Origin of the sequence: Streptomyces sp. JJ66 (assembly GCF_019303495.1) — a bacterium.
GTDB lineage: Bacteria > Actinomycetota > Actinomycetes > Streptomycetales > Streptomycetaceae > Streptomyces.
On the sequence record NZ_JAEVFI010000015.1, the window covers coordinates 139330 to 180421 of the forward strand.

The window sequence follows — 41092 nt, forward strand, 5'->3', positions numbered from 1 at the left end:
CCGCGCTTCGTCCTGCTCACCGCGCGCGGCACCTCCGACAACGCGGCGCTGTACGCCAAGTACCTGATCGAGGTGCTGCTGGGCAAGCCGTGTGGCCTGACGTCGATGTCCACGACGACGGCCTACCACGCGCGGCAGGACCTGACCGACTGCCTGGTCATCACCGTCAGCCAGTCCGGCGGCTCCCCGGACCTGGTCGCCTCCACCCAGGCGGCGCGCGAGGCCGGTGCCCTCACCCTCGCCGTCACCAACAACGCCGACTCGCCGCTCGCGGAGGTCAGCGAATACCACATCGACGTGCTGGCCGGGCCGGAGAAGGCGCTGCCCGCGACGAAGACCTACACCGCGGAGCTGCTCGCGCTGTACCTGTTCGTCGACGGACTGCGCGGCGGCAACGGCGCCGACGAGGCGAAGGCGCTGCCGGAGCTGGCCGAGCAGATCCTCGCCCGGTCCGGTGAGGTGCGCGCGCTGGCGGGCCGCTACCGGTTCGCCGAGCGCATGGTGCTGACCTCGCGCGGCTACGGCTATCCGACGGCCAAGGAAGCCGCGCTCAAGCTCATGGAGACGAGTTACATTCCAGCGCTGTCCTACTCGGGCGCGGACCTGCTGCACGGGCCGCTGGCCATGGTGGACAACGTCTCGCCGGTCATCGCCATCGTCACCGCGGGCAAGGGCGGCGAGGCGCTACAGCCGGTGCTGGACCGGCTGCGCGACCGGGGCGCGGACCTGGTCGTCATCGGCCCGCGCGCGCAGGTCGAGGCGGCGTCGGCCGGGTTCGTGCTGCCCGTCGACGGGCTCGCGGAGGAACTGCAGCCGATCCTGGAGATCATCCCGCTGCAGCTGCTGGCCTACGAGGTGACGATCGCCCGTGGCCAGAACCCCGACGCGCCCCGGGCGCTGGCCAAGGTGACCGAGACCCGCTAGTGCCGTGTCCGTCATGGAGGTACGCCGGCTTCCGTCCTCCCCGCACAGGAGGGCGGAATGCGAGATCCCGGGCGCTTGCCGCCTCGGCGGCGCCGGGGTCTCCGCCTCGCTCCGGGCTGCGGTGCCGGGTGGGCTGAGGGTCCCGCCCAGGCGCCGCGGCCCGTAGTGTGTCCCGTGCGTCCGGGCCCTGACCAGGCCGGTGAGCCCGCGCCCGCCCCGGGATACGCTCACGGCGTGCCCTCCATGAACGACCTCGTACGCCAGCACACCGCCCTCGGCGAGGCAGACCTCGACTGGCTGCACCTGCTGGTCTCCGAATGGCAGCTGCTGTCGGACCTCTCCTTCGCCGACCTGGTGCTGTGGGTGCCCACGCGGGACGGCACGCGGTACGTCTCCGTCGCCCAGATGCGCCCGAACACCGGCCCGACGTCCTACCAGGACGACATGGTGGGCCACCTCGTGCCGCGCGGGCGCCGCCCGCTGCTGGACTCCGCGCTGGACGAGGGCCGCATCGTCCGCGAGGGCGACCCGGAGTGGCGCGAGGAGGTGCCGGTGCGCGTCGAGTCGATTCCGGTGTGGCGGGAGGGCCGGGTCCTGGGCGTCATCGCGCGCAACACCAACCTGCTGACCGTCCGCACGCCGAGCCGGCTGGAGCTGACGTACCTCCAGAGCGCGTCGGACCTGGCGCAGATGATCGCCGCGGGCGCGTTCCCCTTCCCCGGGCAGCAGGGCGACATGGACGTCTCCCCGCGCGTCGGCGACGGGCTGATCCGGCTGGACGCCGAGGGACATGTGCAGTACGCCAGCCCCAACGCCCTGTCCGCCTACCACCGCCTGGGCCTGGCCGCTGACCTGGTCGGCCTGCACCTGGGGCAGACGACGGCCGACCTGGCGCCGGCCCGCGGCGCGGTGGACGAGTCGCTGGTGAAACTGGCCAGCGGGTGGGCGCCGCGCGAGGCGGAGATCGAGGGCGACGCGTGTGTGGTGCAACTGCGCGCCATCCCGCTCAAGCCCAAAGGTACGCGCATCGGCTCGCTCGTCCTGCTGCGTGACGTCACCGAAGTGCGCCGCCGGGAGCGGGAACTGATCACCAAGGACGCCACCATCCGGGAGATCCACCACCGGGTGAAGAACAACTTGCAGACGGTCGCGGCGCTGCTGCGGCTCCAGGCCCGGCGCATCGGCGCGAGCGGTGACAACCGGGCGCGCGAGGCGCTGGAGGAGGCGGTGCGCCGGGTCGGCTCGATCGCGATCGTGCACGAGACGCTCTCCCAGAACCTGGACGAGCGGGTGGACTTCGACGAGATCGCCGATCGGGTGCTGGCGATGGTCGCCGAGATCGCGCCCGGCAAGGTGACCGGCCGCCGCACCGGCCGCTTCGGCATCCTGCCCGCCGAGGTGGCCACTCCGCTGTCGATGGTGCTGACCGAGGTGCTGCAAAACGCGCTGGAGCACGGGTACGGGCCGGGGGAGCACGGTGCGCTGGAAGTCGGCGCGGTGCGCGGACCGGATGGGGGCGAGCCACGCCTGCTGGTCACCGTCCAGGACGACGGGCGCGGGCTGCCCGAGGGCTTCGACGTGCGCACCTCCGGCAACCTGGGATTGCAGATCGTGCGCACGCTGGTGGAAGGCGAGTTGGGGGGCACGTTCGACATGGTGCCGGCGGGGGAGCGGGGCACCCGGGTGCTGTTCGACCTGCCGGTACCGGGGGAGAAGCGGTAACCCGTTCCCGGCGCGGGCAGGCTCGCCTGGCCAGTGGGTCCCGGTGCGCGGGGGGCGGACGGGTGGAGCCAGGGGCGCGCGGGCGCGCGCCGGGTGGCACGGGGGCGCCCGCACCGGGGCACGGTGTGGGTCCGGAATGCGTCGAGCCCCGCGCCGGTCCGGAGGAACTCCGGTCGGTACGGGGCTCGTGCGACGTGCTGCGTGCTAGCGGCGGTGGGTAACCGGCACTGCGTGCTGCGGCTCGGGGCAGCGGGCGGCCCGGGCGTGCGTCAGGCGGTGGCCTTACGCGCGCGGTTGCGGGCTGCGCGGCGCTTCATCGCGCGACGCTCGTCCTCGCTGAGGCCGCCCCAGACACCGGAGTCCTGGCCGGACTCCAGGGCCCACTGCAGGCACTGCTCCTGAACGGGGCAGCGACGGCAGACGGCCTTGGCTTCCTCGATCTGCAGCAGCGCAGGACCGGTGTTGCCGATGGGGAAGAAGAGCTCGGGGTCTTCCTCGCGGCAAACGGCGTTGTGACGCCAGTCCATGGCTGCTCCATCTCCTACGCGGTGTACGTGGCTTGTGAATGTGAACGCTTTCACGAATCCTCCGGCAACGGAAGGGCCGACCAGCGGATGTGATGCGGGTCCCATATGTTGAGGGAGGGGATTCGGGCGGTTCCGGGAGCCCGCTGTGCAGCGGCTGTCCCGATCGCCAGGAAGAGACTCGCAAACCTCAGCGGTGGATACAACCCCTTCCGGCAATCTTTTTTTGATTCCTTGGTGTCGCTTGGCTCACAGCCGTACTTCTAGTGGGTGGATGCTGGTCTAAACGTTCGAGTGGAAGGACTTTCGACCCTTCTACTTACACAATCACACGCAGTGCACGGCGAACGCCTGTGAAGCTGACGCTGTTGCGCAGCCCCAGGTGGTCACCGTCCATCTGAAACGGCAGCGGCACCTGCGAATGCAAGGTGAAGGCCACCACATCGTGCAGTGACACGACATGCTTGCCGCGTGGTCCGCGCTCCGGCGAGGACGTCAGCAGCTGGGTGCCGTAGCGGGTCACCGCTCCCGGCGAGAGCCGGGCGAGCCCCAGCACGTCGAGTGCCGTGTCGAACGACGCGGCCGGCGCCGCGTACACCGGTTTGTTGCCCAGAAACGTCCACGGTGAGGTGTTGCAGACTATGGACGCCACCAGCTCTTCGACTGGTTCCCCGCCCGGCTGTTCCAAAACGATGGTTCCGCGCCTGCGGTGTGGATCACCCAGCAACTGCCGGAGTACCTGGCGCATGTAGAGGGCGTGCGTGGAGCGTTTGCCGCGCTCGCGCTGCTGCTCCACACGCCCCACCACGCCCGCGTCGAAGCCGAAACCGGCACAGAAGGTGAACCAGCGGCCCGGGACCTCGGCGTCCTCGGTGTCCGGGGTGCCGCCCGCGAAACCGAGACCGACGGTGCGGCTGTTCCCGGACTCCAGCGCGTTCAGCAAGGCGCCCGTCGCCTCCACGGCGTCATTCGGCAGGCCGAGCGCGCGGGCGAAGACGTTGGTGGAGCCGCCGGGCACGACGGCGAGACTCGGCAGGCCCTCCGGGTCCGGCCCATGGTGCAGCAGGCCGTTGGCCACCTCGTTGACTGTGCCGTCGCCGCCGAGCGCGATCACGAGTTCCACCTGGCCGTCTTCGGCGGCCTGCCGGGCGAGGTCCCGGGCGTGACCCCGGTGCGTGGTGCTGACGACGTCGAGCTTGAGATCGCTGGCCAGGGCGTGGGTCAGCACATCGCGGGTGCGCGCGCTGGTGCTGGTCGCCTTCGGGTTCACCACGAGGAGTGCGCGCATGCTGTGCAGGTTACCGACTCCCGGTAACGACCCCGCCCCCGAGCCGGGGGCAGCACCCCGGGGGAGAGCAGGAGGCACCGTTAGGCTGGCGGGGTGAGTGAAGTACGGGAGAGTGGGGAACGGCCGACGCGGGTGGGTGTGGCCGCCGGGCTGGTCGCGGCCGAAGGCGTCACCGTGGCGGGATTCGGCGTCAGCATGCTCGTGCTGACGGTCACCGGCTCACCGGACGGCCTCACGCAGGCGCTGACCGGGGCCGTCACCGTGCTCGTGCTCGCCCTGCTGCCGCTGATCACCGCGCGCGGGCTGTGGCGGCTGCGCCGCTGGAGCCGGGGGCCCGCGATCTTCACGCAACTGCTGGCGCTGCCCGTCGGCTGGCAGATGGCGTCCGGCACCGGCGCCTGGGTGCCGGGCGGGCTGGCCGTCGCTGCGGTCGCCATCGCGGTGCTGGTGTGCCTGTTCCACGCCAAGGCCGCCGCCGCGCTCGGGGTAGCGACGGGCCGCCGGGCCGCCTGACGGTCGCGGCGCGCGCTCAGTCCTCCACGAGCAGCTTGTCCCGGAGCTGGGCCAGCGTGCGGGCCAGCAGGCGGGAAACGTGCATCTGCGAGATCCCGACCTCCTGCGCGATCTGGGACTGGGTCATGTTGCCGAAGAAGCGCAGCAGCAGGATCTTCTTCTCCCGTGGCGGCAGCTGCTCCAGCAGCGGCTTGAGCGACTCCCGGTACTCCACGCCCTCCAGCGCGTCGTCCTCGGCGCCGAGGGTGTCGGCGACGGCGGGGGACTCGTCGTCGGTGTCGGGCACGTCCAGCGACAGTGTGCTGTAGGCGTTGGCGGACTCCAGGCCCTCCAGCACGTCTTCCTCGGAGATCGACAGCCGCTGCGCCAGCTCGTGCACGGTCGGTGCGCGGCCGTGTTGCTGGGACAGCTCCGCCGTCGCCGTGGACAGCGAAAGACGCAGCTCCTGGAGCCGGCGCGGGACGCGCACGGCCCAGCCCTTGTCCCGGAAGTGCCGCTTGATCTCGCCGACGACCGTGGGCGTGGCGTAGGTGGAGAACTCCACGCCGCGGTCGGGGTCGAACCGGTCCACCGACTTGATCAGCCCGATGGTGGCCACTTGCGTGAGGTCGTCCAGCGGCTCGCCGCGGTTGCGGAACCGGCGGGCCAGGTGCTCGACGAGCGGCAGGTGCATGCGCACCAGCGTGTCGCGCAGCCGCGCCCGCTCGGGTGCGTCGTCGGGCAGGTCGCGCAGGCGCACGAACAGCTCGCGCGCCCCGGCCCGCTCCTGCGCCTGGGCGGGTGGTCTGGCCGCCGGGCCGTGCCCGTTAGCGCGTTCTGCCGCCGCGTGCCCCTCTGCCACAGGGCCGTCCGCCGCGTGCCCTTCCGTCCCAGCGCCGTCCGCCGCGTGCCCGGCCGTCACCGGACCGGCCGCCACCGGACCGGCCGCCCCGGGCTCCACCGGGGCGTGCTCACGGGTTTGCCCGGGTTCTCCGGGCTGACCGCGCCCGGGTTCCGCGCCCGCCACCCCCGCCGTGGCCCCGCGCCGCGGCTGCTCCGCGGGCTGGCCGGGGTCGGCCGGGTGTGGCCGGGCCTGCTGTTCGGGGATCGCCGTATCCGCCGCCATGTCATGACGGCCGACCGGCGCGTTTGACTCCAGGTCGTTCATACCGGCCCCCTCATCCCGGGCCGGCCCGTGGGGATCGGTCACGATGCCCCGGGACCGGCGCCGCGCTTCTTGTGCAGGCTGATGCTGACCGTGCGATCCTCGGCGACTGCCGAGTCCACTTCGCCGGCCAGCGCGGAGAGCACCGTCCAGGCGAAGGTGTCGCGCTCGGGGGCGCGACCGTCCGTCGTGGGGGCCGCGACCGTCACTCTCAGTGAGTCTCCGACCAGGCTGAAGACGCAGCTGAGGACGGACCCCGGAACCGCTTGCTGGAGGAGGATCGCGCACGCCTCATCCACGGCGATGCGCAGGTCCTCGATCTCGTCGAGGGTGAAATCCAGCCGGGCCGCGAGCCCGGCGGTGGCCGTCCGCAGCACGGACAGGTAGGCACCCGCCGCGGGCAGCCGGACCTCGACGAAGTCCTGCTCCGCACCTACGATCTGGGACACCCTCACCTCCATGGTGATGCACACTGGTTGGGCTGCCACGCCCGCTGCCGGGTGCCCCCGGGGGCCGGGGACGCCTGACGGGCGCGAGCTGATGGTTCCGCCTGCGACGCTATCGCGATCCGTGGCATGCTGTCCCCAGGATGCCTGCGCGCCGCCCCACACCACTGACGTAACCCATCGTAAACACATGGGTACTGTCTGTGGCTAGGGGGGAGGCGGTATCAATTCCGGGAAAATTACGCTGCGTTGCTGTCAGGGTAGCGCTCGGCGTGGCTGGCGGCGTGGCGGTCGGCCAGGACGCCAGCCGTGTGGGCCCGCGCCAGGGTGCGCAGCGGGTCGCCGGTCAGCCGGAACACGGTCCATTCGTCCAGAGGCTCGGCGCCCGGCGAGCGGTAGAAGCCGATCGACGGCTCGTGCACGTCGGCGGGGGTGGCGGCTCGGATCATGGGGCAAAGGTTAACCGGACGGCGCCCGGCACCGGACCACGCGATCACACAGTGGACGCGGGTGCTACCCGGTGATCACGGCGGCGACGGTGGTACCGGGGGCGAAGGCTCCCTCACGGGCCAGCATGGTGAGGCCGAACAGCAGCTTGGCCACGTACACCCGGTCCACCGCCAGGGCGTGCCGCTGCTCGAAGTCCGCCGCGAAACGCTCCAGCTCCGGCGGGACGCGGGCGTACCCGCCGCCGTGAAAGCGCTCCTCCAGCCACCAGGAGCCGCGCGGCCCGCCGAACGCCTCCTGGTGCAGCCGGGTCACCTCGGCGCCGAGGAAGCCGCCTGCCAGCACGGGAAAGCCGATCACCGGCGGCCCGCCCGCCGCGAGGCCCGCCAGCGTTCCGCCGGTGCCCACGGCCACGGCGGCGACGTCCGCCCGCCCGGCCAGTTCCCGGCCCAGCCCCGCACAGCCGTACACGGCGCGGGCGTTGCTGCCGCCCTCGGGGAGGACGTAGCAGTCGCCGAACCGCTCGCGCAGGCCGGCCAGGTACCGCGGCTCCGCCCGGCGCCGGTACGCGGCCCGGGTGACGAAGTGCAGCCGCATGCCGTCGGCGCGGCAGCGGGCCAGGGAGGCGTTGAGCGGGCGGTCGGCCAGCTCATGGCCCCGGACGACGCCGATGGTGGCCAGGCCCAGCAGGCGTCCGGCCGCGGCGGTGGCGCGCAGGTGGTTGGAGTAGGCCCCGCCGAACGTCAGCAGGGTGGCGTGCCCGGCGTCCCGGGCCGCCAGCAGGTTCGGCACGAGCTTGCGCCACTTGTTGCCGGGCAGCGCGGAGTGCAGCAGGTCGTCCCGCTTGAGCAGCAGCCGCAGCCCGTGCGCGGTGAACCGCTCGTCGGCGCACTCGGTCAGTGGTGAGGGCAGCCGGGCGGTGAGCGCGGGCGGGAGCGGAGAGGTCACGCCGTCATTGTCGCCGGTCGCGCACTGCGCCGGTCGTGCCCGGCTGGGGTGCGCACCGGGGCGGCGGCCGGGGCGGCAGCCGGGCAGGCGTCAGGTCAGGCGCTTGCGGATGCGCGCGCGCATCGCGTCCATGGTGAAGCCCACTGGGTCGATCTTGTGGTGCGTCCACTCGCGGTGTCCGATCACCGACCACTCGTTCCAGCGGTGGCGGCGGCACACGGCCGCCGCCACGCGTTCGATGGCCTCCAGCTGGGCGGCGGGCCACGGGTCGCGGCCGTCGCCGAGGTTCTCGCATTCGAAGCCGTAGAAGCGGCGGTTGCCGTCGGTGTTGCGCTCGTTTGGCGGGGGTGTCCGCCGTTCGGCGATGACGGCGCGCAGTACGTCATCGTCGCCGAGCCCGGCGTGGTTCGTTCGCCCGTGGCCGATGAGGTGGACGCGGCCGTCCTTGGTGATCACGCCGTGGCACAGCGGTCCGGGCAGGCCCGGATAGCCGTTCCGGCACAGCTCGACGGTGCGCCGGGAGCCGCTGGTGACGGTGTGGTGGATCATCACACCGTTCACCGGGCCCCACGGACCCCGGTGGTTGCGGTTGTGGGTGCGCCAGTTGCCCACCTGGACCACGGTGCAGCCTTCCCGGCGCAGCGCGGTGAGGAGGGAGCTGGCGGTGAGAGGAGTCGCCATACTGGCTTTTTACCCAAGGTAGTTCCTTGATTACTACTCGTCATATTGTCGGATTGAGGCACGTGGCGGGACGCACCCCGGGCACGTGCCCGGGCGCCGCCCGCGCGCACCCGGCTGCCCGTGCGCCCCGGGTCGCACGACCGCTCCGAGGCCCAGCGCGGGTACCCGACCGCCCCGGCCCGCACAAACCGCTGTCTCGCCGCTGGATAGGGTTCCCGGTATGGACGTCCTTCCCCTCGGCCCCGGCGGGCCCGCGCTGGGCTGGCGGTCGGAGTCGGGAGCGCCGGTGCCACGGCGCGTGGTGGACGCCGACGATGCTTTGCGCGCCGACGACGCCTTCCGCCGCGTCTGTGAGGGCACCGCCCTGCTGTGGCGCGGCGACTACCACGGCGCCCGCCAGCTGCTGACGGCGCTCGCCCGCCGCGCCGACCGCACCCCGCGCCGCCGCACCGGGCAGCCGGAGCCCGCGCCGACCCCGTACGACGCCTTCCACCGGCACCGGCAGGCGCAGGGCCGCCGCGCCCGCCTGCTCGGCATGCTGCTCGTGCCGCTCACCCCGGACCCGGACGGCTGGACGGTGCCGCTGCGCCGCGCCCCGGACGTGCGCGCCGCCTGCGCCGAGGCGTACGGCCCACCGGACGCCGACGCCGCGCCGTGCGCCGTCGCCCTGCGGGAACTGCTCGGCGTCCTCGGGGCGCACGAGTGGCGCCGCAAGGGGGTGCCGATCCCGGCACTGGGCGGGGATCGGGTGCACCCGCACTACGGCGTCTTCTCACCGGTGCGGGGCGAGTACGTGGACCTGGTGGCGCGCGCCCCGCTGCCTGCCGACCGGTCCCGCGCGCAGGACGTCGGCACCGGCACCGGCGTGCTCGCCGCGGTGCTGGCGCGGCGCGGAGTCGCCCGCGTGCTGGCCACCGACCAGGACCCGCGGGCGCTGGCGTGCGCGCGGGAGAACGCCGCGCGCCTGGGCCTGGCCGACCGTGTCGAGATCGTCGCCGCTGACCTGTTCGCGCCCACCCGGGTGCCGCTGGCGGTCTGCAACCCGCCCTGGCTGCCCGCCAAACCCACCTCACCGGTGGAGGCCGCCGTCTACGATCCGGGAAGCTGCATGCTGCGCGGCTTCCTGACCGGCCTGCCCGGCGCGCTCACCGACGGCGGCGAGGGCTGGCTGATCCTGTCCGACCTCGCCGAACACCTCGGCCTGCGTCCGCGTGCGGAACTGCTCGACCTGCTCGACGCCGCCGGGCTCACCGTCCTCGACCGCCTCGACGCCCGCCCGGCCCACCCCAAGGCCACCGATCCGGCGGACCCCCTGCACGCCGCACGGGCGGCCGAGGTCACCTCGCTGTGGCGGCTGGCTCCCACCCGGTGAGCAGCACCGCGCGCTCGCCCGCGCGGTAGCGGGTGACCGCTTCGCGGGTCGGCGCCACGGCGTCATGCGGCACCGCGTCCACCGGCGTCCAGTCCACCGCCGCGTGCTTGTGCGGCTCGGCGTTGACCGGCTCGCCCTGCCACGTCCGCGCCGCGAAGACGACGGTCAGGTAGCCGTCGGGCGCCTGGACACCCCGGGCGCCGTGCACCACGTGCACCGGTTCCAGGTCCGCCGTCGCGACCAGCAGGCCGGTCTCCTCGCGCAGTTCGCGCACCGCGGCGTGGGTCACCGGCTCGCCCGGCTCGCACTTGCCCACCGGCAGGTCCCACCGTCCCCGCGCGAACCTGGCGTGCGGGCCGCGCCGCACCAGCAGGACGCGGTCGGCGCGGGCGTCGTGGACGATGACGGCTGCGCACAGCAGGGTCATGGACGGCGTGGCGGGCGGAGTCACGGGCGGACGCCCCCTCAACTGCTCGGCGGCAAGGGTGGTGGCCCCACCGTGTCAGCTTCGCCGCCCGCCACGCCACGGCATTTCCGCGCCCCGCGACGCGGGCGGCACCGTGGACCGCCCGTCCCCCTCGGACGGACGGCCCACGGTGCCGGGGAGCCGTTCGGGGCGGCTCCTTCCCGCACCGGTCCCGGGGTGTGAGCGGGCCCCGGAGCCGGGCCGCCGGCCGGCTGGATGGCCGGAGGCGGCGGTCTGCGCGCGAGGCGGCCTGCGCTGTGTGCGGGGCGCCCCGCACCGCGCGAGATGGCCTGCGCCGCGTGTGAGGCGGCCCCCGCACGGCGCGCGAGGCGGCCCTACTTGTCGGCGCTTTCCTTGGCGAACGCCGACAGGGCGTAGGACCACCGTGGATACGGTCGTGGCGGGGACGGCGGCGACGGTCGCCACCAGCCCGAGCCCCCGTGCGGCCGAGCGGACTGTCCTGCTGTGCTGCATGGGGGTGTCCCTTCCTCCGGCGCGGACCCGGCCGCCCGCTGTGGGGTGGCGGCGAAAGGTGCGTGCCGGACATCGTGGTCGCAGCGAGTGTCGGGGACGTCGGGGGGACATGGCCACGGCAGTGGACTATTCCAGTCGGGCATAGGGCAGAGCTATGCCGTCGCGAGGTGCGGCCCTTCGCGGCGGCACAGCTCTGGTGACGGCGCCGAACTCGCCGTTATCCTCCGTGCGTGGAGCTGGAAGTCAGGCACCTCCGGGCCCTGTGCGCCATCGCCGACGCCGGCAGCGTCCGCGCGGCGGCCCGGCAGCTCGGCATGACCCAGCCCTCGTTGACCACCCAGCTGCGGCGCATCGAACACGCCTTAGGCGGGCGGCTGTTCGTCCGTGAGCGCAGCGGCAGCAGGCCCACCACGCTCGGGCGGACCGTGCTGAGCCGGGCCCGGCCCATCGTCGCCGAGATGGCCGCGCTCGTCACCGAGGCCCAGGAGACGGTGCGCCGGGACGGTGAGGCGCGGCTGCGGATCGGCAGCACCGGCAGCACCGGCACGCGAACCGTTGTCGGCTGGCTGCGCCGACTCCAGACCCGCTACCCGGAGGTGGACACCAGCCTCCACGTCGAGCCGTCCGCCAACGCCCTGCTCCAGCTGGTGGACGCCGGTCAGCTCGACGTCGTGTTCGTGCACGAGGTGGCCGGGTGCCCGCTGCGCGTCCCGCCCGGACTGGAGCAGCGCGTGCTGACCGACCGCGAACCGCAGTTCGTGGCGCTGTCCGCCGACCACCCGGCCGCGTCCGGCGACGGGCCGCTGAAGCTGGCCCACCTGGCCGGTGACCGCTGGATGGTCGATCCCGCCGCCGACGGCGAGTGGGACGGCCTGCGCCGCGTCTTCGCCAGCGCCGGACTCAACCCAAAGGTGACCCTGGGCGACTACATGACCGGCTGGGAACTGCTCGCGGCCGGTGAGGTGGTCATCCCGTGCCAGCCCAGCACCCGGGAGCGTCCCGGCGTGCTGATCCGCCAGCTGGCCGGTGACCCGCTCAGCGTCCGGCTGTTCCTCGCCTCCCGCCCCGGCCCGGTGCCCGGCACCGACCTCGACATCGACATCGACGAGATCTTCACCGACCTGCGCGCCGAGTACGTGCGCGTGGCCCGCGAGTCACCGGCGTACAGCGCCTGGCTGACCGAGCACGGCAGCCCCTTGGTGGCCTGAACCTCACTCGTACGAGTGGCCGGGCTCAAGGGAGAGCCGCGTCGCTGACGAAAAGTCAGAAGAACGGCCGGTCGGGCGTGGCAGCGACAGGGCGCGTCCGGCCCGGCCGTGACCCCGCATGAGAGAGGCGCTGATGTTCCGTTCCCTCGCGCGTCGGCTGGGCCTGCTCACGGCCGCCGCCTTGCTGCCCGCCCCCCTGGCCTTCGCCGCATCGCCTGGCGACGCGGTCCCCGAACCCGGCCGCACCGTCCTCGCGCCGCTGTACCGGGCCGCCGACCCGATCCCGGGCCAGTACCTCATCACCCTGGACCAGGGGTCCCAGCCGGCGAAACTCGCGAAGGACCTCGGCATCGATCCGCACTACGTCTACGAGTCCGCCGTCCTCGGCTTCGCCGCCACCCTCACCGACCGGCAGCTCGCCATCGTGCGCCGGGTTCCCGGAGTGGCCGCCGTGGAGCAGGACGCGGTAGCCCGGGCCACCCGGGCGCCCTCTGCCGTACCGCGCGCCGCACCGCGAACCAGGGGGACCGCGCCGCACGACACCCAGCCCGTCACGTCGTACAGCGTCCCGCCCGTCACGCCGCACCCGATCATCACCGAGGCGCTCGCCCCGGCCGCCAGCTGGGGGCTGGACCGCATCGACCAGCGTGAACTGCCGCTGGACGACGAGTTCACCGTCGAGCACACCGGTGCCGGAGTGACCGCCTACGTCATGGACACCGGCATCGACTACCAGCACACCGAGTTCGGCGGCCGCGCCGCGCCCGGCTTCGACTCCGTGCGCGACGGCCGGGGCGGCGCCGACTGCCACGGCCACGGCACCCACGTCGCCGGGACCATCGGCGGCACGACCTACGGCGTCGCCCGCGAGGTCAAACTCGTCAGCGTCCGGGTGCTGAACTGCCAGGGGCGGGGCAGCACCAGCGGCATCATCGCCGGGTTCGACTGGGTAGCCAAGGACGCCGCGAACGCCACCAACGCCGCCCGGCCCGCCGTACTCAACGCCTCGCTGGGCAGTTCCTACTCCTACGCCACCAACGCCGCCGCCGCCTCCCTGGCCAACTCGGGCGTGCTGCCCGTGGTGGCCGCGGGCAACGAGAACCAGAACGCCTGCAACGTCTCCCCGGCCAGCGCCCCCCAGGCCCTCACCGTCGGCGCCACCAACCGCCAGGATCAGGAAGCCCCCTTCAGCAACCACGGCCCCTGCCTGGACCTGTACGCGCCCGGCACCGACATCGTCTCCGCCCGGCTGAACGGCGGCTCCGTCGCCCTGAGCGGCACGTCGATGGCCTCCCCGCACGCGGCGGGCGTCGCCGCGCTGTACCTGGACCAGAACGGCCGGACCTCATCCTCCGACCTCGCCGCCTGGATCACCAGCACCGCCAGCACCGACCAGGTGGGGAACATCGGCCCCGGCTCCCCCAACCGCCTGCTCTACACCGGCGGCCTATAGCCCCCCGCCGAGCCCGCCCCCACCACCCCGGGCCACCATCCCCGGGACGGGAAGGGGGCGGACGCCAGCCCCACCCGGGAGGGAGGAGCGCCGCAGCACATGACCGCTCCTCCCTCCCCACACCACGACCCCCGTGCCGGACCCCGAAACCCAGATCACGCCTCCGCGCTCATCGGCTGCGGTGTGAGCGTCAAACAGGGGCAGTGCGTCCTCAGGCACGCGTCCGCCGTCATCACGTGCGGATTACGCGCACCTGCGGCCGGGGGAAGACAGACCGCACCCGGGCCGTCGTGGACGCCGTGGTGGGCGGCCCGCGGACCGGGTGCGGACAGCTCAGCGGTCGGCCTGCGGAAGTGCAGGTCAAACCGCCTGGGGATCAAGCCTTCTTGGTCTCCCAGAAGATCTTGTCGATCTGGGCGATGTAGTCCAGGGCCTTCTGGCCGGTGGCCGGGTCGGCGGAGCCCTTGGCGGCGGACAGCGCCTTGAGGGCGTCGTTCACCAGCTGGTGCAGCTCCGGGTACTTCTCGAAGTGCGGCGGCTTGAAGTAGTCGCTCCACAGCACCGAGACGTGGTGCTTGGCGAGCTCCGCGCGCTCTTCCTTGATGGTGGTGGCCCGGGCCCGGTAGTGCGGGTCCTCGTTGGCCTGGTACTTCTCCTGGATGGCCTTGACGGACTCCGCCTCGATGCGGGCCTGGGCCGGGTCGTAGACGCCGCACGGCAGGTCGCAGTGGGCGCTGACCTTCACCGTCGGGGCGAACAGGCGGGAAAGCATGAAGCTGGGCCTCCTCGTGATCGTCTTCTCTCGTGCGAGATTACTCCCTGAGGGGTTGGTTTTCTCGCGCGGGCCCGGGGGATTAGGGCGAAAGTCCGAGTACGGGGCCGGGGCGTTCGGAGGATGAGACGGAAGGGCGGCGGAATCGTGGGGCGGATCGGGCTCGCGGAGGTGTCGAACCCGTCGATGCTGCCGACGCTGCGGCCAGGGGACCGGCTGCTGCTGCGGTACGGGGCGCCGGTGCGGCCCGGCCACGTGGTGGTGCTGCGGCACCCGTTCCAGCATGACCTGCTCATCGTCAAGCGGGCGGTGGAGCGGCGGGCGGACGGCTGGTGGGTGCGCGGTGACAATCCGCATGCGTCCAATGACAGCCGGGAGTTCGGGGTCGTGCCGGAGGAACTGGTGCTCGCGCGGGCGTCGCTGCGGCTGCGCTCGCCCCGTGGGGTTCAGCGCTCGCCCGGCTCGCTGGCGGGCTGGGCCTTCTCGGCGGTACGGCCGCTCTCCAGGCGCTTGCGGGCCCGGTAGGCGGCGACGTTGGCGCGGGTGGCGCAGCGGTCGGAGCAGTAGCGCCGGGAACGGTTGGTGGAGGTGTCCAGGTAGGCGTGGCGGCACGGGTAGGCCTCGCACACCCCGAGCCGGTCCACGCCGAGGTCGGTGAGGCTGAACGCCAGGCCCATGGCGGCGACGGCGGCGTAGGCGGCGCCCGCGCTGGCGGCGTTGTCGGCGAGGTGCATGTGCCACTTGGGGTTGCCGTCCTCGTCGCGGTAGTCGTGCCCGGCGATCTGCGGGCTGCACGGGTACTCCATGAGCAGGGCGTTCAGCAGGTCCACCGCGCGCACCTCGTCGGTTTCGGCGGCGGCGGCGAAGACCGCGCGCAGCCGGGTGCGGACGCCGCGCAGCCGGGTCACGTCCGCGTCGGTGGCCCGGGCGGCCAGTTTGGTGGTGTCGGCGAGGAGTTCGCGCACGGCGTCCGCGGTGGTGAGGGTGTCGATGCCGCGCCGCGGTTCCTCGGTGTTGACGAGCCGCACAGCGAAGTCCGCGTAATAGGTCAGTTCCACTTGTGATCCTTACGGCTCGGGAGGTACGGTGTGATCCGGTAACGGTAAGGGCTGCCTCTCGGTGCAGCCTATTACGCAGGGAGGGTAACCGTGGCGGAAACCGGAGCACGCACCGACTGGCAGACCTGGCAGCGCACCTGGGACCGGCAGCAGGAGTGGTACCTGCCGGACCGCGAGGAGCGCTTCCGCGTCATGCTCGACACCGTCGAAGCCCTCGGCGGCCCCCGGCCCCGCGTGCTGGACCTGGCCTGCGGCACCGGCAGTATCTCCGATCGGCTGCTCACCCGCTTCCCCGAGGCGCGCAGCACCGGCGTCGATCTGGACCCCGCGCTGCTCACCATCGCGCGCGGCACGTTCGCCGGAGACGGGCGGGTGGAGTTCGTCAGCGCGGACCTGCGGCAGCCGGACTGGACCGGGCGGCTGCCGCACCGCTCCTACGACGCCGTTCTCACCGCCACCGCCCTGCACTGGCTGCGCACGGACGAACTGGCCACGCTCTACGGCCAGTTGGCGGGCGTCGTGCGGGAAGGGGGCGTGTTCCTCAACGCCGACCACATGCCCGACCCGGACACCCCGCGCATCGACGCCGCGATGCACGCCTTCGACAAGGCGCGGCGCGAGCGGGAGAAGGCGCGCGGGACCCAGGACTGGACGGGCTGGTGGCGCCAGGCCGCCGCCGACCCGGCGCTGGCTGACGCCGTCGCTGAGCGGGATCGCCTCTTCGGCGCCCCGGCCAGCGATCACAGCGACGGGCAGCTGCAGTCCCCGGCCTGGCACGCCCGCACCCTGCGGGACGCCGGTTTCGCCGAGGCCCGCACGGTCTGGGCCTCGCCCCACGACGCGATGGTCGCCGCGCTCCGTTAGCTCCAGTGTGCCGGGGCGGCCCCTCGCAGCCGCCGGAGCCTCGCCGCCAGGGTGCGCGTTGGCTTCAGGCACCCCTCGGCTGGGCCCTCGCCGGGCGGCGTTCGGGAAGGCGTGCCCCCTTCCCACGCTGCCCGGGGAGCTCGGCGCTTGACCAGGGGAGAAGTACCGGGAGGCCGGAGGGGCCGGGCGTAGTGGCCCGGCCCCTTCGGGGTGATGCTGTCCTGTGCCCGGGTTCCGCCGCGACGGCGGAGAACCGCGGCGGACCGGCGGGATGCCCGCGGGCACCCGCGGGTGCCTGCGCTGGCGGACGCGCTACCGGCGGGCGACGCCCTCCAGCCGGGCGGCGGCGGCGACGGCGGCGGTGACGGCGGGCGCCACGCGCTCGTCGAACGGGGACGGGATAACGCGGTCCGCGCTCAGCTCGTCGGCGACCACGGCGGCCAGTGCCTCGGCCGCGGCCAGCTTCATGCCCTCGGTGATGCTGGTCGCGCGCACCTGCATGGCCCCGGCGAAGACGCCGGGGAAGGCCAGCACGTTGTTGATCTGGTTCGGGTAGTCGCTACGCCCCGTGGCCACCACGGCCGCGTGCTGGTGCGCGACGTCCGGGTGGATCTCCGGGTTCGGGTTGGCCATGGCGAAGATGAACGCGCCCGGGGCCATCGTGGCCACCGCGGACTCGGGCACCGTGCCGCCGCTGACGCCGATGAACACGTTCGCGCCGTCCAGCGCCGTCTCCAGCGAGCCGCTCAGGTTCGCCCGGTTGGTGTACCCGGCCAGCTCGCGTTTGACGGAGTTCAGGTCCTCGCGGTCCTGGGAGACGATGCCCTTGCGGTCGCAGACGGTGACATCGCCGATGCCCGCCTCGATCAGGATCTTGGCGATGGCGACACCGGCCGCACCGGCGCCGGAGATCACCGCCCGCAGCTGGCCGAGGTCGGCGCCCGTCAGCCGGGCGGCGTTGCGCAGGGCGGCGAGGGTGACGATGGCGGTGCCGTGCTGGTCGTCGTGGAAGACGGGGATGTCCAGCCGCTCCTTGAGCCGCTCCTCGATCTCGAAGCAGCGCGGGGCGGAGATGTCCTCCAGGTTGACGCCGCCGAAGGAGGGCGCGAGCCGCACGACCGTGTCCACGATCTCGTCGGTGTCCTGGGTGTCCAGCGCGATCGGCACCGCGTCCACGCCGCCGAACTGCTTGAACAGGATGGCCTTGCCCTCCATCACCGGAAGCGACGCCTCCGGGCCGATGTCGCCCAGGCCGAGCACCGCGCTGCCGTCCGTGACGACGGCGACGACCTGCGACTTCCAGGTGTAGTCGTGCACCAGCTCCGGCTGCTCCGCGATGGCGCTGCACACCTTGGCCACGCCTGGCGTGTAGGCGAGGGAAAGGTCGGCGGTGTCCCGGACCGGAACGGTCGCCCGCACCGCCATCTTGCCGCCGCGATGCAGTGCGAAGGCCGGATCGATCGCGTCGTCGGCCAGCTCTCCCTGCGGATTGACGATCTCCGCTGCCACTGTTGACCCCTTATTCCGAATAACTGCCGAGGGTACCGCTGCCTGGTTGAGGCGCGGGCGGAACCGCGTCCGTGTTTCCGTCGGGCGGTCGCCACCGTTCAGGAGGGAGGTACGGACGCCGGACGCGCCGCACACGCGTCCTTCAGTCCCCGGGTGAGGGGTGTAACAGCCCTTTGTACCTGATGGCGGTAACCGCCACGAGTCGCTGCTGTCCGTCCTAGCAGCCCCTGCCGTACGGCGAGTGAACGACCCGGTGGGACGTATAGTGTGAATGCGACGAAAGGGCACGGGAGCGGCCATGGGATGAGAGCTGGGTTACTCGCGGGGTGGTGTGCGCGTGAGCAAGCTCTCAGTCTGTCCGGTCAGTGCTACGGAGTGTTCGTTCCCGCCCGGTCGGCGTCCGTTCTTCGTTCTCCGTTATCCGATTTTGATGTGCGTTCCCCCACGGGAGCCGTGTCCGGATGGCAAGATTCCAGGCATTACGCAGGGTCGCGGCCCACGCAGACGTGCGTCGCCGCCCGCCGGAAACCCCCTCATCCCTCGCAGGAGGACCGCATCATGACCGCACGCCTCACCCGACGTCCGTCCGCACGCCGTCGACTCGGCACGGCCGGAGCCATCGCGGTCACGGGTGCCCTGCTGCTCGCCGGCTGTGGCGATCAGACGGACGACGCCTCCGAGGGCGGCGACTCGGTCAAGCCGGAGAAGTCGGGCAACTCCGCACCCCTCTTCGGCGAGCTGCCCAAGGAGATACAGGAGGCCGGCGTCATCAACGTGGGCTCCGACATCGCCTACCCGCCCATCGAGTTCTTCGAGGGTGAGGAGATCACCGGCATCGACCCGGGGCTGGCCAAGGCCATGAGCGAGCAGCTCGGCGTCGAGCTGAAGTTCCAGGACGCCGCCTTCGACCAGCTGGTCATCGGCCTCAACTCCGACCGCTACGACATGGTCATGTCCGCCATGACGGACACCAAGGAGCGCCAGGAGGGCCAGAGCGAGGACGCCGAAGGAGGCGCGGACTTCGTCAACTACTTCAAGGCGGGCTCGGCCATCCTCGTCGAGAAGGGGAACCCGGAGGGCATCACGTCCCTGGATGACCTGTGCGGCCTGACGGTCGCCGCCCAGCGCGGCACGGCCAACGAGGCGCTGCTGAAGGAGCAGAACGACACGTGCGGTGACGACAAGATCGAGCCGTTCATCGCCGACAAGGACACCGACTCCATCACCCAGCTCCAGACCGGCCGCGTGCAGGCCGTGATCACCGACTTCCCGGTAGCCATCTACAACGAGAAGACCGCCGGCGGTGGCGACCGCTTCGAGGTCGTCGGTGACCAGATCGACGCCGCGCCCTACGGGATCGCCGTCAGCAAGGACGACACCAAGCTGCGCGACGCCCTCCAGAAGGCCGTGCAGGCGATCATCGACAACGGTGAGTACGCCAAGGTCCTCAAGGAATGGAACGCCGAGGCAGGGGCTATCGAAGAGGCCACCGTCAACGCGGGCAAGTAACACGCTTCCCGGCAGCCCCACCGCACCCGACTGAGGCAGTACTCCCGTGAGCGAACCACACGCCAAGGCCGGTCAGCCGACACAGGCTGACCACGCCAGGCAGGCCGACCAGGCCGAGAACAACACCGGCACCACCACGCCGGACGGCGCACCCGCCAAGGGCGACGCCACGACAACCACCGCGAAGACCCCGGTGGCCAAGCCCGACACCAAGGCCGACACCAAGCCCACGCGAACCGGCACGGCAGCGGACCCGGTGTCGGTCACCAAGGAGCCCGGTATGGGGGGCGAGGGTCAGCCGCCCGCTCCGCCGGCCGCGATCAAGGCCATCCCCGTGCGGCACTACGGCCGCTGGATCGGAGCGGCACTGGTCATCGCCCTCCTCGGCGCCGTCGTCCTCGCCTTCGCGAACGGCGACATCGACTGGGACGTCGTCGGCGAGCGGCTGATCGACGGCACCTTCGTCGGCCCGGCCTGGGAGACGCTCAAGATCAGCGTCTACGCGATGCTCATCGGCGTGGTGCTCGGCACCGTGCTGGCGGTCATGCGGCTGTCGTCCAACCCGGTGCTGTCCGCCGTCTCCTGGGCCTACATCTGGTTCTTCCGCGGTACGCCGGTCCTCGTCCAGCTGCTGCTGTGGTTCAACCTCTCGCTCGTCTTCAACGAGGTGAACCTCGGGCCGATCTACAAGAACGAGATGAACGACGTGATGACGCCGTTCGTCGCGGCGCTGCTGGCCCTCGGCCTGAACGAGGCCGCCTACATGGCGGAGATCAGCCGGGCGGGCATCCAGTCCGTGGACCACGGGCAGACCGAGGCCGCGCACGCGCTGGGCATGAACGGCGCCAGGACCATGCGGCGCATCGTGCTGCCGCAGGCCATGCGCGTGATCATCCCGCCGACGGGCAACGAGTTCATCAACATGCTCAAGACCTCGTCGCTGGCGTTCGTCATCGCCTATCAAGAGCTGTTCTACGTCAGCAAGAACATCGGCTCCACGACGCTGACGGTCATGGAGATGTTCATCGCCGTCTCCGTCTGGTACCTGCTGATGACCACCGTGTTCAGCATCGGCCAGTACTACCTGGAACGGCACTACGCCAAGGGCGCCGACCGTGAGCTGCCGCCCACGCCGCTCCAGCGCCTGCGGGCCAACCTCACCTCCTTCCGCACGCCGAGCCAGGTGGGAGGTACCACCGTATGAGCAGCATCAGCGAGACCACCCGGCCGATGGTGAAGGCCGAGCAGATCCACAAGGCCTTCGGGCACGTGGAGGTGCTCAAGGGCATCGACCTGGAGGTGGCGCCCCGGGAGGTGTTCTGCCTCGTCGGCCCGTCCGGCTCGGGTAAGTCCACCTTCCTGCGGTGCATCAACCACCTGGAGAAGATCAACGCCGGGCGGCTGTACGTGGACGGGCAGCTCGTCGGCTACCGGCAGAAGGGCGACCGGCTCTACGAGCTGCGGGAGCGTGAGGTCGCGGCGCAGCGGCGGGACATCGGCATGGTGTTCCAGCGCTTCAACCTCTTCCCGCACATGACTGCGGTGGAGAACGTCATGGAGGCGCCGGTCCAGGTCAAGGGCGAGTCGAGGGCCGTGGCGCGCGCCCGGGCGGAGAAGCTGCTCGACCGCGTGGGCCTGGGCGACAAGATGCGCAACTACCCCGCCCAGCTCTCCGGTGGGCAGCAGCAGCGGGTGGCCATCGCCCGGGCGCTGGCCATGGAGCCCAAGCTGATGCTCTTCGACGAGCCCACCTCGGCGCTCGACCCGGAGCTGGTGGGCGAGGTGCTCGACGTCATGCGGGACCTGGCCACGGAGGGCATGACGATGATCGTCGTCACGCACGAGATGGGCTTCGCCCGCGAGGTGGGCGATTCGCTCGTCTTCATGGACGGTGGCGTCGTCGTCGAATCCGGTCACCCGCGCGAGGTGCTGACCGACCCGCAGCATGAGCGCACCAAGGCCTTCCTGTCGAAGGTGCTCTGACCGCGCACGCGCAGCGGTACGCAGGGGCGGTACGGGCCAGGCCCGCACCGCCCCTTCGCGGGTGCGCGGCGCGTGTCACAGGTGCGGGCGGTTCCGCAGCGGGGCGGCGCGGCGTAGCTTGAGGATCATGTTTGCCGCGTATGCCGCCCGCATGGACTCCCAGCAGCCGCTCACCGGACTCGAACTGGGCGAACGCCCCGAGCCGGACGTGCCGCCAGGCTGGACGACCGTTGACGTCAAGGCCGCCTCCCTCAACCACCACGACCTGTGGACGCTGCGCGGGGTAGGGCTCGGTGAGGAGGCGCTGCCCATGATCCTGGGCTGCGACGCCGCCGGGACCGACGCGGACGGCAACGAGGTCGTCGTCTACCCGGTGATCGGGCTGAGCGGCCACGGTGTGGGGCCCCGGGAGCCGCGCACCATCCTCACCGAGAAGTACCAGGGCACGTTCGCCGAGCGTGTGGCGGTGCCGCAGTGGAACGTGCTGCCCAAGCCGAAGGAGCTGTCCTTCGAGGAGGCCGCCTGCCTGTCCACCGCCTGGCTGACGGCGTACCGCATGCTGTTCACCAACGCCGGGGTGCGGCCCGGTGACAGCGTGCTCGTGCAGGGCGCGGGCGGCGGGGTGGCGACGGCCGCGATCGTACTCGGTGCCGCAGCGGGCTTGCGCGTGTTCGCCACCAGCCGGGACGAGGCCAAGCGCAAGCGCGCGCTGGAGCTGGGTGCCGAGGGCGCGTTCGAGCCCGGCGCCCGGCTGCCGCTGCGGGTGGACGCCGTGATCGAGACCGTGGGCGCCGCGACCTGGTCCCACTCGGTGAAGTCGCTCAAGCCGGGCGGTGCGCTCGTCATCTCCGGCGCGACCAGTGGACCCAACCCCCCTTCCGGGGAACTCAACCGCATCTTCTTCCTGGAGCTGAAGGTGATCGGCTCCACGATGGGCACCAAGGACGAGCTGACCGGTCTGCTCGACTTCTGCGCGGCCAAAGGGGTCCGCCCGGTCATCGACACCACCCTGCCGCTCGACCGGGCCCGCGAAGGCTTCGAGAAGATGGCCTCGGGCGACCTGTTCGGCAAGGTCGTCCTCACCGTCTGACCCGGGCCGGTGCCCGCTGAGGGGCGCCGTGGTGTGAGCTCCCACCCCGGTGCCGCTCCGGGCCGGCTCAGCGCGGCGGGCGCAGGACGACGCCGATGTGGGCGGCGGCCGTGGACAGGTGGCGGCGGATCTCCCTCAGCTGCTCGTGAGTGACGCCGTTGTCCCGGGCCGCGTCCCGTATGTCGTCGCGGAAGCGGTCTAGCAGACGTTCCATCGCGCGGGCCGGGTCGATCTCCTCGGGCTCCGGTTCGGTGGCCCATTCCGGCGCTGGTGGCTGGGCTGCACCGGAAGGGCGCGGCCCAGCCCCGGCCGCCGCATCCCGCTCGTGGTGCGCCCCGGCCTCGGTGTGGGGTGCGCGGGTCGGTTCGGGTCCGGCCGGGCTGGGGCGGCTGGTGAAGAAGGAGTGCGGCCAGGTGGTGGCCGAGACGCGTTCGCTCAGGCCGCTCATTTCCTTGGCCAGTTCCGCCATGCCCTCCCGCACGGCGCCCTGCCAGTCGCCCGCCTGGGCGTGGGCGGAGACCTGGTCCTGGACCTGGCGGGCGATCCGGCGTACCTCTTCCTGCGCGGCGTGCTGGGCCTCCTGCCGGGCCCGGCGGGCTTCCTCCTGCGCCGCCTGGCTCTCCCGCCGTGCCTTGCGGCTCTCCGCCTTGGCGCGGCGGGCCTGCTCCTTCCACTCCCGGTTGACCTCGCGCCACGAATCGGCGGCCTCGGCGCCGGGCGGGCCCGACTCCGGGCTGCGGGTGCGCTCGGCGGCTTCCCGCATCTCGTGCCGCAGATCACTCGCGGAGCCATGGACGTCCTCGCGGATCTCGGCGGCCAGGGCCGTCAGCGAGTCGTGGATCTCGCGTTCGAGATCCGTCAGCTCGCCCTGTCGGCCGGCCAGTTCGCCTCGGCCCCGCTCGGTAATCGAGTACACCTTGCGACCCCCTTCGGTGGTGTGGCTGACCAGCCCCTCGGCTTCCAGCTTCGCCAGCCGCGGGTACACGGTCCCGGCGGACGGGGCGTAGAGGCCCTGGAAGCGTTCCTCCAGCAGCCGGATGACCTCGTACCCGTGGCGGGGGGCCTCGGCGAGCAGCTTCAGCAGGTACAGGCGCAGGCGGCCGTGGGCGAAGACGGGAGGCATGTCAGGCGTCCTTCACGAGCAAGGGGGCTTCGGTGGCGGCCCCGGGCGAGCGGCGCAGCAGCGCGAGGCTGCCGGATACGGTCGTGGCCTTCAGCGTGCCCCGCCCGGCGCCGATGGTGCCGGAGACGCGCTTGGGGCCCCAGGGGCCGCCACTGAGCAGGTCGTCGAAGGCGCAGGAGAGGGAGCCGCTGTTGGTGTGGGCCTCGACCCGGGTGTCGGGGAGCTGGGGCAGGCGCACCGCGATGCCGCCCGAGACCGTGGTCAGGCACAGTTCGGTGCGGTTACCCGCGCCTTCCGGCACGTCCACCGTGAGGTCTCCGGAGACCGAGTCGGCCCGGAGCGGGGCGGCGCCGCCGTCGATGACCGTGAGGTCACCGGAGACGGAGTGGAAGGAGAGCGGCCCGCGCAGCCCCTGCGCCGCGACGCCGCCGGAGACGGAGTCGGCGCGCACGGAGCCGCCGAGCCCCACGAGCGTGGTCTCACCGGCGACGCCGCGTACTTCCGTCTCAGCCGTGGTGCCGGATACGACGGTGGCGGCGGCGACCGCCCCGACGCGGACCCGGGCCGACGCGGGCACGGCCAGCGTCAGATCGGCGCGGCGGCGCCAGCCCTTGCGGGTCAGCAGTTTGAGGAAGTCCTGCCAGGGGACGTCGTCGTAGGCGATGGTGAGCGTGCCGCCGGTGTGGGTGACGTGCAGCGGTGGGCCCTCGATGGCGGACAGTTCGAGATGGGCGCCGCTCATCTCCTTGCCGACGACGTTGACCGTGCCGCCGACGACGCGGATGTCCACCCGCTCGACCGGCTCGGTGAGGGTGAGGTGTTGTGGGGCGGCGATCCGCCACTCCGACGGGCTGGACACGGTGGCCTCCCTGGGCGCGGGTGTCGTGCTCTGATGTTCACACGATACATCGCGTCTGTGTCGCGTCAATCCCTCGCAGGGGTGAACGGGCCGCGAGAGGCCCTGACCGCCGTGCCCCCCGGGGCCGCTCGCAGTGCCCCGCCGGTGCTTATGCTGCCGGTGTGTACTTCACTGATCGTGGGATTGAGGAACTGGAGAACCGGCGTGGTGAGGAGGAGGTCACGCTCGGGTGGGTGGCCGAGCAGCTGCGGACGTTCGTCGATCTGAACCCGGACTTCGAGGTGCCCGTCGAGCGGCTGGCCACCTGGCTCGCGCGGCTCGACGACGAGGACGACGACTAGCACGAGCAGTACGAGCAGTACGAGCAGCACGAGCAGGACAAGCAGCACGAGCCATACGAGCAATACGGGCAGGCCCCCGGGCAGCGGCAGCGGCGAGCAGGCCGCCGGGCGCCGGGGCGCCAACGAGACCGGGCCGGTGCCTCCCTCCGGAAGGGAAGCACCGGCCCGGTCCGCGTCCCGGGGGCACCACGTGTCGCCCCCGCTACCGCCTCGCGTTACAGCTCGAAGACCTCGGCCACCAGCTCGGCCTGCTCCTGCGCGTGCCGCTTCGGCGAGCCGACCGCGGGGGAGGAGGAGGACGGGCGGGAGACCCGGCGCAGCCGGTCCGCGTTGTCGGGGGCCGCACCGATGATCAGGTCCAGGTGGTCCACCAGGTTGAGCGCGATGAACGGCCAGGCGCCCTGGTTGGCGGGCTCCTCCTGGGCCCAGACGTACTTCTGCGCCTTGGTGAAGGGCGCCAGCACGTCCTGGATCTCCTTGGCGGGCAGCGGGTAGAGCCGCTCGATGCGGATCAGGGCCGTGTCGTACGCGTCCCGCTTGCGCCGCTCGGCGTCGAGGTCGTAGTAGACCTTGCCGGAGCAGAAGACCACCTTGCGGATGTCGGTGGCCTCGACCTTCCCCGACTCCACGGCCGTGTCACCGATGACCGGACGGAACCCGCCGGTGGTGAACTCCTCCGTCTTCGAGGCCGCCGCCTTCAGCCGCAGCATCGACTTCGGGGTGAAGACGACCAGCGGCTTATGGTGCGGGTTGTGCACCTGCCAGCGCAGCAGGTGGAAGTAGTTCGACGGCAGGGTGGGCATGGCCACCGTCATGCTGTTCTGCGCGCACAGCTGGAGGAACCGCTCGATGCGGGCCGAGGAGTGGTCCGGGCCCTGGCCCTCGTAGCCGTGCGGCAGCAGCAGGACGACGCCGGAGGTCTGGTTCCACTTCTGCTCGGCGGAGGTGATGAACTCATCGACGATGGTCTGCGCGCCGTTGACGAAGTCACCGAACTGCGCCTCCCACATCACCAGCGCGTCCGGGCGGGCCAGCGAGTAGCCGTACTCGAAGCCCATCGCCGCGAACTCGCTCAGCAGCGAGTCGTAGACGTTGAACCGGGCCTGGTCCTCACCGAGGTAGAGCAGCGGTGTGAAGTCGTTGCCGGTGTTCTGGTCGATGAGCGCGGCGTGCCGCTGGCCGAAGGTGCCACGGCGCGAGTCCTGCCCGGCCAGCCGCACGGGCGTGCCCTCCAGCAGCAGCGAGCCGATGGCCAGCGTCTCGCCCATGCCCCAGTCGATCGTGCCCTCTTCGACCATCGTCGCCCGGCGCTGGAGCTGCGGCAGCAGGCGCGGGTGGACGGAGATCCGCTCGGGGATGGTGACCTGGGACTCGGCGATCCGCTTGACGACCTCCTGGCTGACGGCGGTCTCCAGCGCCACCGGGAACTCCGGCTTCGGCTCGCGCACCTCGGCCGGGCCCGGCGTCGCCGATGCCTCGCGGACCTCGGTGAACACCTTCTCCAGCTGCCCCTGGAAGTCCTGGAGCGCCTGCTCGGCCTCCTCCATGGTGATGTCGCCGCGCCCGATCAGCGACTCGGTGTAGAGCTTGCGCACCGAGCGCTTCTTGTCGATCAGGTTGTACATGCGCGGCTGGGTGAAGGACGGGTTGTCCGTCTCGTTGTGGCCCCGGCGGCGGTAGCAGACGAGGTCGATGACGACGTCCTTGTTGAACGCCTGCCGGAACTCGAACGCCAGCCGGCCGACGCGCACGACGGCCTCCGGGTCGTCGCCGTTGACGTGGAAGATCGGCGCCTCGATCATCCGCGCCACGTCGGTGCAGTACATCGACGAGCGGGCCGCCTCGGGCGCCGCCGTGAAGCCGACCTGGTTGTTGATGACGATGTGCACGGTGCCGCCGGTGCGGTAGCCGCGCAGCTGTGACATGTTCAGCGTCTCGGCGACGACGCCCTGGCCCGCGAAGGCCGCGTCGCCGTGCAGCTGGACGGGCAGGACGGTGAAGTCGGTGCCGCCCTTGCCGATGATGTCCTGCTTGGCGCGCACGACGCCCTCCACCACCGGGTCCACGGCCTCCAGGTGCGAGGGGTTCGCGGTGAGGGAGACGTTGATCTTCTCCCCGTCCAGGCCGGTGAACTCGCCCTCGGCCCCCAGATGGTACTTCACGTCGCCGGAGCCGTGCATCGACTTCGGGTCGAGGTTGCCCTCGAACTCACGGAAGATCTGCGCGTAGGACTTGCCGACGATGTTGGCCAGCACGTTGAGCCGGCCTCGGTGCGGCATGCCGATGACGACCTCGTCCAGCCGCGACTCGGCCGCCGAGTCGATCACCGCGTCCAGCAGCGGAATGACGGACTCGCCGCCCTCCAGCGAGAACCGCTTCTGCCCGACGTACTTGGTCTGCAGGAACGTCTCGAACGCTTCCGCCGCGTTCAGCCGGCGCAGGATGCGCAGCTGCTCCTCGCGCTCGGGCGTGGAGAACGGCCGCTCGACGCGGTCCTGAATCCACTTGCGCTGCTTGGGGTCCTGGATGTGCATGTACTCGATGCCGGTGGTACGGCAGTACGAGTCACGCAGCACGCCGAGGATGTCGCGCAGCTTGAGCATGGACTTGCCCGCGAAACCGCCGACGGCGAACTCGCGCTCCAGGTCCCACAGGGTCAGGCCGTGCGAGGCGATGTCCAGGTCCGGGTGCTTGCGCTGCTTGTACTCCAGCGGGTCGGTGTCGGCCATGACGTGGCCGCGCACCCGGTAGGAGTGGATGAGGTCGAAGACGCGGGCGGCCTTGGTGACCTCGTCGTCGTGGGAGACGTCGATGTCCTGGTTCCAGCGCACCGGCTCGTACGGGATGCGCAGGCTCTCGAAGACGTCGTCGTAGAAGCCGTTCTCGCCCAGCAGCAGCTGGTGCATGACGCGCAGGAACTCACCGGACGCCGCGCCCTGGATGACGCGGTGGTCGTAGGTGGAGGTCAGCGTCATCACCTTGGAGACGCCGAGCTTGTTCAGCGCGTCCTGGGAGGTGCCCTGGAACTCGGCCGGGTACTCCATGGCGCCGACGCCGACGATCACACCCTGGCCGGGCATCAGCCGTGGCACGGAGTGGACGGTGCCGATGCCGCCGGGGTTCGTCAGCGACGCGGTGACGCCGCTGAAGTCCTCCATCGTCAGCTTGCCCGAGCGGGCGCGGCGCACGATGTCCTCGTACGCCTGCCAGAACTCGAAGAAGGTCAGCGTCTCGGCCTTCTTGATGCCCGCGACGACCAGCTGCCGGTCGCCGTTCGGCTTCACCAGGTCGATCGCCAGGCCCAGGTTGACGTGCTCGGGCTTGACCAGCGTCGGCTTGCCGTCCTTCTCGGTGAACGCGTAGTTCATCGAGGGCATCGCCTTCAGCGCCTGCACCATGGCGTAGCCGATCAGGTGCGTGAAGGACACCTTGCCGCCACGGGCGCGCTTGAGGTGGTTGTTGATGACGATGCGGTTGTCGAACAGCAGCTTCACCGGCACCGCGCGCACGGACGTGGCCGTCGGCAGCTCCAGGGAGGCGTTCATGTTCTTCGCGACGGCCGCGCCCGGGCCGCGCAGGGTGACGTACTCCGGTCCGGCCTGCGGCTCCTGCGGTTCCGGGGCCTTCTTCGGCTGCTCCTTGGGCGTCGCCTGCGTCTTCGGCTTCGCGGGCGCCTGCTCCTTGGGTGCCGCCTGCTGCTTCGGCTGCGCCGGGGCCTGCTCGGGCTTCGCCTGCTCGGCGGGCTTCGCCTGCGCGGCGGGCTTCGCCTGCGCGGGCTGGGCGGCCGGAGCCTGCTGCGGCTGGGCCTGCTGGGCCTGCTGGGCCTGCGCGGCGGGCTGCGGCTGTGCGGCGGGCTCCCGCGGTGCCGACTTCGCGGGCGCCTGGGCGGGAGCCTCGCCAGCGGCGGAATCCGCCGCCCCGCTCGTCGTCTGGCCCGGCTTGTAGTCGGCGAAGAAATCCCACCAAGCCCGGTCTACTGAGTTCGGGTCCTGGAGGTACTGCTGGTAGATCTCGTCGACGAGCCACTCGTTGGGACCAAAACCGGTGACGGGGCTCTTCCCTTGCCCGTCCTGGTCGGTCGAGATGCTCGAGGTCTTCGGGGACTGTGACGACACGGCGGCAACCGCCCTCTTCCGCTTCACATGGTGGTGGACAGCGGAAATAAAGGCTACGCCCCCGAGGGCCTTCGGTGCAGTCCGCAGCCGGTGGTCGTCACGTACGTCACATCTGAACGGCGGTTTCAGAGCATGCCGGGCTGGGAAAGCTGCATGGTTCCGTGTGGTCCGGGTACGGCGGCCCGCGGCTGCGGCCACCGGATGCCACAGCCTTTCGAAGGCTTCACCGCTTCACACGGACTTCACGTGCCCGACGGTTCCCCGACGCCCTCGACCCTACGTCAAGCCGATATCCGGCCGAGCCCCGGGAGAGTGACGACCATCCGGCAGCCCCGCGCCGACTCGGCGACCCGGATGCTGCCCCCGTGCAGGTCCACCGCCCACCGCGCGATGGCCAGGCCGAGCCCCGTGCCGCCGTCCTGCTTGCCCTCCGACCCCGCGGCCCGGCCGAAGCGCTCGAACACCCGGTCCCGGTCGTGCTCCGGGATGCCCGGACCCTCGTCCTGCACCTCCAGCACCAGGCTCTCCGCCCGGCCGCCGGGCCGCGCCCGCACCGAGACCCGGCCGTGGGGCGGACTGTGCTTGACGGCGTTGTCGATCAGGTTGGCCACCACCTGGTGCAGCCGCTCGGTGTCGGCGTGCGCGCACAGCTCCGGTGGGGAGACGTCCAGGTGCAGGTGCACGTCGCCCCGGGCGTGCCCCTGGCCCTTGCTCATGTTGGCCTCCTTGAGCACGTTCGCCAGGTACGGCCAGACCTCGAAGCGACGGCTGCGCAGCGGCACCACCCCGTGGTCCAGCCGCGAGAGGTCCAGCAGCTGCTCCACCAGCCCGCCCAGCCGCTCGGTCTGCCGCAGCGCTGTCAGCATCGTCTCCGGGTCGGCCTGCGAGACGCCGTCCACCACGTTCTCCAGCACCGCGCGCAGCGCCGCGATCGGCGTCCGCAGCTCGTGCGAGACGTTCGCGATCAGCTCCTTGCGGTGCCGGTCGGCGGCCTCCAGGTCACCGGCCATGCGGTTGAACGTGCGGCCCAGCTCGCCCAGCTCGTCGCGGCGGTCGAAGGTCACGCGCCGCGCGTAGTCACCGCGGGTCATCGCGCGAGCGGCGTCCGTCATCTCGCCCAGCGGTGCGATCAGCCACTGGGCCACGAACTGGGTGATCAGCAGCGAGGCGATGACCGCGAGGATCGCGATGACGCGCATCTCGATGTCCACGTGGACGGCCACCAGGATCAGGAACGTGGTGAGCCCCACGGAGACGATCACCAGCGCCCCGAGCGCCGCCTTGACCGACCGGTAGGGGTCCACGTGCCGCAGTGCCGCCCAGCCCCGCGCCCACAGCCCCGGACGCCGCTCCCCGGGCATGCCGGGCTGGCCGGCCGCACCGGACTTGCCGGACGCCATCGGCTCAGGCGCCGTCGGCGGCCGGCGCGGGCGGCTCCAGCGCGTACCCCACGCCGTGCACCGTACGGATGCGCTCGGCGCCTATCTTGCGGCGCAGCGCCTTGATGTGGCTGTCTACCGTGCGGGTGCCCGAGGCATCTGACCAGTCCCACACCTCCGCGAGCAGCCGCTCGCGGGAGAGGACGGCACGCGGGGAGCTGGCCAGGCACACCAGCAGGTCGAACTCCGTGGGCGTCAGGTGGACGTCCTGGCCGCCCACGCGGACCCGGCGCTGCGCGTGGTCCACCTCCAGCTCCCCCAGCCGCAGCGCTCCCGACGGCGGCCCGGACGCCGCCAGCGTCGCCCGCTCCACCCGGCGCAGCAGGACATGGACCCGGGCGGCCAGCTCGCGCATGGAAAACGGCTTGGTCATGTAGTCGTCCGCGCCGACGCCGAGCCCGACCAGCAGGTCCGTCTCGTCGTCCCGCGCGGTCAGCATCAGCACCGGCACCGGCCGCCGGGCCTGCACCCGGCGGCACACCTCCAGCCCGTCGTAGCCCGGCAGCATGACGTCGAGCACCAGCAGCTCCGGTGCCCAGCTCTCCGCCAGCGTGACCGCTGCGGGGCCGTCGGCGGCGGTCTGCACGGCGAAGCCCTCCGCGCGCAGCCGGGCGGCGATCGCCTCGACGATCGTCGGGTCGTCCTCGACGACGAGGACGCGCCGCTGCGCTCCCGGGGTCGCGGCCGTTCCCGCGCCGCTGTGGCCCTGCGCCGTGCTGCTCTGGTCCATGTGGCTGCCCGCCCTGCTGTGCCGGTCGTCGGTGCTGTAGTGCCAGCGGTGTTGTGCCAGCAGGGTAAGGGGCGTTCGGGGCCGGGTCACCGGCGGTACCCGGAGCACTCGGGTGGCGTACTCTGACATGCCTTTACGGCCGGTTGACAGGTGTGGCCTCCACCACTGACATTGGCCCGTGGACCGGGGCGAGCGCCGGGGTGCGCGCCGGAGGACAGTGCGGTGCGCGCAGGAAGGAGCCGGCATGCGGACCACGGCACAGGCGACGGCGCGCGACCGGGTACCGGCGAACCGGTCAGGCGCGTTGCCCGACGGCGTGCTGGCCGACGACGCGCTGCCTGACGACGACGGTGCGGGGAGGGCCGGCGAGGACGGCCGGGCGGACGCGGCGGACACCGCGGCGGGCTCCCGCCCGCACGGTCGCGCCCGAGGTGGTCACGTTGACGGAGACGCTGGGCAGGCGCCGCCCGAGCCGCCGCACCGGCACCTCATCCGGCTGCTGCCCGATCCCAAGGGCACGCCGTTCACCTTCTGGTACCTGCTGCTGCTCATCACCACGACCGTGCTCACCGAGGTCGGTGACCCGGCCGCGGTCAGCCGGTGGCTGGCCGGCTCCAGCACGGACGTGGAGAACCTGGCCAGGGAGCCGCTGTTCGTCCTCGTCGCGAGCGCCCTGCTCTACAACGGGCCGCTGCTCGCGCCCGTGGCGTTCGGGTTCGTGTTCGCGCTGACGGCGCTGGAACGCCGCGTCGGCGGCTGGCGGACGGCAGCGGTGTTCATCGCCGGGCACGTGCTGGCCACGCTGGCGACGCAGCTGACGGTGGCGGCGGCGGTGGCGCTGGACCACCTGCCGCAGTCCTCCCTCACCCGGCTGGACTACGGCATCAGCTGCGGCGTGCTGGCCTGCGCCGGTGCCCTGGCGGGCGTGCTGCGGGTGGCGTGGGCGCGGTGGGTGCTCGTCGCGGTCGTCGGCACCAAGGTCGTCGCCGACCTGGTGACGCTCTCCGACCCGGTGACCGACTGGAGCCATCTGCTGGCCTTCCTCACCGGCATCGCGCTGTGGCCCGCCCTGCGGCGCTACCAGGCGCGGGGCTCAGCGGCGCACCCACACCCGCACACCCCCTGAACCTCCGGTGGAGAGTGGCGGGGCCGCCGACGTACGCCCCGTGCCCGGATCGTGTGGTCACGGGCCTCCCGCGTGCCCGCGTCCGGCCCGGCGGCGGGATACTGGGCGGCGACGCGAAGGGAAGGACGGTGTCACGGTGCACGACGAGGGCACGGCTCCCGAGGTGCTCGACCTCGAACGCGAACTCTCCGTGTTCCTGCGCCGGGCCCGTGCGTCCTCGGCCGAGTTCGCCCGCGCGGTGCACCCGGACCTGGAGCCCGCCGCTTACGGGATCATGCTGCGACTGGAGGAGACCGGCCCCCGCCGCGCCACCGAGCTGGCGTCCTACTTCGGCGTCGGCAAGGCCACGATGAGCCGCCAGTTGCGTGCGCTGGAGGCGCTTGGACTGCTGGCGCGCACCCCGGACCCGGCGGACGGACGCGCCTCGCTGGTCGCGCTGACGGAGGAGGGGCAGGCCCGGTTCGCCACGGTGCGCGGGGCCCGCCGGAAACGGTACGTGCGCAAGCTGGCCACCTGGGACCGGGCGGAGATCGCCGAGCTGGCACGCCTGCTGCACCGCTTCAACGCCCAGGCGGACCCGGGTGCGTAGGGCGGGTGACGGGGCGGAGCAGCCGTCAGGCCGCTGACGGTCAGCCCCAGGCCGGGCGCGTCAGAACTCCACCAGGGCGGCGGTCGCGTCGTCGTGTGGCTTGCCGCGCGGGTGGGCGGCGCCGTGCGGATCGGCGGCCTCGGCCGCGCGCACCTCGTCGATGACGGCGGCCGGGCCGCGCTCGCGCAGGGCCGTGGCCAGCGCCGTCCAGTCGCCGAGGCCGAAGACGTCGCTCCAGCGGGCCGCGCCGTCGGTGAGGGCCGCCAGCGTCCGCACCCGGGTGCGCGGGGTGACGCCGGTGACGGCCCGGTCCGCGACGGCCGGGTCGGCGGCGGCGGTGTGGAAGCCACCGGAGACGTTGCGCAGCGCCTCGATCCGCGCGGCCCGCTCGGCCGCCGTGGCCAGGCCGCGCACCGTGGGGCGCAGGAGGTCCAGCCGGTCGTCCAGGATGGGGGTGACCTCGCCGGATGCGGACTCCACGAGCAGCACCGAGTCGGACAGCACGAGGTGTTCGACCACGTTTTCGTCCCAGCGGACCACGATCACGGTTGCCTGTGGAGTGCGAGCGTGAGAAAGATCACAGGTTGAGGCGTGCTCGGCGGCGGTAAGAGTGATGGCTTCCCTGAGGCACCGCGCCAGGGGCATATCCCGCCGCGAACCGGACAGTTCCAGCAGTGAGGTGCCCAGCTGGGTGGTGTACCAGGGCACGTCGTGCACACACCCGTAGCCGCCGGGGGGCGGGGTGACGCCGTCCAGCAGCACCAGGGCACCGCCCCGCCCGGAGGCGGGCAGAACCGCGGAAACGTAGTCCTCGTTGGCGACTTCGGCGGCCCCGGGCCGGGTGACCATCTCCACACGCATGACGAGCAGTCTGCCGAATCAGCACTGGCGGGCCGTCAAGAACCCGCCCCCGCGTGCCGCTTCCGGTCCATACCAGAGGCTGACGCCCGTGTTTGACCCGGAATCAGTCCTTCCGTGAAGCTGCGGGCGCGCATCCTGCCACGCGGCACCCGGGGTGTCCAAGGCCCGTCCGCATCGCCCAGTGGGCCTGCCACATACCGGAGTTGTTGGCCCGCTCCGGAGTGAGGTTCACTTTTTCGGGTGGCCGGCCACGGTAAGGCCGCCCGCTCCCACCGGCCCTTGCCAGGGTCGGATGCCGTCAGGTGGCGCGGGCCCACGCCCTCAGCCGCACGTAGGAGTCGCCGACCGGGATGTCCCCCGGCGTGGCGGAAGGAGAAGGCGAGCACGGGTGGGGAAGCAGCGACGTCGAGGCATCCGCCGACACCAGGAGGCCGACACCACCGGCCCGCAGGACGCACTGGTCCCGCGGGGGCGGCGCACCCGCGTGCGCAACCGGCTGCTCGGCTCCGTCGCCCTGTGCGCCCTCGCGGTCCTGGCCGCCGGGGCGCCCAGCGTCGTCACCGGCACCGCGCACGTGGCCGAGTCACAGGAGCTGGTGGACCAGGCGGAGACCTCCCGTCGCGCGGTCTCCCTGGCGCACGCCCTCGCCGACGAGCGTGACGCCGCCGTCCGCGCCGTCGCCGAACGTGGCGCCGAAACCGTCCCCGACGCACCCGGCACCGGTGCCCCCGGCGACGGCGTACCGCCGGAGAGCGGCGCCCCCGGTACCGGTGCCCTAGGCACCGGCACACCGCCCGGCACCGGCGTACCGGGCGCGGGTACCCCCGGTGCTGGAGCCCAGGGCGTCGCCCACATCACTCCGGAGTCTGGCGCGCGGCACGCTGCCGCGACCGGCCCCGCCACCGTTCCCGCCGCAGGACACGCGGACACCCCGGACAGCGGTGACCAGGCCCGCGTGGACCGCAAGGCCGCCGAGCTGCGCCCCGAGCTGCCCGCCGCCGTCCGGCAGCTGCTCGACCGGCTGCCCGAGCTGCGCCAGCAGGCCGAGGCGGCCGAGGGCAGCGCCAAGGAAGCGCAGTCCGTGTACTCGGGCTACACCGATGTCGTGCAGGCCCTGGGCAGCCTTTCCGAGTCCCTCGCCCGCGAGTTGCCCGCCCGCTCGGCCGAGACCTCGGGCCCGGCCCTTCCCGAACCCGCCGGGGAGCAGGCACCTGAGCCGGAGGACGCCGAGACCGCCGCCCGCGTGGGCGCCGCTGGCACCGCCGACGCCCTGCCCTACCTCGGCCGCGCCGTCGAGCACGCCTCGGCCGCCCGTGGCCTGCTGCTCGGAGTGCTCGCCGCCGGGGACGGCGACTCCCGGCTCGTGGCGGCCGCCCAGCTCGCCCGCGCCCGGGAACAGGCCGCGCTCGCCGACTTCGACCGGATCGCCCCCGACACCGCCCGCGATGCCTACACCACCACCGTCAACGGCACCGAGGTCACCACCGCCGAGAGCTACCTGGACCGCCTCACCGGCCAGCCGGGCCTCACCGACGAGGAGCTGACGGCGAGCCAGGAGGAGGCCGAGGCCGCCCTCACCGCGCGCATCGACCGGATGCGCGGCGTTCAGCTGTCGCTGGCCGGGGCCGAGCTGGCCCGCCTCGAACAGCTCCGCGACGACGACGTCACCGCGCTCCAGCTCCGCATCGCCCTGCTCGGCGGCGCGGTGCTCCTCGCGGCAGCCGCCGGCGTCAGCGTCGCCCGCTCCCTGGCGCGGCCGCTGGCCGCCGTGCGGCGCGGGACCGAACGCGTCGCCGCCGACCCGATCGCCGAGCGGCCGGTGCGGTTCACCGGCCGCAACGACGAGTTCGCCGACGTCGTCCGCGCCGTCAACGCGCTGCACACGACGGCGGTCCGCCTGGGGGAGCGGGCCCGGCGGGCCGAGGCGGAGGCGGCGGAGCACGCCGAGCACGCCGAGCGCAAGGCCGCGCGCGAGCGGCTGGCCGCCGAGTGCGAGCGGCTGCGCGCCGAGCGGGACGGGCTGCGCGAGCAGCTGGACAGCCAGCAGGACGCGACGCCGCACCACACCTTCGTGCGGCTGGCCCTGCGCGGTGTCTCCCTGGTGGAGCGCCAGCTCGCGCTCATCGAGTCGATGGAGGAGAAGGAGTCCGAACCCGAGCGCCTGGCCACCCTCTTCACGCTCGACCACCTGGCCACCCGGATGCGCCGGCACGGCGAGAATCTGCTCCTGCTGGCGGGCTGTGAGCACACCGGCGGCCATCAGCCGCAGCCCGTGCCGCTGCTGGACGTGCTGCGGGCGGCGATCAGCGAGATCGAACGCTACGAGCGGGTGCGGCTCACCTCACTGCCCCCGCACGCCCAGCTCTCCGGGCACGCCGCCGACGACGTCAGCCACCTGGTCGCCGAGCTCCTGGAGAACGCCACCGCCTTCTCCCCGCCCGACGCCGAGGTCGAGCTGTCCGGCTGGCTGCTGGAGAACGGTGAGGTCATGCTCACCGTCCAGGACGAGGGCATCGGCGTCGCCGCCGACCGGCTGGCCGCGCTCAACGAGCGGCTGGGTGAGCCCGGGGACCTGCGGCCACCCGACGCCGACGGCGCCCCCGACGAGCTGGGCCTGGGCCTGTACGTCGTCGCCCGGCTCGCCGCGCGGCACGGCATCCGGGTGCAGCTGCGCGCGCACCGGCGCGGCGGCGTCGCCGCCGTCGCGGTGCTGCCGCGTGCCCTGCTGCCCGACCGGCCCGCGCCGGGCGCCCTGGCCGCCCCCGGGGACGTGCCTGGGGGCTCCGTGCCCCACCTGCCCGGCTCGGTCGCGGAGGCCAACTCCAACACCCTGCCGACCCGGCCCCACCGTGCCGTGAGGCCCGGCCGGGACGCCGCCGACCTGCCGCCCACGGGCGCCCCGGACACCGGCCCGCAAACCGGCGCGGGCGCCGGTACCGGCGAACCCGCTGAGCACGCCCGGGCGGAGGCGGGGACGTCCCCCGGGAACGGGAACGCCCAGATCCGCCCCGCGCCGGACGACACTGCCCCGGACACCGCCCCGCAGCCCGCGCCGGACGCGACGGCGCCCGTCCCCGAGGCGCGGGCCGAACAGCGTGCCGAGGCCGCCACGGCACCCGCGTCCGGCGGCGGCCCCGCCGCGCCCGCGCCGCAGGGCGCGCGGCGCTACACCGACAAGGGGCTGCCCAAGCGCACCCCGCACCTGACTGACCTCGCCCCGCAGCAGGCCGCGCGACGGCCCGCGTCCCGGGGCGCAGCGAACGCCGAGGAGCTGCGCGAGCGGCTCGGCGGCTTTCAGCGTGGCGCCCGCGAGGGCCTGCGCGCAGCGGCGCAGGCCCTGACGGACGCCGCGAACGAAGACCGAGCGGGGGCGGACGAATTGGCTGGCACCGAGGAGGCACGTCCTTGAACGCGTCCACCACCGCGCACCCACGCAGCAGCGAAGCGGACAACCTGCGCTGGTTGTTGGCCAACCTGGTCGAGGAGGTGTCCGGCATCCGCTCGGTGGCCGTGGTCTCCTCCGACGGGCTGCTGTTGCTGTCCTCCGACCCCGCGCAGACCGGGGAGCGGCAGGGCACCCCCACCGGGCCCAAGGGCTCCAGCGCCGATCTGGCGACCATCGTCTCCGGCCTGGGCTCGCTCACCCTGGGCGCCGCGAAGCTCATGGACGGCGGCCAGGTCACCCAGACGATGGTGGCCATGGACGAGGGCAGCCTGTTCGTGATGTCCATCAGCGACGGCTCGCTGCTGGGTGTGCACGCCAGCCCCGACTGTGACATGAACATCATCGGCTATCACATGGCCCTGTTCGTCGGCCGCGCCGGGCACGTCCTGACGCCCGAACTCCGCCACGAGCTACGCACGTCGATGGAGCGGGACCGGTGATCCCCCACACTCCGCTGCCCACGCGCGCCGACGGCAGCCGCAAGCCCGCCCGCGTCCGCCCGTACTCGCTGACCGGCGGTCGCACCCGCTTCGGCCACGTGCTGCTGGTGGAGACGTTCGTCGCCGCGATCGAGGCGCCCGAGCAGCTGGGCGAACTGCCGCCGCTGAGCCGGGCCGGACTGCGCGACCGGGTGCTGCCCGAGACGCAGGCGATCGTCGAGCTGTGCCGCCGCATGCGCACCGTGGCCGAGATCGCCGCCCTGCTGCGGATGCCGCTCGGCGTGGTCCGGGTCCTGCTCAGCGACCTCGCCGACCAGGGCCGCGTCCGTATCTACGGCACCGGGCGCCAGACGGCGGGACGCCCCGACCGCGCACTACTGGAAAGGGTTCTGGGTGGACTTCGCCGGCTCTGACACCGCCACACCCACGCACGAGGGCACCACCACCACGGACGCGCCCACGGCCCGCCCCGAGGCGATGGCCGCTCCCGCACCCGCCGGGTCTGGCGCCGGTGCCGTCCCGGTGCCCGATGAGGCCGTGCCCGATGAGGTCGTGCACGACTGGCAGCGCGACACCACCCGCGCGCCCATCGCCACGAAGATCGTCATCGCGGGCGGTTTCGGCGTCGGCAAGACGACGTTCGTCGGCTGCGTCTCGGAGATCGAACCCCTCACCACCGAAGCGGTGATGACGCGGGCCAGCGAGGACACCGACGACCTCGCCGCCACCCCGGAGAAGACGACGACCACCGTCGCCATGGACTTCGGCCGCGTCACGCTCGACGCCGACCTGGTGCTGTACCTCTTCGGCACCCCGGGCCAGCAGCGGTTCTGGTTCATGTGGGACGACCTGGTGCGCGGTGCGATCGGCGCGATCGTCATGGCCGACACCCGGCGGCTGGAGGACTGCTTCCCGGCACTCGACTACTTCGAGAGCTGCGGTCTGCCCTACGTCGTGGCCGTCAACCACTTCGAGGGCACCGCGCGCTTCGAGGCGGCCGACGTACGGGACGCGCTCTCCGTCCCTGACCACGTCCCGGTGGTCATCATGGACGCGCGGGAGCAGCCCAGCGTCGTCGGCTCGCTGCTGGCCCTCGTCAGCCACGCGGTGGACCTCACCCCCGCCTGACGAACCCCTGCCCGCCGCACCCCCAGGCGGCGTCGCGTTTCGAGGAGAAGGACGACATGCGCAAGATACTCATCGTGGGAGCCGGTCAGTCCGGCCTTCAGCTCGCCCTCGGCCTCCAGGCGGAGGGCTACGACGTCACCGTGATGTCCAACCGCACGGCTGACGAGATCCGCGGCGGGCGGGTGATGTCCACCCAGTGCATGTTCGACCAGGCGCTCCAGCACGAGCGGGACATCCAGGCCAACTTCTGGGAGAGCCAGGCCCCGCGGATCGAGGGACTGGGCGTCTCCGTCGCCGCGCCCGACGGCTCCCGGGCCGTCGACTGGCTCGGCACGCTCGACGGCTACGCCCAGTCGGTCGATCAGCGGCTGAAGATGGCCGGGTGGCTGGAGACCTTCGCCCAGCGCGGCGGCCAGCTCGTCATCCACGGCGCCGCCGTCTCCGACCTGGACTACTTCGCCCGCACCTACGACCTTGTGCTGGTCTCGGCCGGGAAGGGCGAACTGGTCTCGATGTTCGGCCGCGACGCCGAACGCTCACCGTACGACACTCCGCAGCGCGCCCTGGCCGTCTCCTACGTGCACGGGCTCGGGCCGCGCCCGGAACACCCGGACACCGAAGCCGTGCGCTGCAACCTCGTCCCCGGCGTCGGCGAACTGTTCGTCATGCCGTGCCTGACGACGTCCGGGCGCTGCGACATCCTCTTCTGGGAGGGCCTGCCCGGCGGCCCGCTCGACGTGTTCCAGGGCGTGCGCGACCCGCAGAAGCACCTGGCCACCACGCTGGAGCTGATGGAGAGGTTCACGCCCTGGGAGTACGCCCGGGCCACCAACGTCGAGCTGACGGACGCGGGCGCCACGCTCGCGGGACGCTACGCGCCCACCGTCCGCCACCCCGTCGGCCGGCTGCCCGGCGGCGGCGCGGTGCTCGGCGTGGCCGACGTCGTCGTCGCCAACGACCCAATCACCGGGCAGGGTTCGAACTCGGCGTCCAAGTGCGCCGCCGCCTACCTCGCCTCGATCGTCGAGCGCGGGGACCAGCCGTTTGACGAGGCGTGGATGCGGGCCACGTTCGAGCGCTACTGGGACACGGCCCAGCACGTCACCCGGTGGACCAATGCCATGCTGGCCCCGCCCCCCGAGCACGTGCTGAACCTCATCGGCGCGGCCGGTTCCCTCCAGCCGGTCGCCGACCGCATCGCGAACGGGTTCAACGACCCCGCCGACTTCCAGCACTTCTTCTTCGACCCGGCCAAGGCGGACGCCTACCTCGCGTCCGTCAGCGGCGCGTAACCCCGGCGCTGACGGCTTCCACTGGGGCGCAGAGGCGCGCGTGAGCGGCCGGACCGGAACCGGACCGGGCTAACCGGCGGGCGGCAGTGCCGGCGGGGTGTACCGGGGCAGCGGTCGCGCTGCCGGGTCCGGCCGGACCGCGCCCGCCACCGGACCCGGCCCGGCCAGCGGTGCCACCACAATCCGCTCGCCGGGCCGGGGCGCGTGCACCACCCGGCCCTCGCCGACGTACAGCGCCACGTGCGTCGCGTCCTTGAAGTACACCACCAGGTCACCGGGCCGCAGGTCGTCCAGCTCGACGCGGGGCAGCCGCCGCCACTGCTCCTGACTGGTGCGCGGAACCCCCGTCCCCGCCTCGCCCCATGCCTGGGAGGTGAGCCCGGAGCAGTCAAAGGCGTCGGGTCCCTCCGCGCCCCACTGGTACGGCTTGCCGAGCTGCGCGGCGGCGAACCGCACCGCCTGGGCACCGGCCGCGGACGGGGTGCGCGCCGCCGCGTCCGCCCCGGTGAGGCGGACGTCGGACAGCAGCGTGCGCTGGGCCTCGCGCGCCTGTTCGCGCTCCAGTTCGCGGACGGCCGCCAGCTGGGCGTCGCTCAGTGAGGCCAGCAGTTCGGCCACCGCGTCCAGCCGCTCGCGCACGGTGTCGCGCCGCTCGGCCCGCGTCCGGGCCAGCTCCTCGCGCCGCCGCAGCGCCTCCTCGGCCTGCTCCGCCGTCCGGTCCAGCCTGCGCGCGCCCCCGGCCACGCGCTGAACGGTCCGTGCCTGCTCCTGTGCCGCCTGGTTCAGCAGGTGGCTGCGGCTGAACGCTTCTTGCGGGTCGCGGCTGAGCAGCAGCCGCAGGTACGGGGGCAGGCCCGAGCCGCCGCCGCGGTACTGCTCGCGGGCGAGCCGCCCGGCCGTGGCCCGCTCCTGGGAGAGTTCGGTCCGCGCGGTCGCCAGCCGGCTGTGCAGCCGCCGCACGTGCGCACGCTGCTCGCGCAGCGCCTCGTCGGCGGCGTTGTACTGCTCCGTGGCCGAGGACACCGCGCGGTAGACGCCGCGCAGCTCGGTCAGCAGCTCACTGACGGGCCGACGCCGGGGGCCGTCCGGCGCCGCGTCGTCGGCGGGCCCGGGTGGCGCGGCAGACGACCGGGCCTCGGGCGGTGGGGCAGGCGCGGCGGGCGAGGCAGGCGCGGCGGGCGCGGACGGCGCGCCGGACACGGCCGGGGC

Annotated in this window: 38 protein-coding genes (1 of these 38 cut by a window edge); 20 read left to right on the plus strand and 18 right to left on the minus strand. The window is 72.6% G+C overall.

What is annotated here, in order from left to right:
• Window positions 1-924, plus strand: partial view of an SIS domain-containing protein gene (locus JJV70_RS13105; protein ID WP_219048048.1) — the 3' portion only. Its footprint begins 126 nt before the window's first position; only the last 924 of its 1050 coding nucleotides appear in the window; its start codon lies beyond the left edge, outside the window; it ends in the stop codon at window positions 922-924.
• Between the two features lie 243 nt (window positions 925-1167).
• Window positions 1168-2646, plus strand: coding sequence for a PAS domain-containing sensor histidine kinase (locus JJV70_RS13110; protein ID WP_219048084.1), 1479 nt, complete (start codon window positions 1168-1170; stop codon window positions 2644-2646).
• Between the two features lie 269 nt (window positions 2647-2915).
• Here JJV70_RS13110 and JJV70_RS13115 read toward each other — a convergent pair whose 3' ends face one another.
• Entirely contained in the window at window positions 2916-3173 is a 258-nt protein-coding gene (locus JJV70_RS13115; protein WP_191211014.1) for a WhiB family transcriptional regulator, read from the minus strand.
• A gap of 316 nt (window positions 3174-3489) precedes the next feature.
• Complete coding sequence (locus JJV70_RS13120; RefSeq protein ID WP_219048049.1) at window positions 3490-4458, minus strand: diacylglycerol kinase family protein; 969 nt, start codon at window positions 4456-4458, stop codon at window positions 3490-3492.
• Window positions 4459-4551: 93 nt separating this feature from the next.
• On the opposite strand from JJV70_RS13120, the gene JJV70_RS13125 reads away from it, so the two are divergent.
• The gene (locus tag JJV70_RS13125) at window positions 4552-4971 is read left to right on the plus strand and encodes a hypothetical protein (protein ID WP_219048050.1); all 420 of its coding nucleotides are present in this window, start codon (window positions 4552-4554) and stop codon (window positions 4969-4971) included.
• Between the two features lie 16 nt (window positions 4972-4987).
• Here the strand turns inward: JJV70_RS13125 and JJV70_RS13130 are convergent, their stop codons facing one another.
• The 5 genes from JJV70_RS13130 to JJV70_RS13150 all read right to left on the minus strand — a co-directional run bounded on the left by JJV70_RS13130 (window position 4988) and on the right by JJV70_RS13150 (window position 8637).
• Window positions 4988-6118, minus strand: a complete 1131-nt coding sequence (locus tag JJV70_RS13130) for a SigB/SigF/SigG family RNA polymerase sigma factor (RefSeq protein ID WP_374227291.1) — start codon at window positions 6116-6118, stop codon at window positions 4988-4990.
• Between the two features lie 38 nt (window positions 6119-6156).
• Window positions 6157-6576, minus strand: a complete 420-nt coding sequence (locus JJV70_RS13135) for an anti-sigma regulatory factor (protein WP_257573896.1) — start codon at window positions 6574-6576, stop codon at window positions 6157-6159.
• A gap of 224 nt (window positions 6577-6800) precedes the next feature.
• Window positions 6801-7010, minus strand: coding sequence for a hypothetical protein (locus tag JJV70_RS23265; protein WP_306823455.1), 210 nt, complete (start codon window positions 7008-7010; stop codon window positions 6801-6803).
• A 64-nt stretch (window positions 7011-7074) separates the two neighbouring features.
• The gene (locus JJV70_RS13145) at window positions 7075-7956 is read right to left on the minus strand and encodes a 1-aminocyclopropane-1-carboxylate deaminase/D-cysteine desulfhydrase (RefSeq protein WP_219048052.1); all 882 of its coding nucleotides are present in this window, start codon (window positions 7954-7956) and stop codon (window positions 7075-7077) included.
• A gap of 90 nt (window positions 7957-8046) precedes the next feature.
• The gene (locus tag JJV70_RS13150) at window positions 8047-8637 is read right to left on the minus strand and encodes an N-acetylmuramoyl-L-alanine amidase (RefSeq protein ID WP_219048053.1); all 591 of its coding nucleotides are present in this window, start codon (window positions 8635-8637) and stop codon (window positions 8047-8049) included.
• 220 nt (window positions 8638-8857) lie between these two features.
• Between JJV70_RS13150 and JJV70_RS13155 the strand changes: the two genes are divergently transcribed.
• Complete coding sequence (locus JJV70_RS13155) at window positions 8858-10009, plus strand: class I SAM-dependent methyltransferase (protein WP_219048054.1); 1152 nt, start codon at window positions 8858-8860, stop codon at window positions 10007-10009.
• Here the strand turns inward: JJV70_RS13155 and JJV70_RS13160 are convergent.
• A complete protein-coding gene (locus tag JJV70_RS13160) occupies window positions 9975-10436 on the minus strand; it encodes an NUDIX domain-containing protein (RefSeq protein ID WP_219048086.1) in 462 nt (153 codons plus the stop codon). The genes JJV70_RS13155 and JJV70_RS13160 overlap by 35 nt on opposite strands.
• Window positions 10437-11179: 743 nt before the next feature.
• Between JJV70_RS13160 and JJV70_RS13165 the strand changes: the two genes are divergently transcribed.
• Together JJV70_RS13165 and JJV70_RS13170 are read left to right on the plus strand one after the other, a co-directional pair.
• Window positions 11180-12157 carry a LysR family transcriptional regulator gene (locus tag JJV70_RS13165; protein ID WP_219048055.1) on the plus strand — a complete coding sequence of 326 codons (978 nt, stop codon included), beginning with the start codon at window positions 11180-11182 and terminating at the stop codon, window positions 12155-12157.
• Between the two features lie 133 nt (window positions 12158-12290).
• Window positions 12291-13610, plus strand: coding sequence for a S8 family peptidase (locus JJV70_RS13170; RefSeq protein WP_219048056.1), 1320 nt, complete (start codon window positions 12291-12293; stop codon window positions 13608-13610).
• A 376-nt stretch (window positions 13611-13986) separates the two neighbouring features.
• Here the strand turns inward: JJV70_RS13170 and sodN are convergent, their stop codons facing one another.
• Entirely contained in the window at window positions 13987-14382 is a 396-nt protein-coding gene (gene sodN, locus JJV70_RS13175) for a superoxide dismutase, Ni (protein WP_219048057.1), read from the minus strand.
• 123 nt (window positions 14383-14505) lie between these two features.
• Here sodN and sodX point away from each other — a divergent pair, with 123 nt between their 5' ends.
• Window positions 14506-14907, plus strand: a complete 402-nt coding sequence (sodX, locus tag JJV70_RS13180) for a nickel-type superoxide dismutase maturation protease (protein WP_219048058.1) — start codon at window positions 14506-14508, stop codon at window positions 14905-14907.
• Here the strand turns inward: sodX and JJV70_RS13185 are convergent.
• On the minus strand, window positions 14829-15440 hold the full coding sequence (locus JJV70_RS13185; protein WP_219048059.1) for an ABATE domain-containing protein: 612 nt from the start codon (window positions 15438-15440) through the stop codon (window positions 14829-14831). The two genes, sodX and JJV70_RS13185, sit on opposite strands and share 79 nt — an antisense overlap.
• 90 nt (window positions 15441-15530) lie before the next feature.
• On the opposite strand from JJV70_RS13185, the gene JJV70_RS13190 reads away from it, so the two are divergent.
• Complete coding sequence (locus JJV70_RS13190; RefSeq protein ID WP_219048060.1) at window positions 15531-16304, plus strand: trans-aconitate 2-methyltransferase; 774 nt, start codon at window positions 15531-15533, stop codon at window positions 16302-16304.
• 312 nt (window positions 16305-16616) lie between these two features.
• On the opposite strand, the gene JJV70_RS13195 is transcribed toward JJV70_RS13190, so the two are convergent.
• Complete coding sequence (locus JJV70_RS13195) at window positions 16617-17813, minus strand: NADP-dependent malic enzyme (RefSeq protein WP_374227292.1); 1197 nt, start codon at window positions 17811-17813, stop codon at window positions 16617-16619.
• A gap of 558 nt (window positions 17814-18371) precedes the next feature.
• Between JJV70_RS13195 and JJV70_RS13200 the strand changes: the two genes are divergently transcribed.
• The 4 genes from JJV70_RS13200 to JJV70_RS13215 all read left to right on the plus strand — a co-directional run bounded on the left by JJV70_RS13200 (window position 18372) and on the right by JJV70_RS13215 (window position 22395).
• Window positions 18372-19322: an ABC transporter substrate-binding protein gene (locus tag JJV70_RS13200; RefSeq protein WP_219048061.1), complete on the plus strand. Its 951-nt coding sequence runs from the start codon at window positions 18372-18374 to the stop codon at window positions 19320-19322.
• Between the two features lie 280 nt (window positions 19323-19602).
• Complete coding sequence (locus tag JJV70_RS13205) at window positions 19603-20526, plus strand: amino acid ABC transporter permease (protein WP_219048088.1); 924 nt, start codon at window positions 19603-19605, stop codon at window positions 20524-20526.
• Window positions 20523-21305, plus strand: coding sequence for an amino acid ABC transporter ATP-binding protein (locus JJV70_RS13210; RefSeq protein WP_306823456.1), 783 nt, complete (start codon window positions 20523-20525; stop codon window positions 21303-21305). Before JJV70_RS13205 ends, JJV70_RS13210 begins: the two co-directional genes overlap by 4 nt.
• Before the next feature lie 127 nt (window positions 21306-21432).
• Window positions 21433-22395: a zinc-binding dehydrogenase gene (locus JJV70_RS13215; protein ID WP_219048062.1), complete on the plus strand. Its 963-nt coding sequence runs from the start codon at window positions 21433-21435 to the stop codon at window positions 22393-22395.
• A gap of 67 nt (window positions 22396-22462) precedes the next feature.
• Here the strand turns inward: JJV70_RS13215 and JJV70_RS13220 are convergent, their stop codons facing one another.
• Window positions 22463-23518 (minus strand): PadR family transcriptional regulator, encoded by a 1056-nt coding sequence (locus JJV70_RS13220; protein ID WP_219048063.1) that lies wholly within the window; start codon window positions 23516-23518, stop codon window positions 22463-22465.
• Between the two features lies 1 nt (window position 23519).
• Window positions 23520-24377, minus strand: a complete 858-nt coding sequence (locus JJV70_RS13225) for a DUF4097 family beta strand repeat-containing protein (RefSeq protein ID WP_308294806.1) — start codon at window positions 24375-24377, stop codon at window positions 23520-23522.
• 161 nt (window positions 24378-24538) lie between these two features.
• Here JJV70_RS13225 and JJV70_RS13230 point away from each other — a divergent pair, with 161 nt between their 5' ends.
• Window positions 24539-24718: a DUF6104 family protein gene (locus JJV70_RS13230; protein WP_219048064.1), complete on the plus strand. Its 180-nt coding sequence runs from the start codon at window positions 24539-24541 to the stop codon at window positions 24716-24718.
• 215 nt (window positions 24719-24933) lie between these two features.
• Here the strand turns inward: JJV70_RS13230 and JJV70_RS13235 are convergent, their stop codons facing one another.
• The 3 genes from JJV70_RS13235 to JJV70_RS13245 form a co-directional block, all read right to left on the minus strand.
• Window positions 24934-28833 carry a multifunctional oxoglutarate decarboxylase/oxoglutarate dehydrogenase thiamine pyrophosphate-binding subunit/dihydrolipoyllysine-residue succinyltransferase subunit gene (locus JJV70_RS13235; protein ID WP_219048065.1) on the minus strand — a complete coding sequence of 1300 codons (3900 nt, stop codon included), beginning with the start codon at window positions 28831-28833 and terminating at the stop codon, window positions 24934-24936.
• Between the two features lie 281 nt (window positions 28834-29114).
• A complete protein-coding gene (locus JJV70_RS13240; protein ID WP_257573902.1) occupies window positions 29115-30194 on the minus strand; it encodes a cell wall metabolism sensor histidine kinase WalK in 1080 nt (359 codons plus the stop codon).
• A 43-nt stretch (window positions 30195-30237) separates the two neighbouring features.
• A complete protein-coding gene (locus JJV70_RS13245; RefSeq protein WP_219048091.1) occupies window positions 30238-31002 on the minus strand; it encodes a response regulator transcription factor in 765 nt (254 codons plus the stop codon).
• 244 nt (window positions 31003-31246) lie between these two features.
• On the opposite strand from JJV70_RS13245, the gene JJV70_RS13250 reads away from it, so the two are divergent.
• Window positions 31247-32128: a rhomboid-like protein gene (locus tag JJV70_RS13250; RefSeq protein ID WP_257573855.1), complete on the plus strand. Its 882-nt coding sequence runs from the start codon at window positions 31247-31249 to the stop codon at window positions 32126-32128.
• Between the two features lie 136 nt (window positions 32129-32264).
• On the plus strand, window positions 32265-32717 hold the full coding sequence (locus JJV70_RS13255; protein ID WP_219048067.1) for a MarR family transcriptional regulator: 453 nt from the start codon (window positions 32265-32267) through the stop codon (window positions 32715-32717).
• A 60-nt stretch (window positions 32718-32777) separates the two neighbouring features.
• Here the strand turns inward: JJV70_RS13255 and JJV70_RS13260 are convergent, their stop codons facing one another.
• A complete protein-coding gene (locus JJV70_RS13260) occupies window positions 32778-33578 on the minus strand; it encodes a hypothetical protein (protein WP_219048068.1) in 801 nt (266 codons plus the stop codon).
• Between the two features lie 388 nt (window positions 33579-33966).
• On the opposite strand from JJV70_RS13260, the gene JJV70_RS13265 reads away from it, so the two are divergent.
• From JJV70_RS13265 to JJV70_RS13285, 5 genes are read left to right on the plus strand one after another with little or no spacing between them, the layout of a single operon-like run.
• Window positions 33967-36987, plus strand: a complete 3021-nt coding sequence (locus JJV70_RS13265; RefSeq protein ID WP_219048069.1) for a nitrate- and nitrite sensing domain-containing protein — start codon at window positions 33967-33969, stop codon at window positions 36985-36987.
• Window positions 36984-37463 carry a roadblock/LC7 domain-containing protein gene (locus JJV70_RS13270; RefSeq protein WP_219048070.1) on the plus strand — a complete coding sequence of 160 codons (480 nt, stop codon included), beginning with the start codon at window positions 36984-36986 and terminating at the stop codon, window positions 37461-37463. The genes JJV70_RS13265 and JJV70_RS13270 overlap by 4 nt, the downstream gene beginning before the upstream one ends.
• A complete protein-coding gene (locus JJV70_RS13275) occupies window positions 37460-37876 on the plus strand; it encodes a DUF742 domain-containing protein (RefSeq protein WP_219048071.1) in 417 nt (138 codons plus the stop codon). Before JJV70_RS13270 ends, JJV70_RS13275 begins: the two co-directional genes overlap by 4 nt.
• Window positions 37857-38591 carry an ATP/GTP-binding protein gene (locus JJV70_RS13280; RefSeq protein ID WP_374227293.1) on the plus strand — a complete coding sequence of 245 codons (735 nt, stop codon included), beginning with the start codon at window positions 37857-37859 and terminating at the stop codon, window positions 38589-38591. Before JJV70_RS13275 ends, JJV70_RS13280 begins: the two co-directional genes overlap by 20 nt.
• Before the next feature lie 56 nt (window positions 38592-38647).
• The gene (locus JJV70_RS13285) at window positions 38648-39883 is read left to right on the plus strand and encodes a styrene monooxygenase/indole monooxygenase family protein (RefSeq protein ID WP_219048072.1); all 1236 of its coding nucleotides are present in this window, start codon (window positions 38648-38650) and stop codon (window positions 39881-39883) included.
• A 69-nt stretch (window positions 39884-39952) separates the two neighbouring features.
• Here JJV70_RS13285 and JJV70_RS13290 read toward each other — a convergent pair.
• On the minus strand, window positions 39953-41092 hold a 1140-nt coding region (locus tag JJV70_RS13290), incomplete at its 5' end, for a C40 family peptidase (RefSeq protein ID WP_257573857.1).

Excerpts from the sequence above, each read along its gene's own strand:
- JJV70_RS13110 (WP_219048084.1), top strand. The coding sequence starts at position 1,168 with ATGAACGACCTCGTACGCCAGCACACCGCCCTCGGCGAGGCAGACCTC.
- JJV70_RS13115 (WP_191211014.1), bottom strand. The coding sequence starts at position 3,173 with ATGGACTGGCGTCACAACGCCGTTTGCCGCGAGGAAGACCCCGAGCTC.
- JJV70_RS13120 (WP_219048049.1), bottom strand. The coding sequence starts at position 4,458 with ATGCGCGCACTCCTCGTGGTGAACCCGAAGGCGACCAGCACCAGCGCG.
- JJV70_RS13130 (WP_374227291.1), bottom strand. The coding sequence starts at position 6,118 with ATGAACGACCTGGAGTCAAACGCGCCGGTCGGCCGTCATGACATGGCG.
- JJV70_RS13135 (WP_257573896.1), bottom strand. The coding sequence starts at position 6,576 with ATGGAGGTGAGGGTGTCCCAGATCGTAGGTGCGGAGCAGGACTTCGTC.
- JJV70_RS23265 (WP_306823455.1), bottom strand. The coding sequence starts at position 7,010 with ATGATCCGAGCCGCCACCCCCGCCGACGTGCACGAGCCGTCGATCGGC.
- JJV70_RS13150 (WP_219048053.1), bottom strand. The coding sequence starts at position 8,637 with ATGGCGACTCCTCTCACCGCCAGCTCCCTCCTCACCGCGCTGCGCCGG.
- JJV70_RS13155 (WP_219048054.1), top strand. The coding sequence starts at position 8,858 with ATGGACGTCCTTCCCCTCGGCCCCGGCGGGCCCGCGCTGGGCTGGCGG.
- JJV70_RS13160 (WP_219048086.1), bottom strand. The coding sequence starts at position 10,436 with ATGACCCTGCTGTGCGCAGCCGTCATCGTCCACGACGCCCGCGCCGAC.
- JJV70_RS13170 (WP_219048056.1), top strand. The coding sequence starts at position 12,291 with ATGTTCCGTTCCCTCGCGCGTCGGCTGGGCCTGCTCACGGCCGCCGCC.
- sodN (WP_219048057.1), bottom strand. The coding sequence starts at position 14,382 with ATGCTTTCCCGCCTGTTCGCCCCGACGGTGAAGGTCAGCGCCCACTGC.
- sodX (WP_219048058.1), top strand. The coding sequence starts at position 14,506 with ATGAGACGGAAGGGCGGCGGAATCGTGGGGCGGATCGGGCTCGCGGAG.
- JJV70_RS13200 (WP_219048061.1), top strand. The coding sequence starts at position 18,372 with ATGACCGCACGCCTCACCCGACGTCCGTCCGCACGCCGTCGACTCGGC.
- JJV70_RS13205 (WP_219048088.1), top strand. The coding sequence starts at position 19,603 with ATGGGGGGCGAGGGTCAGCCGCCCGCTCCGCCGGCCGCGATCAAGGCC.
- JJV70_RS13210 (WP_306823456.1), top strand. The coding sequence starts at position 20,523 with ATGAGCAGCATCAGCGAGACCACCCGGCCGATGGTGAAGGCCGAGCAG.
- JJV70_RS13215 (WP_219048062.1), top strand. The coding sequence starts at position 21,433 with ATGTTTGCCGCGTATGCCGCCCGCATGGACTCCCAGCAGCCGCTCACC.
- JJV70_RS13220 (WP_219048063.1), bottom strand. The coding sequence starts at position 23,518 with ATGCCTCCCGTCTTCGCCCACGGCCGCCTGCGCCTGTACCTGCTGAAG.
- JJV70_RS13240 (WP_257573902.1), bottom strand. The coding sequence starts at position 30,194 with ATGCCCGGGGAGCGGCGTCCGGGGCTGTGGGCGCGGGGCTGGGCGGCA.
- JJV70_RS13245 (WP_219048091.1), bottom strand. The coding sequence starts at position 31,002 with ATGGACCAGAGCAGCACGGCGCAGGGCCACAGCGGCGCGGGAACGGCC.
- JJV70_RS13250 (WP_257573855.1), top strand. The coding sequence starts at position 31,247 with ATGCGGACCACGGCACAGGCGACGGCGCGCGACCGGGTACCGGCGAAC.
- JJV70_RS13260 (WP_219048068.1), bottom strand. The coding sequence starts at position 33,578 with ATGCGTGTGGAGATGGTCACCCGGCCCGGGGCCGCCGAAGTCGCCAAC.
- JJV70_RS13285 (WP_219048072.1), top strand. The coding sequence starts at position 38,648 with ATGCGCAAGATACTCATCGTGGGAGCCGGTCAGTCCGGCCTTCAGCTC.